The sequence below is a fragment of the Aquitalea pelogenes genome, from assembly GCF_001515305.1.
GTDB classification, from domain to species: domain Bacteria; phylum Pseudomonadota; class Gammaproteobacteria; order Burkholderiales; family Chromobacteriaceae; genus Aquitalea; species Aquitalea pelogenes.
In genome coordinates this window covers 56,261-112,009 of record NZ_LNQV01000008.1, presented here as the reverse complement: position 1 = coordinate 112,009, position 55,749 = coordinate 56,261, and the positions used below count along the sequence as shown (strand labels likewise).

Annotated in this window: 56 protein-coding genes and 1 pseudogene (2 of these 57 only partly in view); 41 read left to right on the top strand and 16 right to left on the bottom strand. The window is 61.7% G+C overall.

Annotated elements, in window-relative coordinates; translation table 11 throughout:
* Together AWT75_RS05305 and AWT75_RS05300 are read left to right on the top strand one after the other, a co-directional pair.
* On the top strand, window positions 1–283 hold the 3' end of the coding sequence (locus AWT75_RS05305; protein WP_062787987.1) for a LysR family transcriptional regulator. It extends 620 nt beyond the left edge of the window; 283 of the gene's 903 nt are visible here — the last part of the coding sequence; its start codon lies beyond the left edge, outside the window; its stop codon occupies window positions 281–283.
* Window positions 284–436: 153 nt separating this feature from the next.
* Entirely contained in the window at window positions 437–1,591 is a 1,155-nt protein-coding gene (locus tag AWT75_RS05300) for a GGDEF domain-containing protein (protein ID WP_062787985.1), read from the top strand.
* Window positions 1,592–1,716: 125 nt separating this feature from the next.
* On the opposite strand, the gene AWT75_RS05295 is transcribed toward AWT75_RS05300, so the two are convergent.
* Entirely contained in the window at window positions 1,717–3,342 is a 1,626-nt protein-coding gene (locus AWT75_RS05295) for a methyl-accepting chemotaxis protein (RefSeq protein ID WP_082695966.1), read from the bottom strand.
* A 278-nt stretch (window positions 3,343–3,620) separates the two neighbouring features.
* Window positions 3,621–5,912: an NADP-dependent malic enzyme gene (locus AWT75_RS05290; protein ID WP_062787981.1), complete on the bottom strand. Its 2,292-nt coding sequence runs from the start codon at window positions 5,910–5,912 to the stop codon at window positions 3,621–3,623.
* Between the two features lie 179 nt (window positions 5,913–6,091).
* On the opposite strand from AWT75_RS05290, the gene AWT75_RS05285 reads away from it, so the two are divergent.
* The 5 genes from AWT75_RS05285 to AWT75_RS05265 all read left to right on the top strand — a co-directional run bounded on the left by AWT75_RS05285 (window position 6,092) and on the right by AWT75_RS05265 (window position 13,951).
* A complete protein-coding gene (locus AWT75_RS05285) occupies window positions 6,092–7,045 on the top strand; it encodes a LysR substrate-binding domain-containing protein (protein ID WP_045846144.1) in 954 nt (317 codons plus the stop codon).
* 253 nt (window positions 7,046–7,298) lie between these two features.
* Window positions 7,299–9,206, top strand: a complete 1,908-nt coding sequence (locus AWT75_RS05280; RefSeq protein ID WP_062787979.1) for a putative bifunctional diguanylate cyclase/phosphodiesterase — start codon at window positions 7,299–7,301, stop codon at window positions 9,204–9,206.
* 89 nt (window positions 9,207–9,295) lie between these two features.
* Complete coding sequence (locus AWT75_RS05275; RefSeq protein WP_062787976.1) at window positions 9,296–12,811, top strand: PAS domain S-box protein; 3,516 nt, start codon at window positions 9,296–9,298, stop codon at window positions 12,809–12,811.
* Window positions 12,777–12,956: a hypothetical protein gene (locus tag AWT75_RS05270; RefSeq protein WP_062787974.1), complete on the top strand. Its 180-nt coding sequence runs from the start codon at window positions 12,777–12,779 to the stop codon at window positions 12,954–12,956. The genes AWT75_RS05275 and AWT75_RS05270 overlap by 35 nt, the downstream gene beginning before the upstream one ends.
* Entirely contained in the window at window positions 12,953–13,951 is a 999-nt protein-coding gene (locus AWT75_RS05265) for a response regulator (protein ID WP_062787972.1), read from the top strand. Before AWT75_RS05270 ends, AWT75_RS05265 begins: the two co-directional genes overlap by 4 nt.
* A 12-nt stretch (window positions 13,952–13,963) precedes the next feature.
* Here AWT75_RS05265 and AWT75_RS05260 read toward each other — a convergent pair whose 3' ends face one another.
* The 4 genes from AWT75_RS05260 to AWT75_RS05245 form a co-directional block, all read right to left on the bottom strand.
* The gene (locus AWT75_RS05260) at window positions 13,964–14,359 is read right to left on the bottom strand and encodes a VOC family protein (protein WP_062787968.1); all 396 of its coding nucleotides are present in this window, start codon (window positions 14,357–14,359) and stop codon (window positions 13,964–13,966) included.
* Window positions 14,360–14,482: 123 nt separating this feature from the next.
* Window positions 14,483–14,989 (bottom strand): VOC family protein, encoded by a 507-nt coding sequence (locus AWT75_RS05255; protein WP_062787966.1) that lies wholly within the window; start codon window positions 14,987–14,989, stop codon window positions 14,483–14,485.
* 23 nt (window positions 14,990–15,012) lie between these two features.
* Window positions 15,013–15,357: a DUF3088 domain-containing protein gene (locus tag AWT75_RS05250; RefSeq protein WP_062787964.1), complete on the bottom strand. Its 345-nt coding sequence runs from the start codon at window positions 15,355–15,357 to the stop codon at window positions 15,013–15,015.
* A 65-nt stretch (window positions 15,358–15,422) separates the two neighbouring features.
* Window positions 15,423–16,535 carry a porin gene (locus AWT75_RS05245; RefSeq protein WP_153013247.1) on the bottom strand — a complete coding sequence of 371 codons (1,113 nt, stop codon included), beginning with the start codon at window positions 16,533–16,535 and terminating at the stop codon, window positions 15,423–15,425.
* A gap of 318 nt (window positions 16,536–16,853) precedes the next feature.
* Here AWT75_RS05245 and AWT75_RS05240 point away from each other — a divergent pair, with 318 nt between their 5' ends.
* The 12 genes and pseudogenes from AWT75_RS05240 to AWT75_RS05185 all read left to right on the top strand — a co-directional run bounded on the left by AWT75_RS05240 (window position 16,854) and on the right by AWT75_RS05185 (window position 31,556).
* The gene (locus tag AWT75_RS05240) at window positions 16,854–17,852 is read left to right on the top strand and encodes an LLM class flavin-dependent oxidoreductase (protein ID WP_062787959.1); all 999 of its coding nucleotides are present in this window, start codon (window positions 16,854–16,856) and stop codon (window positions 17,850–17,852) included.
* A gap of 30 nt (window positions 17,853–17,882) precedes the next feature.
* Complete coding sequence (locus tag AWT75_RS05235) at window positions 17,883–19,223, top strand: LLM class flavin-dependent oxidoreductase (RefSeq protein WP_062788005.1); 1,341 nt, start codon at window positions 17,883–17,885, stop codon at window positions 19,221–19,223.
* Window positions 19,223–20,434: a M20 aminoacylase family protein gene (locus tag AWT75_RS05230; protein ID WP_062787957.1), complete on the top strand. Its 1,212-nt coding sequence runs from the start codon at window positions 19,223–19,225 to the stop codon at window positions 20,432–20,434. The genes AWT75_RS05235 and AWT75_RS05230 overlap by 1 nt, the downstream gene beginning before the upstream one ends.
* Before the next feature lie 39 nt (window positions 20,435–20,473).
* Window positions 20,474–21,016, top strand: coding sequence for a GNAT family N-acetyltransferase (locus AWT75_RS05225; protein ID WP_062787955.1), 543 nt, complete (start codon window positions 20,474–20,476; stop codon window positions 21,014–21,016).
* Window positions 20,976–21,959, top strand: a pseudogene (locus AWT75_RS22655) (amino acid ABC transporter permease); the annotation flags it as partial. The gene AWT75_RS05225 and the pseudogene AWT75_RS22655, both read left to right, overlap by 41 nt.
* 171 nt (window positions 21,960–22,130) lie before the next feature.
* Window positions 22,131–22,874, top strand: coding sequence for an amino acid ABC transporter ATP-binding protein (locus AWT75_RS22080; protein WP_045846154.1), 744 nt, complete (start codon window positions 22,131–22,133; stop codon window positions 22,872–22,874).
* A gap of 67 nt (window positions 22,875–22,941) precedes the next feature.
* Complete coding sequence (locus AWT75_RS05210; RefSeq protein WP_052693875.1) at window positions 22,942–23,880, top strand: ABC transporter substrate-binding protein; 939 nt, start codon at window positions 22,942–22,944, stop codon at window positions 23,878–23,880.
* A 23-nt stretch (window positions 23,881–23,903) separates the two neighbouring features.
* Window positions 23,904–24,602: a LysR substrate-binding domain-containing protein gene (locus AWT75_RS05205; protein WP_082695963.1), complete on the top strand. Its 699-nt coding sequence runs from the start codon at window positions 23,904–23,906 to the stop codon at window positions 24,600–24,602.
* 79 nt (window positions 24,603–24,681) lie between these two features.
* Complete coding sequence (gene tcuA / locus AWT75_RS05200; RefSeq protein WP_062787951.1) at window positions 24,682–26,082, top strand: FAD-dependent tricarballylate dehydrogenase TcuA; 1,401 nt, start codon at window positions 24,682–24,684, stop codon at window positions 26,080–26,082.
* A 1-nt stretch (window position 26,083) separates the two neighbouring features.
* The gene (tcuB, locus tag AWT75_RS05195; protein ID WP_062787949.1) at window positions 26,084–27,217 is read left to right on the top strand and encodes a tricarballylate utilization 4Fe-4S protein TcuB; all 1,134 of its coding nucleotides are present in this window, start codon (window positions 26,084–26,086) and stop codon (window positions 27,215–27,217) included.
* 60 nt (window positions 27,218–27,277) lie between these two features.
* Window positions 27,278–28,588 (top strand): MFS transporter, encoded by a 1,311-nt coding sequence (gene tcuC, locus AWT75_RS05190; RefSeq protein WP_062787947.1) that lies wholly within the window; start codon window positions 27,278–27,280, stop codon window positions 28,586–28,588.
* A 136-nt stretch (window positions 28,589–28,724) separates the two neighbouring features.
* On the top strand, window positions 28,725–31,556 hold the full coding sequence (locus AWT75_RS05185) for an EAL domain-containing protein (protein WP_062787945.1): 2,832 nt from the start codon (window positions 28,725–28,727) through the stop codon (window positions 31,554–31,556).
* A 19-nt stretch (window positions 31,557–31,575) separates the two neighbouring features.
* Here AWT75_RS05185 and AWT75_RS05180 read toward each other — a convergent pair whose 3' ends face one another.
* Window positions 31,576–32,787 (bottom strand): GGDEF domain-containing protein, encoded by a 1,212-nt coding sequence (locus tag AWT75_RS05180; protein WP_082695961.1) that lies wholly within the window; start codon window positions 32,785–32,787, stop codon window positions 31,576–31,578.
* On the bottom strand, window positions 32,777–33,691 hold the full coding sequence (locus tag AWT75_RS05175; RefSeq protein WP_062787938.1) for a substrate-binding domain-containing protein: 915 nt from the start codon (window positions 33,689–33,691) through the stop codon (window positions 32,777–32,779). Before AWT75_RS05175 ends, AWT75_RS05180 begins: the two co-directional genes overlap by 11 nt.
* 250 nt (window positions 33,692–33,941) lie before the next feature.
* Between AWT75_RS05175 and AWT75_RS05170 the strand changes: the two genes are divergently transcribed.
* Window positions 33,942–35,027, top strand: a complete 1,086-nt coding sequence (locus AWT75_RS05170) for an alpha/beta fold hydrolase (protein ID WP_153013246.1) — start codon at window positions 33,942–33,944, stop codon at window positions 35,025–35,027.
* 66 nt (window positions 35,028–35,093) lie between these two features.
* Here AWT75_RS05170 and AWT75_RS05165 read toward each other — a convergent pair whose 3' ends face one another.
* Entirely contained in the window at window positions 35,094–35,987 is an 894-nt protein-coding gene (locus AWT75_RS05165) for a homocysteine S-methyltransferase family protein (RefSeq protein ID WP_045847343.1), read from the bottom strand.
* 146 nt (window positions 35,988–36,133) lie between these two features.
* Between AWT75_RS05165 and AWT75_RS05160 the strand changes: the two genes are divergently transcribed.
* Together AWT75_RS05160 and AWT75_RS05155 are read left to right on the top strand one after the other, a co-directional pair.
* The gene (locus tag AWT75_RS05160) at window positions 36,134–36,964 is read left to right on the top strand and encodes a transporter substrate-binding domain-containing protein (protein WP_062787934.1); all 831 of its coding nucleotides are present in this window, start codon (window positions 36,134–36,136) and stop codon (window positions 36,962–36,964) included.
* Between the two features lie 60 nt (window positions 36,965–37,024).
* The gene (locus tag AWT75_RS05155) at window positions 37,025–37,801 is read left to right on the top strand and encodes an amino acid ABC transporter permease (RefSeq protein WP_062787931.1); all 777 of its coding nucleotides are present in this window, start codon (window positions 37,025–37,027) and stop codon (window positions 37,799–37,801) included.
* 66 nt (window positions 37,802–37,867) lie between these two features.
* Here AWT75_RS05155 and AWT75_RS05150 read toward each other — a convergent pair whose 3' ends face one another.
* A complete protein-coding gene (locus tag AWT75_RS05150) occupies window positions 37,868–38,488 on the bottom strand; it encodes a TetR/AcrR family transcriptional regulator (protein WP_062787929.1) in 621 nt (206 codons plus the stop codon).
* Between the two features lie 136 nt (window positions 38,489–38,624).
* Between AWT75_RS05150 and AWT75_RS05145 the strand changes: the two genes are divergently transcribed.
* The 15 genes from AWT75_RS05145 (at window position 38,625) to AWT75_RS05085 (ending at window position 50,341) form a co-directional block, all read left to right on the top strand.
* Entirely contained in the window at window positions 38,625–39,911 is a 1,287-nt protein-coding gene (locus AWT75_RS05145) for an NAD(P)/FAD-dependent oxidoreductase (RefSeq protein WP_062787927.1), read from the top strand.
* Complete coding sequence (locus tag AWT75_RS05140; protein ID WP_062787925.1) at window positions 39,908–40,696, top strand: DUF1365 domain-containing protein; 789 nt, start codon at window positions 39,908–39,910, stop codon at window positions 40,694–40,696. The genes AWT75_RS05145 and AWT75_RS05140 overlap by 4 nt, the downstream gene beginning before the upstream one ends.
* The gene (locus AWT75_RS05135) at window positions 40,693–41,901 is read left to right on the top strand and encodes an SAM-dependent methyltransferase (protein WP_062787923.1); all 1,209 of its coding nucleotides are present in this window, start codon (window positions 40,693–40,695) and stop codon (window positions 41,899–41,901) included. Before AWT75_RS05140 ends, AWT75_RS05135 begins: the two co-directional genes overlap by 4 nt.
* Complete coding sequence (locus tag AWT75_RS05130; protein WP_045847350.1) at window positions 41,898–42,428, top strand: DUF3833 domain-containing protein; 531 nt, start codon at window positions 41,898–41,900, stop codon at window positions 42,426–42,428. Before AWT75_RS05135 ends, AWT75_RS05130 begins: the two co-directional genes overlap by 4 nt.
* 4 nt (window positions 42,429–42,432) lie before the next feature.
* Window positions 42,433–43,215, top strand: a complete 783-nt coding sequence (locus tag AWT75_RS05125) for an SDR family NAD(P)-dependent oxidoreductase (protein WP_062787921.1) — start codon at window positions 42,433–42,435, stop codon at window positions 43,213–43,215.
* Entirely contained in the window at window positions 43,143–43,649 is a 507-nt protein-coding gene (locus AWT75_RS05120) for a nuclear transport factor 2 family protein (protein WP_082086488.1), read from the top strand. Before AWT75_RS05125 ends, AWT75_RS05120 begins: the two co-directional genes overlap by 73 nt.
* Window positions 43,646–43,792, top strand: a complete 147-nt coding sequence (locus tag AWT75_RS20760) for a DUF2256 domain-containing protein (RefSeq protein ID WP_082086484.1) — start codon at window positions 43,646–43,648, stop codon at window positions 43,790–43,792. The genes AWT75_RS05120 and AWT75_RS20760 overlap by 4 nt, the downstream gene beginning before the upstream one ends.
* A gap of 4 nt (window positions 43,793–43,796) precedes the next feature.
* On the top strand, window positions 43,797–44,189 hold the full coding sequence (locus AWT75_RS22075) for a deoxyribodipyrimidine photo-lyase (protein ID WP_204376882.1): 393 nt from the start codon (window positions 43,797–43,799) through the stop codon (window positions 44,187–44,189).
* Window positions 44,159–45,073 carry a DASH family cryptochrome gene (locus AWT75_RS05115; RefSeq protein WP_204376881.1) on the top strand — a complete coding sequence of 305 codons (915 nt, stop codon included), beginning with the start codon at window positions 44,159–44,161 and terminating at the stop codon, window positions 45,071–45,073. The genes AWT75_RS22075 and AWT75_RS05115 overlap by 31 nt, the downstream gene beginning before the upstream one ends.
* Window positions 45,070–46,599 carry a cryptochrome/photolyase family protein gene (locus tag AWT75_RS05110; protein ID WP_062787919.1) on the top strand — a complete coding sequence of 510 codons (1,530 nt, stop codon included), beginning with the start codon at window positions 45,070–45,072 and terminating at the stop codon, window positions 46,597–46,599. Before AWT75_RS05115 ends, AWT75_RS05110 begins: the two co-directional genes overlap by 4 nt.
* Before the next feature lie 20 nt (window positions 46,600–46,619).
* Window positions 46,620–47,162, top strand: coding sequence for a lipocalin family protein (locus AWT75_RS05105; RefSeq protein ID WP_062788003.1), 543 nt, complete (start codon window positions 46,620–46,622; stop codon window positions 47,160–47,162).
* Window positions 47,163–47,165: 3 nt separating this feature from the next.
* Window positions 47,166–47,390, top strand: a complete 225-nt coding sequence (locus AWT75_RS05100; RefSeq protein ID WP_045847354.1) for a TIGR02450 family Trp-rich protein — start codon at window positions 47,166–47,168, stop codon at window positions 47,388–47,390.
* Window positions 47,391–47,430: 40 nt separating this feature from the next.
* Entirely contained in the window at window positions 47,431–48,423 is a 993-nt protein-coding gene (locus tag AWT75_RS05095; protein ID WP_062787916.1) for an NAD(P)/FAD-dependent oxidoreductase, read from the top strand.
* Complete coding sequence (locus AWT75_RS05090; protein ID WP_062787914.1) at window positions 48,420–49,952, top strand: FAD-binding domain-containing protein; 1,533 nt, start codon at window positions 48,420–48,422, stop codon at window positions 49,950–49,952. Before AWT75_RS05095 ends, AWT75_RS05090 begins: the two co-directional genes overlap by 4 nt.
* Before the next feature lie 158 nt (window positions 49,953–50,110).
* Window positions 50,111–50,341, top strand: a complete 231-nt coding sequence (locus tag AWT75_RS05085; protein WP_062787911.1) for a hypothetical protein — start codon at window positions 50,111–50,113, stop codon at window positions 50,339–50,341.
* Window positions 50,342–50,356: 15 nt separating this feature from the next.
* On the opposite strand, the gene AWT75_RS05080 is transcribed toward AWT75_RS05085, so the two are convergent.
* A complete protein-coding gene (locus tag AWT75_RS05080) occupies window positions 50,357–50,782 on the bottom strand; it encodes an EamA family transporter (RefSeq protein WP_062787907.1) in 426 nt (141 codons plus the stop codon).
* Between the two features lie 99 nt (window positions 50,783–50,881).
* Between AWT75_RS05080 and AWT75_RS23390 the strand changes: the two genes are divergently transcribed.
* Window positions 50,882–51,013, top strand: a complete 132-nt coding sequence (locus AWT75_RS23390) for a hypothetical protein (protein WP_255434165.1) — start codon at window positions 50,882–50,884, stop codon at window positions 51,011–51,013.
* Here the strand turns inward: AWT75_RS23390 and AWT75_RS05075 are convergent.
* The gene (locus tag AWT75_RS05075; RefSeq protein WP_062787904.1) at window positions 51,010–51,663 is read right to left on the bottom strand and encodes a YkgJ family cysteine cluster protein; all 654 of its coding nucleotides are present in this window, start codon (window positions 51,661–51,663) and stop codon (window positions 51,010–51,012) included. The two genes, AWT75_RS23390 and AWT75_RS05075, sit on opposite strands and share 4 nt — an antisense overlap.
* Before the next feature lie 149 nt (window positions 51,664–51,812).
* Between AWT75_RS05075 and AWT75_RS05070 the strand changes: the two genes are divergently transcribed.
* Window positions 51,813–52,067, top strand: a complete 255-nt coding sequence (locus AWT75_RS05070; RefSeq protein WP_062787902.1) for a hypothetical protein — start codon at window positions 51,813–51,815, stop codon at window positions 52,065–52,067.
* 71 nt (window positions 52,068–52,138) lie between these two features.
* On the top strand, window positions 52,139–52,327 hold the full coding sequence (locus tag AWT75_RS05065) for a hypothetical protein (protein ID WP_045847363.1): 189 nt from the start codon (window positions 52,139–52,141) through the stop codon (window positions 52,325–52,327).
* A 45-nt stretch (window positions 52,328–52,372) separates the two neighbouring features.
* Here AWT75_RS05065 and AWT75_RS05060 read toward each other — a convergent pair whose 3' ends face one another.
* From AWT75_RS05060 to AWT75_RS22645, 4 genes are all read right to left on the bottom strand, one after another.
* Entirely contained in the window at window positions 52,373–53,728 is a 1,356-nt protein-coding gene (locus AWT75_RS05060) for an MATE family efflux transporter (RefSeq protein WP_062787900.1), read from the bottom strand.
* A 127-nt stretch (window positions 53,729–53,855) separates the two neighbouring features.
* Window positions 53,856–54,197 carry a zinc ribbon domain-containing protein YjdM gene (locus AWT75_RS05055; RefSeq protein WP_045847365.1) on the bottom strand — a complete coding sequence of 114 codons (342 nt, stop codon included), beginning with the start codon at window positions 54,195–54,197 and terminating at the stop codon, window positions 53,856–53,858.
* A gap of 140 nt (window positions 54,198–54,337) precedes the next feature.
* A complete protein-coding gene (locus AWT75_RS22650) occupies window positions 54,338–54,979 on the bottom strand; it encodes a CorA family divalent cation transporter (protein ID WP_239689476.1) in 642 nt (213 codons plus the stop codon).
* Window positions 54,976–55,359, bottom strand: coding sequence for a magnesium transporter CorA family protein (locus AWT75_RS22645; protein ID WP_239689475.1), 384 nt, complete (start codon window positions 55,357–55,359; stop codon window positions 54,976–54,978). The genes AWT75_RS22650 and AWT75_RS22645 overlap by 4 nt, the downstream gene beginning before the upstream one ends.
* Window positions 55,360–55,662: 303 nt before the next feature.
* Here AWT75_RS22645 and AWT75_RS05045 point away from each other — a divergent pair, with 303 nt between their 5' ends.
* On the top strand, window positions 55,663–55,749 hold the 5' end (the start) of the coding sequence (locus AWT75_RS05045) for a hypothetical protein (protein ID WP_062787898.1). Its footprint extends 150 nt past the window's final position; 87 of the gene's 237 nt are visible here — the first part of the coding sequence; its start codon is at window positions 55,663–55,665; its stop codon lies beyond the right edge, outside the window.

The window sequence follows — 55,749 nt, the reverse complement described above, 5'->3', positions numbered from 1 at the left end:
TAATGCGGTTTCGCTGGTGCCCATCAACACCCGGCTTGTCGTCAACGGTGCCGAGGCTGCGCTGGATGCCGCCTGCGGCGGCCTTGGTCTCACCCGTGTGCTGTCCTACCAGTGCGAACCGGCAAGGCGCGAAGGCCGGGTGCAGATTGTACTGGCGGATTATGAGCCAGCTGCATGGCCGGTGAGTCTGGTGTATGCAGCGCAGGGCAGGTTGCCCATCAAGCTGCGCGCTTTTCTGGACTTTGCCGCCCCGCGCTTGCGTGCGCGCCTGGCTGAGGGGTGAGGGCCTGGATGGTACTGGCGTGATTGTCTACTGGTAAACAGCACTGCAAAACAGCTGTGCTAGCATGACGGGCAATGCACGATGAATGGATTGGATCAAGAGAACCGGCATGCCCGCTCGCCAACCGTGAAGTGAGTCATCAAGGGCGAGTTTATGAGCAATTCCATTTCCATGCTGATGCTGGATCTGCCAACGGTGCTGTTTTTGTATTCGACATCGTTGATTGCCGGCACCTGCGCCGTATTGAATGCTTGGCGTCACCAGCGCAATGAAACCGGGCTTGGGCGGATTGCGCTGGCGCTGGCGGTGCTGGCGGTCGGGGGTGTGCTGGCGGGGCTGAGCGAGCTTGAGCTGCTGCCCTGGCCGTTCTTGTGGCGGTATGTGCATTTTGTGCTTGGCGTTGGCGGCTATGCTGCCCTGTGGAGCGGTTTGGCCGAGCTGAGCAGCCCGCGTTGGCGTGCCTGGCGGCTGCGGGTGGCCCTGGTGCCGCTGCTGTGGCTGCTGGTCGGCATGTTTACCGGCTTTATCGCCCACAATGAGCAGCGTGCGGCGGTGTTTCATTTCAATGCGTTTTCCTTTCTGCTGGCGGCGGCATTCTGCATGTGGCATGACCGTCGTGCAGAGCCGCTGGCTTCCAGACTGCTGCTTAGCCTGACGCTGCTGGTCAGTGCCCTGCTGTATGGCAGCGAGTGTTACTGGATAGTGAGCAGTGTCTGGTCCCGGCAACTGCTGTCCTGGGCCTTCTTCGCGCAGATCATCTGCAATTTCACCCTGGTGTTGCTGGTGCTGACCATTCTGTCCGAGCGCTCTGCAGTCAGGCTGCGGCAGGCCAGCGAGCGGGACGAACTGACGGGTGTGGGGAATCGCCGTTACCTGTTTGCCCGCTTGCCTGCGCAGGCCGAGGCGGGCAACGCCATCATCATGGCGGATGTCGACCACTTCAAGCGCGTGAACGATTGCTTTGGCCATCTGGGTGGGGATCGGGTGTTGGCGGTGGCTGCGCAGGCGCTGCAAGCCACATTGCGGGAGCAGGACCTGATTGCCCGCTTTGGCGGCGAGGAGTTTGTCATTTTCCTGGCGCAGGTGAGTCAGGCCGAGGCCCGCAGCCTGGCCGAGCGACTACGCTTGCAGCTGGCTGCGCAGGAAATCGACTTGGCGGGTGAAAAATGCAAGGTCACCGTCAGTATTGGTCTGGTCTGGCTGGATGGCCCCGGCCGCAGCTGGGATGAGTGGCTGAATCTGGCGGATGCCGCCTGTTATCAGGCCAAGCAGCAGGGGCGGAACAGGGTGTGCGAGCACGAAGTGTAGGCGCGAGGCTTGTGATCATGCAGGGCTGCTGCCTGGGATGATGGTCTATAGCGCTTGCTCGGCAGCAGGCCTGACACCGGCTGCCGGGCCTGCTGCCGTTTCACCCCCGCCGCCATGGCGGAAGGCTACAAATGAAAACGGGCGGTAATATCCTGCAGATTATGGGAAAGCGCACTTAACTGGGCCGATGTGGTGGCCAGTTCTTCTACGGTGGCGCTGTTTTCTTCCGCCATCTGCGACACGCGTTCCATGTTTTGCGCCAGGCTCTGGCTGGCCACCCGTTGTTCGCTCAGTGCGCCGGTGATGTTGGCAATGCTGCGTTCGATGGCTTGCGTGCTGTTGCCAATGCGCTCGATGGTTTGGGAGGCCAGTTCGGTACTGCTGCTGACCGCTTCCACACTCTCCAGACTGGAATTCATGCTGCCGACTACCCGGCCCACGCCGTGCTGGATGGCGTTGACCATCTGGGTGATTTCCTGTGCCGAGCTGGTGGTGCGTTCCGCCAGCTTGCGTACTTCATCGGCCACCACGGCAAAGCCGCGTCCCATTTCACCGGCACGTGCTGCTTCAATGGCGGCATTCAGCGCCAGCAGGTTGGTTTGGTCGGCCACGTCGCGAATCACGGTGACAATGCTGCCAATCTGCTGCACCTCGGTGCTCAGCATGTTCATTTGTGAGGAGGTACCGCTGACGGCCTGGCTGACGTCCTTGATGCGGGTGACCGAGTCGATGACTTCCTTGCCGCCGTCCCGCGCCAGACTGCCGGTGGAGCGGGACTGGCGGGTGGCTTCGTCCGAGTTGTCGGCAACATGGTTGATGCTGACGGTAAGCTGTTCGATGGTGGCGGCGGCTTCTGCGGTGGCTTCGGCCTGGTGCTGTGCGCCACTGGCTACTTGCTCGGCCATGCTGGACAGTTCCCGGGCCGAGTCGGAAACATTGTGCGCATTCAGCTGGATGGCCTGCACAATGTCACGCAGCCCCTGGCGCATTTCCTGAATGCCGCGGGCAATCTGGATGGCCTCGTCGCGTGCTGGCGGATAGTTTTCATCCTGACCGGCCAGGTTGCCATTGCGGATTTGTTCCACCAGCCGGGCTGATTGTTTCAGCGGCAGGGTAATCAGCCGTGCAATGAACAATGCGCTGCCTATGGCCAGCAACAGGGCGATGCCGCCTACGGTCAGCATGCTGACCATGGCGTTGTGGTGGGCGCTGGCCGCATCCAGCATGGCTTTTTGCATCAGCCCTTCCTGAAAATCGGCAAACTCCTTCAGGCTGGCCATGTAGGCGGCATTGGCCGGGGCAATTTTCTGTTTCACCACATCCGCGGCTTCTGCCGTTTTATGGCTGCGGATCAAGGGGTATACCTGCTGCTGTGCACCCTGTAGCGCCTGGTTTTTTTCACGCATGCTGGCAAACAGCGCTTTGCCCTTGGCGGTGGAGAGCAGTTTTTCCACCTGTTCCATGGCCGCGGCCTTCTCTGCGTTCAGATTATTGACCTTGCTCAGGTACTCTTCGGTGTCGCCCGCGCTGTAAATGACGGCATTGCGTATTTGGCGGCCAATATCCAGCGTCTTGATGGTAAGGGTGCTGGTGAGGGCAATTTTCGGGTAGCGGTCCTGGGTGATGTCCACCATTTTGCTATTGATGGTTTGCATATTGCTGATGGCGGTAAACAGCAACAGCAGCATCAGGGTAATGACTAGGGTAAAACCTGCAAGCAACTTCTGTCTGACAGTGAATTGGCTGAGCATGATATTTCCCGAGCGAGTGATTGGCGGGGCAGGGTCTGACAATCGGCTGTGGTGCACTGCTGTTTAAAGGCACTGGAGATCAATATCAGCAGCATCCATTCCTGTTCATAGATGAGGGAAAAAGCTGCCGCAAGCCGGACTGTCCGCAAAGGCGGATGTTTGACGTCATACACCATGCGCATGGCGGATGCATGCTGCAAGAGTGGCTGCTGGTGATGAGGGGGGAGTGAGGGGGCAGGCTGCTGCGGCCGGTGTGGCGCGCAGCAGCCCGGTCAGGCTTAGTCAGCCTGGCGGTTGGCTTCCATCACGGTGAGCGCGGCCATATTGATGATGCGGCGCACGGTCGAGCTGGAGGTGAGGATGTTTACCGGTGCATTGACACCCAGCAGGAAGGGGCCGACGGCCACATTGCTGCCGGCAGCGGTCTTCAGCAGGTTGTAGGCGATGTTGCCGGCGTCCACATTGGGGCAGACCAGCAGGTTGGCGGCACCTTTCAGGCGTGACATCGGCAGGATGTTCATGCGCAGCGCTTCGTCCAGTGCGCAGTCGCCATGCATTTCGCCGTCCACTTCCAGTTCCGGGGCGCGCTGGCGGATGAGTTCCAGCGCCTGGCGCATCTTGCTGCCGGAGGCCGAGCTGCCGGAGCCGAAGTTGGAGCGCGACAGCAGTGCGGCCTTGGGCTTCATGTGCAGCAGCGTCATTTCCTCGGCGGCGGCCACGGTGAATTCGGCAATCTGTTCGGCCGTGGGGTTGTCGTTGACGTGGGTGTCCACCAGCGCCACGGTCTGTTTTTCCAGCAGCAGGATGTTCATGGCGGCGTAGGTGTCCGAGCCGGGCTTCTTGCCGATTACCTGGTCAATGTAGTGCAGGTGGTCCTGATAGCCGCCCACTGTGCCGCAGATCATGCCGTCGGCGTCGCCCAGCCGTACCATCATCGCGCCAATCAGGGTCAGGCGGCGGCGCATTTCCACGCGGGCCATTTCCTTGGTCACGCCATCACGGCACATCAGTTCCCAGTAGCTGGTCCAGTACTGGTGGAAGCGTTCGTCGTATTCCGGGTTGGTGACTTCCACGTCCTCGCCCAGACGCAGGCGCAGGCCGAATTTTTCGATACGCGCCAGCAACACTTCCGGACGGCCCACCAGAATGGGGCGCGCCAGTTTTTCATCCACGATGACCTGCACCGCACGCAGCACGCGTTCGTCTTCGCCTTCGGTAAACACGATGCGGGTCTTGCCGCCTTCACGCACCAGTTTTTTGGCGGCGGCAAACAGCGGCTTCATGAAGCTGCCGGAGTGGTAAACAAACTGTTGCAGCTGCTCGGTATAGGCGTCGAGGTTGGCAATCGGGCGGGTGGCCACACCGCTGTCCATTGCCGCCTTGGCCACGGCCGGGGCAATACGCACGATCAGGCGCGGATCGAAGGGTTTTGGAATCAGGTATTGCGGGCCAAAGGACAGGTCGTAGCTGCCATAGGCGGCGGCCACCACTTCGTTCTGTTCTTCTTCGGCCAGGCCGGCAATGGCGTACACCGCCGCCACTTCCATTTCACGGCTGATGGTGGTGGCACCCACGTCCAGTGCGCCACGGAAGATATAGGGGAAGCACAGGACGTTGTTGACCTGGTTGGGGTAGTCGGAACGGCCGGTGGCCATCACCACATCGTCACGCACCGCATGGGCTTCTTCCGGCAGGATTTCCGGAGCCGGGTTGGCCAGTGCCAGAATCAGCGGGCGGGCGGCCATTTGCGCCACCATGTCCGGCTTGAGCACGCCGCCAGCGGACAGGCCGAGGAATACATCGGCCCCGGCAATGACTTCGCGCAGGGTGCGGGCGTCGGTGGGCTGGGCAAAGCGCGCCTTGGCCGGGTCCATCAGCACGGTACGGCCCTGATAGACCACGCCTTCGATATCGGTCACCCAGATGTTTTCCAGCGGCAGGCCCAGATGCACCATCAGGTCCAGGCAGGTGAGGGCGGCGGCACCGGCGCCGGAGGTGACTACCTTCACTTGGCGGATGTCCTTGCCCACGACCTTGAGGCCGTTGATGAAGGCGGCGGCCACGGTGATGGCGGTGCCGTGCTGGTCGTCATGGAAGACCGGAATCTTCATCCGTTCGCGCAGCTTGCGTTCCACCTCGAAGCATTCCGGGGCCTTGATGTCTTCCAGATTGATGCCACCAAAGGTGGATTCCAGGCTGGCGATGATGTCCACCAGCTTGTCCGGGTCGGTTTCGTTGATTTCGATGTCGAACACGTCCACGCCGGCAAATTTCTTGAACAGCACGGCCTTGCCTTCCATCACCGGCTTGGAGGCCAGCGCGCCGATATTGCCCAGGCCCAGCACGGCAGTGCCGTTGGTGATGACGCCCACCAGATTGGAACGGGCGGTAAAGCGGCTGGCATTGAGCGGGTCGGCGACGATTTCTTCGCAGGCGGCGGCCACGCCCGGTGTGTAGGCCAGCGCCAGGTCACGCTGGGTCACCAGCGGCTTGCTGGCGTTGACGGCGATTTTGCCCGGGGTGGGAAATTCGTGGTAATCCAGTGCTGCCTGACGGTCGGTGGTATCCATGACGCATTTTCTCCAGTGAGGTGGGCTGGTGGCTGTCTGTGCTGTGCCGCATCGCCCGGTTGGCTGCCAGGGGTGAGGTGGTCTGCCCCTGCGAATGTGGCCATTCTAGGCAGTAAACATAAGCTGGTTATTTTGATTTACTATCATCCCATAATATTTATCTTATGGAATGCGGCGATATGACGGGCATTAATGGCGAAGAAGTGCTGCGCCGCTTGAGTTCGCGCCTGAAAATGCGGCATCTGATCCTGCTGCTGAATATCCGGCAGTACGGCTCCCTGACGCGGGTAGCTGAACAAATGGCCAGCAGCCAGCCGGCCATCACCAGTGCGCTGGCCGAACTGGAAAGCATGTTCGGCGCGCCCTTGTTCGACCGCTCGGTGCGCGGCATGGCGCCCACGGCGCTGGGCAAGCTGGTGCTGGCACGGGCCCAGGCGATGATTCACGACCTGGGGCATCTGGTGCGCGACATGGAAAGCGCGGTGGCCGGTTTTGATGCCCACCTGCATGTGGGGGTGATTCCCTTCATCTCGGGCCGTTTGCTGTCCGCGGCCATCCGCCGCGCCATGCCGGAGGACAGCAAGGGCCTGACCGTCACCATACACGAAGGCACCAGCGACCAGCTGTTGCCGCAATTGCAGGACCACACGCTGGATATCGTGATTGGCCGGGCTTCGTCCACGGTGGATCTGGCCGGGGTGGAGTTCAGCCTGCTGTACCGCCAGCAACCACGGCTGATTGCCAGCCGGCGACTGGCGGCCCAGTTGGGCCGGGTGCGGCTGGACTGGCAGCAACTGGTGGCGCTGGACTGGATTCTGGGCGCACCCAATACGCCGATGCGCGAACAGGTGGCCGACATTTTTCTGGCCGCCGGGGTGGCACCGCCATCGCCCATTGTCGAGAGTTATTCGTCCAAGCTGATTGGCGAGATGATTGTGGCCAGCGAGCGGGCGGTGTCGATTGTGCCGGCGGATATCGCGGAAGAACTGGTGCGTACTGCCGGGCTGGCCATTGTGCCGTATTCGTTTGACTGGACCTTGCCGCCGATTGCCATGTTTACCCGTGCCGGCGCACAGTCCCGCCCCTTGCTGCAATTTGCCGAAGCCTTGCGCCAGCTGTGTGCGGATGCCTGAGCAGGGTCGGGATTTCATTCACCGTCACCACAGCAAAATTTGTCGCCGATGGCATAACAGCCTGCTGGCAGCGCTTATAATGGCAGTTTACAGCCAGCGTCATGCGCAGCATTTTCCTGCACCAGCCTGGCCTGGCCGTGGCAGCAGTCAGCAGCTGCCATCACGTTTGCCACCAAGCCGGCGCGACAGGGCCCAGTCATTGATAAGGCGGTTTATGCAGCAAGGCATGCTTGAAAGAATATGGCGCGAGTCATTGAAAAATTATGCAGTTGGCTTGTTGGTGAATCTGGCAGCCATTCTGGCTATTACTTATATCCTGTCTGACGACTCTTCCAGCTTTGTCCTGCAGTGGTCCGGCGCGGCACTTGCACTCACCGTCCTGCGTTTTGTCCAGTTCCTGCATGCAGCCAGACGCTATCGCAAAACCCATACCTTCCTGCTGGCCGACAGCTTCTACCTGAGCCTGGGGCTGGTGAGCGCCGCCGGACTCTGGGCGGTGCTGGGCTGGTGGGGCATCGGGCATTACCAGGGGCCGCAGCAGTTTGCCATTATCGTAATCCTGGCGGCACTGGCCGGTGGGGCCACCGGCACCTTGTCCTCGCTCAGGATTGCCGGCAAGGCTTATATCCTGCTGCTGTTGATGCCTGCCTGTATCCGGCTGTTCCAGTCGGGCATTCACTCCTATGTCACGCTGGGTGTGCTGGGGATGATTTTCGCCTGGGTGATGATGATTACCCACCAGCACAACTACAAGCTGGTCCGCCGCAGTATCGGCCTGTCCCTGTCCAACAAGGGTTTGCTGGATGAGCTTTCTTCGATGGCGGAAGAGCTGAAGCGGGAAAACGACACGCTGGAAGCGCGGGTGGAGGAAAGAAGCAAGGATTTGCTGCGTCTGGCGTATTACGACGAGCTGACCGGCCTGTTGAACCGCCATGGCGTGTTCAACCTGGTGAAGTACTTTGGGATCACCCCCGGCAATGTCACGGTTTTCCTGATCAATCTGGCGCGCTTCAAGCAAATCAATGACGGCATGGGCCACGAGGCTGGCGACATGGTGCTGCGCCAGGTGGCGCAGCGGCTGGAAGCGCTGGCGTCGCAGCTGAACCAGGACATTTTCGGCAATGTCGACTGCCAGGTGGGGCGCTGGGGGGGCGACGAGTTCATTTTCTATTTTTCCCGCCTGGGGGATGGCGCGCTGACCCCGGAGGAGGTGGGCGTCATGCTGAAGCAGGAAATCAGCCAGCGCATGCAGGTGGCGGGCAAGACCATCTGCGTGGACGTCAATATCGGCGCGGTGTCCGAGCAGGACTGTGACAACCCCAACAATCTGTTTCTGTATGCCGACATTGCTGCCGGTGAGGCGCGTCACAGCGGCCATGTGGTGTTCTTCACCCCCGGCATGCGCGAGCAACTGCGACGCAAGACCACGCTGGCGCAGGACCTGCGCATGGCCATTGGCAATGGCCAGGTGTCCATTGTCACCCACAATATTGTCTCGGCCGAGGACCACACGCTGGCGTCCTGTGAAATCCTGTCGCGCTGGGCGCACCCGGAGCTGGGTGATATCTCGCCGGTGGAGTTCATCCCTGTGGCCGAGGAAAGCGGCATCATCGTGGAGCTGGGTGACTGGGTGATTCATCAGGCCATGGCTGCCCAGCCGCTGCTGCAGCAAATGGCGGGCAAGCCGGTGAAGGTGGCGGTGAATGTGTCGCTCTACCAACTGCTACAGGAGGACTTTGTCGACAAGCTGATGCTGTTTACCAGCGGCGACTTTTACCCGCAAAACCTGATTGTCGAGCTGACCGAAAGCGTATTCCACGAAGACGAAATCGCGCTGGTGAAACAGGCACTGTTCAAGATCAAGCAGCTGGGGGTGGAAATTCATATTGATGACTTCGGCACCGGCTATTCTTCGTTCTCGCGCATCTGCGAGCTGCCGATTGACGCCATCAAGATCGACAAGGCCTTTATCCAGTCCGAAGACGAAAAGAACATCGCCATCATCGAGGCCGTGGTGTTCATTGCCCGCCGGCTGAAGATACGCGTGATTGCCGAAGGCATAGAAACCCTGGAACAGGCAGAAAAAATGCGCATGTTGGGTGTGAACGAACTGCAAGGCTTTTTCTTTGGCAAACCGGCCGCTCTTCCTTCCAGCCTGTGACGATGTCTGGTGCCATGCGCCGCTTTACATGTCTGTAGGCCACCGCTTGCTCCGGTGGCCAACCTTCCACTCCGACCAGGCCTTGCCTCATGCTTGACACTTTTTTCATCTTCTCTGACAGCCGCACACTGCCGCTCTTGCCCGGCATCTATCAGCCCTGGCTGGTGGCCTTGTCCGTGCTGGTGGCCATTGTCACCTCGGTAGTCACCCTGTACATGGCCGGGCTGGCTGCCCGCACACTGTCTAGTAGCCTGCGCCAGATTGCACTGCTCAGCGGTGCCCTGTTCCAGGGTATCGGCATCTGGGCCATGCATTTTGTCGGCATGCTGGCTTTTGATTTGTGCACCTCGGTGCATTACGACCTGCAACTGACCTTGCTATCCATCCTGCCGGCGTTCTGTGCGTCCTGGGTGGCGCTCAACATGCTGGCGTCCCCCCGTGTCAGCCGCCCGCAATTGTTGCTGGGTGGCCTGCTGGTGGGGGCGGGGATAGGCGGCATGCACTACACCGGCATGGCCGCCATGCAGATGGCGCCCATCCTGCGCTACGCGCCGGGCTGGTTCGTGTTTTCGCTGCTGCTTGCCATTTTGCTGGCCACCCTGTCGCTGTGGATACGCTTCGGCCTGCGCCAGCTGGCTCGCCTGGGCGAGGGCAGAACCAATCTGCTGGCCGGTTGCATCATGGGCTTTGCCATTGCCGGCATGCACTACAGCGGCATGCTGTCGGCCCGCTTCATCGGCGTGGCAGAGCCGGCAGGCCGGGTGGTGGCGGAAAACGGCAAGATGGCGGCGGTGGTGGCCTTGCTCACCCTGTGTGCCGGGGTGCTGGTGCTGGCGGGTAATACCTTGTTGCGCTATCGCCAGCTGGCGGCGGAAAAGACCGCAGGCGAGGCGCGCTTGCAGGCGGTGGTGGACACGGCGGTGGACGGCATCATCAGCATGGATGCACGTGGCCGGGTGCTGGAAATGAACCGGGCCGCCGAGTTGCTGTTCGGCTGGCAGTCTGCCGAGCTGGTGGGCCGCAACATCAATATGCTGATGCCCGAGCCTTACCGCTCGGGCCACGATGGCTATCTGGCGCATTATCTGGCAACGGGCGATGCCCGGGTGATCGGTGTGGGGCGCGAGGTGAGTGCGCGGCGCAAGGACGGGTCGGTGTTTCCCATCCGGCTGGCGGTAGGCCGGGTGGATACCGGGCACGAGCCGATGTTTGTCGGCTTTGTCACCGACATCAGCGAACGCACCGCCATGGAGCGCGAACTCAAGCTGCGCGAAAGCCAGTACCGCACCCTGATTGCCAATATGCCCGGCGTGGCCTTTCGCAGCCGGGTGGATCAGGACTGGAGCAAGATCTTCATCAGCGACAGCATCGCCGAGCTGTGCGGCTGGCCGGCAGCCAGCTTTCTGGATGGCAGCATCAGCCTGCTGTCCATCATGCACCCGGATGATGTGCAGCGCGTGCGCGATACCGTGAGCCAGGCGGTCAGCGAGGGCCGATCCTACTTGGTGGAGTACCGGCTGTTTCACATGGCGGGTGGTGAGCGCTGGGTGTCGGAAAGTGCGGGCATCGTGTTTGACCTGGACGAGCAGCCGCAGTGGATAGACGGGGTGATGATAGACATCACCGAAAGCCGCCTGCGTGCGGCGGAGTACGAAGGCGTGGTATATGCCATCCGCCAGGCGCTGGCGGTGGTGGAGTTCGACATGGATGGCCATATCCTCACCGCCAATGACAGTTTTCTGGCACTTACCGGCTACCGGCTGGACGAACTGCAAGGCCGGCACCACAGCGTGATGTGCCAGCCGGAGGAAGCCGCCTCTGCTGCATACCAGACTTTCTGGTCGGATTTGCGCGCGGGGAAGTTTCAAACAGGAGAATTCCTGCGCAAGCGCAAGGATGGACGTCCGGTGTGGATTCAGGCGGTGTACAACCCGATTCTGGATCTGGACGGCAAGCCCTGCAAAGTGATGAAGCTGGCCAGCGACGTGACCGACCGCAAGAACATGGAGCAGGACCTGATGGCCGCGCGCGACCGCGCCGAGCAGGCCTCTGCCGCCAAGGGCATGTTCCTGGCCAATATGAGCCATGAAATCCGCACCCCGATGAATGCCATCATCGGCTTTGCCCAGCTGCTGCTGGACGGCAGCTTGCAGCCGGAGCAGCGCCGCCACCTGCAAACCATCAACCAGTCCGCCCGGGCTCTGCTGGGCCTGCTCAATGGCGTGCTGGATACCGCCAAGCTGGAACGCGGTGCGCTGGAACTGGATGAGGCGGATTACTCGCTGCACGAGCTGTGCCAGCAACTGGTGGATGCCTTTGCCCTGCAGGCACGCGACAAGCAGCTGGCGCTGCAACTGGACTACGCCGCCGATTGCCCGCAGCTGTTGTATGGCGACGTGCTCCGCATGCGGCAGATTTTGACCAATCTGCTGGGAAATGCCGTCAAGTTCACCGAACAGGGCCAGGTGGCGCTGCAGGTGCGCTGCGAGGCCGACCGCTTGCACATCGCTGTCAGCGACAGCGGCATCGGCATTGCGCCAGACCGGCTGGACAGCATCTTCGCCCCGTTCAGCCAGGCGGATGCCAGCATGGCGCGCCGCTTTGGCGGCACCGGGCTTGGCACCACCATTGCCCGCCAGCTGGTGGAGCTGATGGGCGGCAGCATTCAGGTACGCAGCCAATTGGGTGTGGGTTCCACCTTTGACATCAGCCTGCCGCTGCAAACCGCCCGTGGCAGCCTGCCAGCCGGCAGCGCGGCGCCAACGCTGGTCTTGCCGCCGCTGCGGGTGCTGGCGGTGGATGATGTGCCGGAAAACCTGGAACTGCTGCAACTGATGCTGCAACGCGAAGGCCTGCAGGTGAGCACCGCCAGCGGCGGGGCGGAGGCGGTGGCCCTGCACGCGGCCCAGCGTTTTGATGTGGTGCTGATGGATGTGCAGATGCCCGAAGTGGACGGGCTGGAAGCCACCCGCCAGTTGCGGGCGCAGGAAGCGCGCAGCGGACAAGCATCCACGCCGGTGATTGCCCTGACCGCCAGCGTGCTCAGTCAGGACCGCAAGGATGCCGAAGCCGCCGGCATGAACGGCTTTGCCGTCAAACCGCTGGACATGGCCAGCCTGCGGCAGGAAATTGCCCGCGTCACCGGCCTGTCCGGCACGATGGCCGATGTCGCCCGCAGCACTGGCCAGCAGGCTGTACTCATCGACTGGGACGGCGCACTGGCGCGCTGGGGCGAGCGTGAGGTGCTGGTGGAACGTATCCGCCGTTTTCTGGCCGACAATCAGCCGCAGCTGGCTGCGCTGGCAGAGACCGATGCCGCCAGTTGCCGCCAGCAGGCGCACCGCCTGCGCGGGCTTGCCGCCAATCTGGGGCTGATGCAATTGCAGCAACAGCTGGCCGCAGTGGAGCAGGCCGCTGCCTGCAGCCCGGCACAGGCTGATGCCATCGACAACATCATGGCCGGCGTGGCCGCCGCCTTGCCTGCATCCCGGCACCGCGCTTGTCACCGAGGTGGCAGACAGCACAGCCGCGCCATTGCCTGCCGCCGCCCGGCCCTGGCTGCAACGGGTGATGGCAGCGTGCGGTCAGGCCAGCCTGGACGATGAAGCCATGCAGGCGCTGGCCGGCTTATTGCCCGCCGCCAGCTTGCAAGCCTTGCAGGCTGCGCTGGATGATTTTGATTTTGACGCAGCCCTGAAGGCTGCGCATGCTCTACTGCCGGACGCCGCCGGAGAAACGGAAGCACCATGAGCCCTATCGATGACACGCGTCCCTGCCTGCTGCTGGTGGATGACGAACCGAATAATCTGCAAGTCTTGCGCCACATCCTGCAGGACCACTACCGCCTGCTGTTTGCCCGCGATGGCGAGAAGGCCCTGCAACTGGCGGCGGCGTCCAGGCCGGATTTGATCCTGCTGGATGTGATGATGCCCGGCATGACCGGGCTGGAAGTGTGCCGCCAGTTAAAGCAGAACCCGCAGACGGCTGCGCTGCCGGTGATTTTCGTGACGGCGCTGAGTGACAGCAAGGACGAAGCGGAAGGCTTTGCCGCCGGTGCCGTGGACTACATCAGCAAGCCGGTCAGCCCGCCCATCGTGCTGGCACGGGTGCGTACCCATCTGTCACTGGTGCGGGTGGAGGAACTGGTGGAAACCCGGCTGCAGATCATCCAGCGGCTGGGCCGGGCGGCCGAATTCAAGGATAACGAAACCGGCCTGCATGTAATCCGCATGAGCCATTACTCGCGGCTGCTGGCGCTGGCGGCCGGTCATGGCGAGCGCTTTGCCGACGAGTTGCTCAATGCCGCGCCCATGCACGATATCGGCAAGATCGGCATTCCGGATGCCATCCTGCTCAAGCCGGGCAAACTGGATGCGGATGAGTGGAACATCATGCGCAGCCATGCCGAAATCGGTGCCCGCATCATTGGTGAAGACAAATCCAGTCTGTTGCAGATGGCGGCCACCATTGCGCTCAGCCATCACGAACGTTGGGATGGCACGGGTTATCCGCAGGGTTTGCAGGGCGAAGCCATTCCGCTGGCCGCGCGCATTGTGGCCATTGCCGATGTGTTCGACGCATTGACCAGCAAACGGCCCTACAAGGAAGCCTGGAGCGCGGATAAAGCGTTTGACTTGATCGCCAGTGAAGCAGGCAAGCACTTCGACCCGGCGCTGGCGGCCTGCTTCCTCGGTTTGCGGGCCGAGCTGGAAGCCATACGCCAGCGCTGGCAGGAGACGGTCTGAACGACCGGATGGTCAGGACAGGTATTCGGAAATTTCGATCAGGTTCTGATCCGGGTCGCGCAGGTAAACCGAGCGGATCTTGCCGGTGGCACCAGTACGGCCTACCGGCCCTTCGATGATGGCCAGCCCTTTTTCCTGCAGGCGGGCCATCACCGTGTCCAGCGGCTGGCTGGCGATGAAACACAGGTCCAGTGCGCCGGGAGTGGGCAGCGCAGCCTTGGGCTCGAACTCCTTGCCCTGCACGTGGATATTGATTTTCTGGCTGCCAAACTTCAGTGCCAGCCGCTCCACCGGCGGGGTGCCGCCAATGAATTTCTCCAGCGTCATGCCCAGGCCGTCACAATAAAACGCCAGGCAGTCATCCAGTCGGGCGGTGGTGAGGACAAGGTGGTCGAGATGGCTGATCATGCGGCAAGACTCCATAAACAGGTGGGTTGTCCATCTTGCTGCATAGCGCCATCCCAGCGCAATCCTTGTTTGGCAAGGCAGCAGCAGGCCGCGCAGGCAGCAAGCCGCGGTCCTGCGCGCTGCCTAGTGGCTGGCAAAACGTGCGAGTTCGCGCTCCCAATCCAGCGGGGCGGTGCGGATGTCGCGGTCCTCGTCGCGGATGGCATCGGCGGGCAGGAACCAGTTGATTTCAAACAGCAGGCCGTCCGGATCGTGGCCGTACACGCTCTTGAACAGGCCGTGGTCTTCTTCCAGGCCCAGCTTGCCAAGTGCCTGCAACTGGTCGCGAATACGCTTGAGTTCCAGCAGGGTATCCACTTCCCAGGCCAGATGATAAAGACCGGCCGGCGGCTCGTTGGCAGCTGGGGTTTCGCCGCGTGCGCTGAATACCCCGGCGCGTTGCTGGCCGAGATTGCGGGCGAACAAGGCCAGGTCGTGATGGTTGTCCGACTCTGCCGCCTGGGCAAAGAAGGCCTTTTCCGGCTGTGGGCCGGGTGAGGGGTTAAACCCCAGTACTTGCTGGTAGAAGCGGGTGCTGTCGGCAACATCGCTGACATACAGCACTGCGTGGTTCAGGCGTTTGATTCCCATGATGTGCTTTCGGGTGGCAAGGGTTACAGACGATAGGCAGCGTGGTGCTGTGCCAGATAATCGGCAATCTGCCGGGCGTCTTGCAGGAAATGCCGTCCGCCATATTGTCTGGCACCGGCCGGTAAGGGGCTGGCCGGGTCCAGTATCAGCACTGGCAGGCTCTGGTTTTCTTCGCCCAGCAGATCAATTACCGGCTGACGCGGCCGTGGAAACGGCAGGCGGCGGATTTCAATGCGTTCGGAGAGTGCCGGTTGCACTGCCAGCAGGCCTTCCAGCAGGTTACTGTGCGGGCAGACAAAGCGCTGGTCGGCCGGATGGTCGGGACGGGTGAATCCGGGCTCCAGCAAAAACAGGGTGTCGCGGCTCATCAGGCATCTTTCGCAGTAAAAATGGTGTGGCAGCAAGAACCCCGCCGCGAGGCGGGGCATGTCACTTAGAAGTATTTGGCCAGGGCCAGGTTGAGCGAGCTTTCACTGCTTACACCATTGCCACCCCAGTTGACGCGGCCATATGAGGCATAAGCACGTGTTTGTTTGGACAGGTTGTATATCGTGCCCAGCACATACTGGGTGTAGCCGGTCTTGTCGACGTTGCTGCCGCCGATTTGCACGTCGTAGCCCTTGGTCAGCGAAACATATGGCAGCCAGGCACCTACGTTGTAGCCGAAGGTGAGCACGGCTTCACGGGTTTTCACATCCTGACCGGAAGCGGCGGCACTCAGACTCTGGCCGCTGGACGCCAGGCGGGTGTTCAGCACGTTGACGTTGTAAACCACGCCCGGGCTGTCAACAAACTTGCCGCTGGAAACGCCCAGGTAGCCGTTAACGGTCTGGAAACCCAAGGCCAGGTAGATCGGGTCGCTGATATAGCCTGCTTCCACACGCCACCAGTTTTTCACCGCGCCGGTCTGGGCGGATGAGTTCACCTGTTTGGCATCCCCCTTGGTTTCATAGCTGAACTTGGCAAAGTAACCAGCCTGTTCGTAGCTCAGGCCCAGGTTGAATACCTGGTTGTTGGTAGGTTGGCCATTGCTGTCATTGGCGCGTTTCTCGTCTGCCGCCCAGGTGGTGGTAAAGCTGAAACCGGCCAGGTTGGGGCTGTCGTAGCGCACGGCATTGTTCAGACGACCGTCCAGACGGGTGGAGTACAGCTGGCCGCCTACGCCGCTGTAAGCACCCGGATCGATATATTCCATGTCCAGGTTGGCGTAGTCGGACAGGCGGCCCAGGCGCAGCTTGCCGTATTCGGTTTGCAGGCCGATGAAGGTGTCACGGCTGGCAAAGGTGTCCGTACCGCTGCCATCCACGTGGATGCGGTTTTCCACCTGCCAGATGGCAGTCAGGCCATTGCCCAGGTTCTCCGAACCCTTGAAACCGATGCGCGAGGTATTGTCGTCTACGTGTACAGAACTCTGGCTGCCAGTAGCGGTGTAACTACGGACGCTGGAGATGTCGCCAGCAATCTTGCCGTAGATGGTTACGCCCTCATCGGCATGGGCAAACAAGGGAGTAGCAGCAATAGCCAGGGTGAGCAGTTTTATTTTCATGATGTGTTCACAGGAAATCGGTTGGTCGGACAAGCAAGCCGTTGCCAGGGTGGCGGGTTTCGGCTGGTGCTTATTCTTCCGTATTGTTCCCGTTTATTTAATCAATAAAAAATGATTAACAAATCAAACTGTTTTTGCAGGTTTTATTCATATTGATTTGTTTTGCATGGCTTTCTGCTGATTATTGCTAAGTCAATTTTTTATTGGAATTTGCAGGAAAATGAATAAGCTGCACGGATAAGCATATCAATTTAATTTGATTGATCTTCAAATTGGCTGGGAATAGATTTTGTGGCGTCAATTACACGGTGCACACAAATGTCATACTCCCTGTCCATCCTGGATAAAAGCCCGATTCCGCCGGGCGCTACCGCGGCCGATGCGCTGGCCAATACCGTGGCGCTGGCCAAGCTGGCAGAACAGTTGGGCTATTACCGTTTCTGGGTGGCCGAACACCACAGCACACCGCTGCTGGCCAGTTCCGCGCCCGAAGTGCTGATCTCCCACATCCTGGCGCATACCAGCCGCATCCGCGTGGGCAGTGGCGGCGTCATGCTGCAGCACTACAGCCCCTACAAGGTGGCGGAAACCTTCAATCTGCTGGCGGCGCTGGCGCCGGGCCGGGTGGATCTGGGGGTGGGCAGGCTCCCGGCGGCCTGCCGTTCAGCACCCGTGCTGCAGCACTATCACGATGCCGCGCGCAAGCCCGACTTCACCGCCCAGCTGACCGAGCTGAATGCCTTCCTGAATGAAGGCCAGCCGGAGGGGCATCCGCTGGCCGGGGCAAAGGCTACGCCGTTGCCGCCCATTACCCCGGGGCGCTTCCTGCTGGGCGGCAGCCCGGACAGCGCCCGGCTGGCCGCCCGCCTGGGCTGGGATTTTGCCTATGCCGGCCACTTCAACGGCGACCCTTTGAATATCCAGCAATCCATTGCCGTGTACCGCCAGTGGACCGGCAAGGTACCCGCGCTGGCGCTGTATGCCTTTGTGGCTGAAACCCGCGAACAGGCGCAGGCACTGGTGGGGGAGCTGAAGCTGTTCAAGGTGACGCTGGAAGATGGCCGCAGCGTCAATGTGCCCAGCCGTGAAGCAGCAGAAGAATTTGCCCGTCAGGCTGGCAGCAGCCAGTACCAGCTGGAAGAAAAGCATCCGCACGTGATAGCCGGTACCGCCGGTGATGTGCGCGCCGAGCTGGATTCCCTGCACCAGAGCTACGGCATCCGCGAATTCATCATCGATATCCCCGTGGCCCAGTTTGCGCTGCGCCGCGCTTCCATTGCCCTGCTGGCCGAAGCGCGCGAGCCGCTGGCCGCCTGACCGTACTGATCAATCTTTTTGGAGCTGAACATGAGCAAACCCATTACCTTCGGCATCATGCTGCACGGCGCTGGTGGTCACATGCACGCCTGGAAACACCCCAGCGGCCCGGCGGATGCCAGCGTGAACCTGCAGTTCTATATCGATACCGTGCAGAAAGCCGAAGCCAACGGCATTGCCTTTGCCTTTGTGGCGGACGGCCTGTACATCAATGAAAAATCGATTCCACACTTCCTCAACCGTTTCGAGCCGATTTCCATCCTGTCGGCGCTGGCCAGCGTGACACGCAAGATCGGCCTGGCCGGCACCGTGTCCACTTCCTACAGCGACCCGTTTACCGTGGCGCGCCAGTTCGGCTCGCTCGACCTGATCAGCGGCGGCCGCGCCGGCTGGAATGTGGTGACCACGCCGCTGGAGGGCACGGCGCTCAACTACAGCCGCCCGCATCCGGAACACAGCCTGCGTTATGAAATTGCCGACGAATACCTGCAAGTCACCCAGGGTTTGTGGGATAGCTGGGACGACGACGCCTTGCCGCGTAACCGTGAAACCGGCCAGTTCTTCGACAAGGACAAGCTGCACACCCTGAACCACAAGGGGCGTTTCTTCCAGGTGGCCGGGCCGCTGAACATCAGCCGCTCGCCGCAGGGCCAGCCGGTGATTTTCCAGGCCGGTTCTTCCGATGCCGGGATTGGCCTGGCGGGCAAGTATGCCGACGCGGTGTTTACCCACTCGCCCTCCATCGAAGAAACCCGCGACTTCCTGCGCAAGGTGAAAACCAGTGCCGTGCTGCATGCCCGCAAGGCGGACGATGTGAAAATCTTCCCCGGTATTGCACCGGTGGTGGCCGCCACCGATGCCGAGGCCGAAGCCAAGTTCCGCATCATCCAGCAACTGCTGACCATCGATGACGCACTGGCCTATCTGGGCCGCTTCTTTGACCACCACGACTTCACCCAGTACCCGCTGGACGAGGCCTTCCCGGAGCTGGGCGATATCGGTCGCAACAGCTTCCGTTCCACCACCGACCAGATCAAGGCCCGCGCCCGTGAGCATGGCCTGACCCTGCGCCAGGTGGCGCTGGAAGTGGCCACCCCGCGCAGCAACTTTGTCGGCAGCGGTGAAAAAGTGGCGGCGGAAATCATCCGCTGGGTGGACGAGGGTGCGGCTGACGGTTTCATCCTGGGCTTCCCGGTGGTGGCCGAAGGGCTGGATGACTTCATCACCCATGTGCTGCCGGTGCTGGAAAAGAGCGGACGCTTCAATCGCCAGCTGGACGGCCGCACCCTGCGCGACCATCTGGGCCTGCCGCGCAAGGAAAGCCGTTACCAGCAAGCGACCGAGCACAGCAGCCAGCAGCAGGTGGCTTGATGAATGCAGCATTAGACAGCGCCGTGTTGCCGCGCAGCCTGCAGATCGAAACCGGCATTGCGGCTGCCAATGCCGAATTCGTCGCCCTGCGTCGCGACCTGCACCAGCACCCGGAACTGGCGTTTGCCGAACATCGCACCGCCGGCAAGGTGGCCGCGCTGTTGCAGCAGTGGGGCTATCAGGTGACCACCGGCATTGCCGGCACCGGGGTGGTGGGCAGCTTGCGCCGTGGCAGCAGTGAGCGTTCGCTCGGCCTGCGCGCCGACATGGATGCGCTGCCCATCCAGGAAGCCACCGGCCTGCCGTATGCCAGCCAGAACCCCGGCGTGATGCATGCCTGCGGGCATGACGGCCACACCGCCATCCTGCTGGCCGCCGCCCGCTTTCTGGCGCTGCACGGCCAGTTTGACGGCACCTTGCAGCTGATTTTCCAGCCGGCGGAAGAAACCGGCAGTGGCGCACGGCGCATGCTGGAGGAGGGCTTGTTCGAGCGCTTTCCCTGCGATGCGGTGTTCGGCCTGCACAACTGGCCCGGGGTGAGTTGCGGCCACATCGGCTGCATCGAAGGCCCGGCCATGGCCTCGGTGGACCAGGCCCACATCACCGTCCATGGCAAGGGCGGCCATGGGGCCGAACCGCATAACACGGTGGACCCGGTGCTGGTGAGTGCCCACGTGATTACCGCGCTGCAATCGGTGGTGTCACGCAATGTCGACCCGCTGGACATGGGCGTGCTCACCGTGGGCAGCATCCACGGCGGCCATGCGTCCAATGTGATTCCGGACAGCGTGGAGCTGAAACTGACCGCCCGCACCTTCCGCCCGGAAGTGCGCAGCCTGCTGCAACAGCGCGTACCGGCACTGGTGGAGGCACAGGCGGCCAGCTTTGGCGCACGCGCCGAGGTGGATTACCGCCTGGGCTTCCCGCCGGTGTGCAATCACCCGGCAGAAACCGCACTGGCGCGCAAAGTGGCACAGGACACACTGGGCGCGGCGCGGGTGGAAGAGGCTTTCCGGCCGCGCACCGCCAGCGAGGACTTTGCCTTCATGTTGCAGGAACGGCCGGGTAGCTTCGTGTTTTTCGGCAATGGCGACAGCGCCGGCCTGCACAACCCGCGCTACGACTTCAACGACGCCATCCTGCCGCTGGCCGCCAGCTACTGGGTGGCCCTGGCCGAGCGCTACCTGCCGTTGCAACAGGCGGCCACATAACAAGCGACAGCCAGACACACATCGCAATGGACCGAGCACATGCGTGACTACTTTGTTTACACCACCACCACCGACCCGCGCGCCAGCGTGATGCTGGCCGAGCTGACGCAGGAATACGACGCACGCTACGGCAATCTGTTCAGCCCCGGCGGTGCGGCTGAAGAAATGCGGCGCTATCCGCCGGAAACCTTTGCGCCGCCGCATGGCAACTTCCTGTTGCTGCTGCGGCAGGGGCAGGCGATTGCCGGCGGGGCCTTCAAGCGGCTGGATGAGCACACCGCCGAATTCAAGCGTATCTGGACCCACAGCCAGTTCCGCCGTCAGGGCTTGGCCGGGCTGGTGTTGCAGGAGCTGGAGGCGCAATGCCAGCGCCAGGGTTACCGCCAGATTTACCTGACCACCGGTTGCCGCCAGCCGGAGGCGGTCGGGCTCTACCTGCGTCATGGCTATCAGGCGCAGTTCGACCCCGAGGGGGATCTGGAAGCCTTGCGCACCCTGCCGTTTACCAAGGCAGTGCCACGCCAGTCCGGCGCGCAATCCCATGCTGCGCACTGGACGGAACTGGCCGGCATTGCCGTTTGAAACCGCTTTGACTTGCTTGCCGACCACCCACCACGGCTTTTGCACAGGACAAGACATCATGAGTGAAATTACCGAAGTCGGCGATATCGCCTTTACCCATTCATTGCCACGGCAAGGCAATGAACATGCCCATGCCGACAACAGCGGCAGCAACCGCTATGCCGGGCTGCGCATCATCCCGGCGCGTTACCCGGCACGCATTGCCGGCAGCGTGCTGGCCGTGCTGCTGCTGGCTGCCATCATCAGTTCGGTGGCCACCAATCCGCGCTGGGGCTGGGCGGTGTTTGCCGAATGGTTCCTGGCCGCCCCGGTGCTGGAAGGCCTGGGCCGCACCTTGCTGCTGACCGCCATCGGCACGGTGCTGGGGTCGGTACTGGGTACGGTGCTGGCGCTGGCGCGGGTGTCGCGCTCGCCGCTGCTGGCCAGCCTGTCGTGGAGCTATATCTGGCTGTTCCGCTCCATTCCGCTGATCGTGTTGCTGCTTATCCTCAACAACCTGGGTTATCTGTACGAAACCATCAATATCGGTGTGCCGTATACCGGCATCAACTGGTTCAGCTATTCCACTACCGAGCTGATCAGCCCCTTTGCCGCAGCGGTGCTGGGCCTGAGCCTGAACCAGGCGGCATTCTCGGCGGAAATCATCCGTGGCGGCATTTTGTCGGTGGAGCAGGGCCAGCTGGAAGCCGCGGCCGCGCTGGGCCTGCCACGCGGACGGCAGATTTTCCGCATCGTGCTGCCGCAGGCCATGCGTACCATCTTGCCTACCGCCTTCAATGACATCATTGGCCTCGCCAAGGGCACGGCCAATGTCTACATCCTGGCGCTGCCGGAGCTGTTCTACACCATCCAGGTGGTGTACCACCGCAATCTGGAAGTGATTCCGCTGCTGATGGTGGCCACCGTGTGGTACCTGATCATCCTCACCGTACTGTCCACGGTACAGGTGCAGGTGGAGCGGCACTATGCACGTGGTGCACTGCGCCAGCAGCCGCAGTCGTTGTGGCAGCGTGCCCGCCAGCGCTGGTGGCCAGTCAGTGCCACTGGTCCGGCCACGGTGACACCGCCCGCTGCGCTGACCGACATACCCGCAGTCAAGGGCGGGGAAGTCGCCATCCATGCTGTCAGCAAGCGCTATGGCCATCAGCAGGTGCTGGATGCGGTGTCGCTGACCGTTCCGCCCGGCAGCGTCACCGTCATCATCGGGCCGTCCGGTTCGGGCAAGTCCACCTTGCTGCGCAGCATCAATCATCTGGAACGGGTGGATAGCGGTTTCATTGCCATTGACGGGGAGTTGATCGGCTACCGCCAGCAGGGCAATTCGCTGCACGAGCTGAAGGAAAAGGACATCCTGCAACGCCGCGTGGAAGTGGGCATGGTGTTCCAGCACTTCAACCTGTTTCCCCATCTCACCGTATTGCAAAACCTGATTGAAGCGCCCATCGCGCTGCGCGGCCTGAGCCGGGCCGAGGCCGAAGCCCAGGCGCGCCTGTTGCTCAAGCGGGTAGGGCTGGCCGACAAGGCCGATGCCTGGCCGCGCCAGCTGTCCGGCGGCCAGCAGCAGCGTGTGGCCATTGCCCGTGCGCTGGCGTTGCGCCCCAAGGTGCTGCTGTTTGACGAACCCACCTCGGCGCTGGACCCGGAGCTGGTGCAGGAAGTGCTGGACGTCATCAAGGAGTTGGCGCGCTCTGGCACCACGCTGCTGATTGTCACCCATGAAATCGGCTTTGCCCGTGAAGTGGCCGATACCGTGGTGTTCATGGAGCAAGGCCGCATTGTGGAAAGCGGCAGCCCGGAGCAGGTATTGCGTCAACCGCAGCAGCAGCGCACCCGCGAATTCCTGGCCCGCGTGCTCTAGCGCCATCAGGCAGAAATCATTCACACACCGTCAACACCACAAGCAAGACCACAACAAGGAAAGCATCATGTCGCGTAACACCCATCTGCCGCGCCGTACCGTACTGGCCGCCCTCAGCCTTGCCCTGCTGGCCCCGCTGTTTGGCCATGCCGCCAGCAGCATCGACCTGAGCCCGGAGCAAAAAGGCCAGCCCAAGGGCCGTCCGGTGCCAGAGGCCATCAAACTGCTGTCCAAGGACGTCCGCTTCGTCAAGGACAAGACCTTCGTGGTGGCCATTGCTGGCGGCATCCTGCCGATTGGCGGTTTTGCCAGCGACTCGAAAACCATCATCGGTGCCGACCCGGACATCTCGCGCCTGGTGGCCGATGGCTTGGGCCGCAAGCTGGAACTGGTCAACGTGGCCTGGGCCGACTGGCCGCTGGGCTTGCAGTCCGGCAAGTACGATGCGGTGATTTCCAATGTCACCGTTACCGAAGCGCGCAAGGAGAAATTTGATTTCTCCACCTACCGCAAGGACTTGCTCGGCTTTTACACCAAGGCAGGCAGCAAGCTGAAAATCAATGAGCCCAAGGACACCGCCGGGCTGAAGGTGATTGTGGGTGCGGGCACCAATCAGGAGCAGATCCTGCTGGAATGGAACAAGAAAAACGAGGCTGCCGGCCTCAAACCGTTGCAGGCACTGTATTTTGATGATGAAGCCGTGGCCCGCGTAGCCTTGCAGTCCGGCCGCGCCGATGCCTGGCTCGGCCCCAATGCCATCTATGCACTGGAAGCCGCGCGTACCGGCAAGGTGCGTCTGGCTGGCACCTTCTCTGGCGGTTGGCCGCTGACTGCTGACATTGCCGTCACCACCCGAAAGGACTCCGGCCTGGCTCCGGCGATTACCAAAATCATCAATACCCAGATTGCCAACGGCAATTACGCCAAGGTACTCAGCCGCTGGGGCCTGAGCGCCGAAGCGGTGAGCGAATCGCGTACCAACCCGCCCGGCCTGCCCAAGAGCTGAGCGTCTGGCAGCAAGCGGTAACAATGACAACGGCCCCTCGGGGCCGTTTTTTCATGTGTTCAGTTCTTGTCGCAATGCTTGTCACAGGACTTGTCCGGGCTGTCCTGCTCCAGATTGTGGCGGCCATGCGCGAGCGTTACCCGGACATCCGCCTGCATCTGGTGGAAAACCTGTCCGGCAATCTGGCCACCATGCTGGGCGCACGCCAGCTGGATCTGGCCGTGCTGTTCCAGGAAGAGCGCACCCGGCGCTGGAGCGTGCTGCCGCTGCTGGAGGAAAAGCTGTTCCTGATCTGCCGCCGCGACCTGCCTGCAGCACCCACGCAGGACCACATCAGCCTGGCCGAGCTGGGCGACATTCCGCTGATCATGCCCAGTGGCCCGCATGGATTGCGCGCCCTGCTCAACAACGCCAGCACCCAGGGTGCGCACGCGCTGAACATCAGCGCGGAAATCGACGGCCTGTCGCTGTTGATGGATGCAGTAAGGGCCGGTTACGGCGCCACCATCCAGCCCGGTGCTGCCATTGCCCGCCTGCCACCGGAAGAGTTCCGTCTGATTGACATCATCGACGACAGTGTCAGCCGCCCCAACCTGCTGGTGAGCCTGTCCGATGACGAGCTGTCGCCGGCCGGACTGGCCACCCGCGTGGTGCTGCAACAGGTGGCCAGCGAACTGGCCAGCAGCGGCCAGTGGCCGGGAGCTACTGTTTACAATCGCTAAACACCTGTTGCCCGATCCGGTCTGGCGGCCGGGCTGAGGGCTTTTTACAGTCTCCGCTTGTCTCAGGGAGGCTGTACCCATGTTTGATGTTCTGATCATCGGCGGCGGCAACGCCGCACTCTGCGCCGCACTGATGGCCCGCGAAGCCGGGGCCTCGGTGCTGCTGCTGGAGTCCGCCCCGCGCGCCTGGCGCGGCGGCAATTCGCAGCACACCCGCAACCTGCGCTGCATGCACGATGCCCCGCAAGACGTGCTGGTGGATGCATATCCGGAAGAGGAGTACTGGCAGGACCTGCTGCGCGTCACCGGCGGCCAGACCGACGAAGCGCTGGCCAGGCTGGTGATTCGCGCCAGCGGCAGCTGTCGCGACTGGATGCGCCGTCACGGCGTGCACTTTCAGCCCTCGCTGTCCGGCGCATTGCATACGGCGCGCACCAATGCCTTTTTCATGGGCGGCGGCAAGGCGCTGGTGAATGCCTACTACCGCAGTGCCGAACAACTGGGCGTGGTGATTCGCTACGACAGCGCGGTTGAACGGCTGGAATTGCAGGATGGCCGCTTTGTTGCTGCCCATCTGTCGGGTGGCGAGCGCATCACCGCGCGCAGCTGTGTACTGGCTGCTGGCGGTTTCGAGTCCAACCGCGAATGGCTGCGCAGCGCCTGGGGCCAGAACGATCAGGGCGACTGGCCGGCGGACAACTTCCTCATCCGTGGCACCCGTTTCAATCAGGGCGTACTGCTCAAGTTCATGCAGCAGGCCGGGGCCGATATGGTGGGCGACCCGTCGCAATCGCACTGCGTAGCCATTGACGCCCGCGCACCGCTTTACGATGGCGGCATCTGTACCCGGGTGGACTGCGTATCGCTGGGCATCATGCTCAACCGCAACGCCGAGCGCTTTTACGACGAGGGCGAGGATTTCTGGCCCAAGCGCTATGCCATCTGGGGGCGGCTGGTGGCACAACAGCCGGAGCAGATCGGCTATTCCATCATCGACTCCAAGGCCATCGGCCGCTTCATGCCGCCGGTATTCCCCGGCAACAAGGCCGACACCCTGCAGGAGCTGGCGCGGCAACTGGGGCTGGACGAGGCGCGCTTTGTCGACACCATCCAGCGCTACAACGCGGCCTGTCAGGCCGGACAGTTCGACCACACCGTGCTGGACAACTGCCACACCGACGGCCTCACTCCGCCCAAAAGCCACTGGGCCTTGCCGCTCGATACCCCGCCTTACTACGGCTACGCGCTGCGCCCCGGCATCACCTTTACCTATCTGGGCCTGAAAACCAATGCCGACGCCGCCGTGCACTTTGCCGGGCAGCCCAGCCCCAACCTGTTTGTGGCCGGTGAAATGATGGCCGGCAATGTGCTGGGCAAGGGTTATGTGGCCGGTATCGGCATGGCCATCGGCACGGCTTTTGGTCGTATTGCCGGCAGCCGTGCTGCCCAGGCGGCTCAGGCTGTTTCACAAGGAATCTGACATGCAACAACTCACCCGCCTGATCGACGAGGCGCAACAACTGGCTGCCGGCCAGCCGGGCTCCCTGCTGGACAAGGCCGAGGCCGAAGTGGCGCGCGATTTGCAAATCTGCAATGCCTGCCGTTACTGCGAGGGCTTTTGTGCGGTGTTTCCCGCCATGACCCAGCGGCTGGAATTCGGCCAGGCCGACATCCATTACCTGGCCAACCTCTGCCACAACTGCGGTGCCTGTCTGCATGCCTGCCAGTACGCACCGCCGCATGAATTTGCCGTCAACATTCCCAAAGCCATGGCCCAGGTGCGACAGCAAAGCTATACCCGCTTTGCCTGGCCGGGCGCGCTGGGGCGGCTGTATCACCACGCCGGGCTGACCGTTGCGCTGGCACTGGCTGCCGGCCTCGCGCTGTTCCTGCTGCTGTTGCAGGCACTGGCCCCGACAGTGAACAGCGGCAATTTCTACGACTACTTCCCGCACCATCTGCTGGCCGGGCTGTTCGGCCCGGTATTCGGCTTTGCCGTGCTGGCGCTGGGCATGGGTGTGCGCCGCTTCTGGCGCGACATCAGCCCGCAAGCGCCGGATGTACCGGCGGTGCTGGATGCCGGTCATGCAGTGGCCACGCTGAAGTATCTGGATGGCGGCCACGGCCAGGGCTGCAATAACGCCGACGATGCCTACACCCTGTGGCGGCGACGTTTTCACCATTTCACTTTCTACGGCTTCCTGTCCTGCTTTGCCGCCACCATCGTAGCCACCGGCTACCACTATCTGCTGGGTCTGCCAGCCCCCTATGCACTGAACAGCCTGCCGGTGCTGCTGGGCATTGCGGGTGGTATCGGCCTGCTGATTGGCCCTGCCGGCCTGCTGTGGCTGAACCTGCAACGCGACCCGCAGCATGGCGACATACAACAACGCCCGATGGACCGCGGCTTCATTGCCCTGCTGCTGCTCACCAGCGCCAGCGGCCTGCTGTTGCCGTTTGCTCGCCACAGCCATGTGCTGGGCAGCCTGCTGGCCGTGCATCTGGGCGTGGTGATGGCACTGTTCCTCACCCTGCCCTATGGCAAGTTCGCCCACGGCATTTTCCGCAGCGCGGCCTTGCTGAAATGGGCGATCGAAAAGCGTCAACGCCGCTGACCGCAGGTCAGTAAAACATCCAGAAAAGCAATAAATACAACGCAACAAAGGAGAGTACTCATGCAACAAGCGCCAGCCAGCCAGCACCCTGCCCAGTCCCGACTGGGTGCGGTACTGCGCGTGACCAGTGGCAATTTTCTCGAACAGTTCGATTTCTTTCTGTTCGGTTTTTATGCCAGCTATATCAGCAAGGCATTTTTCCCCACCAGCAGCGAGTTTGCCTCGCTGATGCTGACCTTTGCCGTCTTCGGTGCCGGTTTCCTGATGCGCCCGCTGGGTGCCATCGTGCTGGGCAGTTATGTGGACCGTATCGGCCGCCGTCAGGGTCTGATCGTGACGCTGGGCATCATGGCCTGTGGCACGGTGCTGATTGCCTTTGTGCCGGATTACAGCCAGATAGGCCTGGCCGCGCCCCTGCTGGTGCTGCTGGGCCGCTTGCTGCAGGGCTTTTCCGCCGGGGTGGAACTGGGTGGGGTGTCAGTGTATCTGGCCGAAATTGCCACGCCGGGTCACAAGGGCTTTTACACCAGCTGGCAGTCGGCCAGCCAGCAGGTGGCCATCGTGGTGGCGGCAGCCATCGGTTATGGCATCCAGCTGTGGCTGAGCCCGGAGCAGATTGCCGCCTGGGGCTGGCGCGTGCCGTTCTTCATCGGCTGCCTGATCATTCCGCTGATTTTCCTGCTGCGCGGTTCCTTGCAGGAAACCGATGCCTTCCTGGCGCGCAAGCACCGCCCCAGCCTGCGTGAAATCTTCGGCACCATCGGCCTGCACTGGCGCACCATCGTGGCGGGCATGTTTCTGGTGTCGCTCACTACCACGCTGTTTTACTTCATCACCGTTTACACCCCCACTTTTGGCAAAAGCGTGCTGCACCTGAGCGCGCAGGACAGCCTGGTTGTCACCTTGTGCGTGGGCCTGTCCAACTTCTGCTGGCTGCCCGTCGGCGGGGCGCTGTCCGACCGCATTGGCCGCAAGCCTCTGCTGCTGGGCATTTCACTGCTGGCCTTGCTGACCGCCTACCCGGCCATGGCATGGCTGGCAGCTGCGCCCAGTTTTATCAGGCTGCTGACGGTGTTGCTGTGGTTCTCTTTCTTCTTTGGCATGTATAACGGCGCCATGGTGGCAGCACTGACCGAGGTCATGCCGGTGTATGTACGTACCGTAGGTTTCTCGCTGGCCTTCAGTCTGGCCACTGCCATTTTTGGTGGCCTGACCCCGGCGGTATCCACCGCGCTGGTGGAAATGACGCACAGCAAGAGCTCGCCTGCCTGGTGGCTGCTGTTTGCTGCGCTCTCGGCCTGCCTGGCCACGCTGGTGCTGTTTGCACCACGGCGTCAGCATCTGCATCAACACAAGCATCAACAGCACTAGGCTTTGATCTGGCTGTAGCTTGATGGCCTGTGAAATCAGGCCATTTTCTTTTGTACGGTCCGGGGCAAATCGGTTTTGCGCTCAAGCCCATTGTCATGCAAGATGCTATCCAGTGCCTGTCACACAAGTAGCCCTCATGACAACTGAACATCGCATGCTGCGCGCCTTCAAACTGCGCTATCTGTTTGCACTGGCGCTGATGGCGGTGCTGGCCACCACCACCTATGTGGCACAGCAAATGGTGATCTCCTCCCAGCAAAGCACCGCGGCACTGGTGAACGTCAGTGGCCGCCAGCGCATGCTCAGCCAGCGTATTGCACTGTACAGCCAGCAATTGGCTACTCTGCCTGCGGGCAGCCAGGGCAGCGCCCGCAAATCCTTGCAACAAGCCATCAACCTGATGGACAGCAGCCACCAGGCGCTGATCAAGGGCAAGGCAGAACTGCACCTGCCCGCCACCATGTCCGGGCAAATCCATGACTTGTATTTTGGCTCGCCCAAGGCCATTCATTTTCTGGAAACCCGTTACCTGTCCCTGGCCAGAGCATTGCTGCAACAGCCCCCAGGCAGCGTGCGCGCGGACTCACCGGCCTTGCAACAGCTATTGCAACTGGCAGGCGGCGACTTGCTGCAAGCGCTGGACGCCGCCGTCAAACGCTACCAGCAGGAGGGCGAAGCCGCGGTGGATACCCTGCAAACAGCAGAAACCATCGCCTGGCTCAGTGCGCTTGGCCTGCTGTTGCTGGAAGGCCTGTTCATCTTCCTGCCTTTTGCCGGGCACATGCGCCGGGTGATTCAGGCACTGGAGCGCAGCCAGCAGGACTTGCAGCAACACCAGCACCACCTGGAAGCGGAAATCGAAAAACGCACCCATGCCTTGCTGGCCCGTGAACAGCAGCTGAACAAATTCTCCCTGGCCATCCAGCAAAGCCCGGCCAGCATTGTCATTACCGATATCGACGCCCGCATCGAATACGTCAACGAGGCCTTCCTGCGCAATACCGGCTACAGCCGCGATGAAGTCATCGGGCAAAACCCGCGCCTGCTGCACGCCGGGAAAACCGGCAAGGCGGTGTATGCCCAGCTGTGGAGCACCTTGCAGAGCGGCCAGGTATGGCAAGGGGAATTCATCAACCGGCGCAAGGACGGCAGTGAATATGTGGAAGCGGTGGTGATTGCCCCCATGCGCCAGCCGGATGGCAGCATCACCCACTATGTGGCCATCAAGGACGACATCACCGATAAAAAGGCCGCCCTGGAAGCCATTCGCCAAAGCGAGCTGAAATTCCACAGCATGATGGACTGGTCAAGCGACTGGGTGTACTGGATCAAGCCGGATGGCCGTTTTCATTACATGACCCCGTCGGCGGAGAAAATCAGCGGTTATCCGCCCGCGGCATTCGAACAGGACCCGGCCCTGCTGGAGGCCATCATTCACCCGGAAGACCTGGCGCAATGGCGGCAGCATCAGGCCACCTTGCCACAAGCCACCGACACGGCAACGGAACGGGAACTGGATGTGCGCATCATCCGCAAGCAGGGTGATATACGCTGGGTCAACCAGACTGCACGGCCGCTGTTCAACGAGACGGGAGATTACCTGGGCCAGCGCGTTACCCTGCATGACATTACCGAGCGCAAGGCCGCGGAGGAAGAAATCCGCCGGCTGGCCCATTTCGACCCGCTTACCATGTTGCCCAACCGTCGTCTGCTGTTCGACCGGCTGGAGCAGGCAATGAAAAACAGCGAACGCAGCCAGCAATATGGCGGGCTGTTGATGCTGGACCTGGACCAGTTCAAGAAACTCAACGACACCCTGGGTCATGAAATGGGTGACAAGCTGCTGCTGCAAGTAGGCCACCGCCTGCGCGACTGCCTGCGCGGGGTGGACACCGTGGCACGGCTGGGCGGGGACGAATTTGTGCTCATCATCGAAGAGCTGGGCAGCAACGAAACCCTGGCTGCCAGCCGGGCCGAACAGATTGCCGAAAAAATCCGTGACGCACTGGCACGCCCCTACTGCCTGGACGCGCAGCAGGAAGGCGAACACCTGTACACCGCCAGCATTGGCCTGACCCTGTTCCGTGGCCAGCACACCTCGCTGGAAAACCTGCTGAAACAGGCCGATGTGGCGCTGTACCAGTCCAAGGATGCCGGACGCAACCGGGTACGTTTTTTCAGCCCCACCATGCAGGCCCACATCGAGGCACGCGCCCAGCTGGAAAACGCGCTGCGTCTGGGCTTTGCCCGCAAGGAATTTCTGCTTTACTACCAGCCGCAGGTTAACCAGTATGGCCAGATAACCGGCGCGGAAGCCTTGCTGCGCTGGCAATCGCCAGAGCGTGGCATGGTGTCACCGGCCCAGTTCATACCGCTGGCCGAGGAAATGGGGTTGATTCTGGAACTGGGAGAATGGGTGCTTCATACCGCCTGCCAGCAACTGAAGCAATGGGAAGGTCAGCCGCAATTCGCCGGACTGGAGCTGGCGGTCAATGTCAGTGCGCGCCAGTTTCACCAGCCGGACTTTGTCGAATCGGTACAACGCTGCCTGCATTTGAGCGGTGCCAACCCGGCCCGGCTCAAGCTGGAGCTTACGGAAAGCATCGTGCTGGAAAATCTGGACATGGTGGTGGAGCGCATGCAGCAACTGGGAGCGCTGGGCATCCGCTTTGCGCTGGATGACTTTGGCACCGGCTACTCCTCGCTGTCCTATCTGAGCCGCCTGCCGCTGGACCAGCTGAAAATCGACCAGTCCTTCACCCGCCAGCTGGGGCAGAACCCGGCTACCAGCGCCATCGTCAAGGCAATACTGGCCATGTCGCGCGCACTGGGCCTGCAGGTGATTGCCGAGGGTGTGGAAACCCATGTGCAGCGCGACTTCCTGGAAAGTCATGGCTGTTATGCCTACCAGGGCTATCTGTTTGGCAAACCCATGCCGATCAGTCACTGGGAACAGGACCCGGCCTGAATGCCCTTGCCAGCGCAGGCTAGTAGCACAGCCGGTTTTTACCCTCACGCTTGGCCTGATACATCAAGGTATCGGCCTTGCCCAGGATATCGACCGCGCTTTCGCCCGGGAATGCCAGGCAGCAGCCCAGCGACAGGGTAATGGCAATGCCGGCCTCTTGCTGCATGCGGGTACTGTGTTGCAATTGCAGGCGCAGACGCTCGCCACAGGCCACCGCTTCTGGCAGATTCAGGCCGGGCAGGATCACCAGAAACTCCTCGCCACCAATCCGGCCGAACACATCCTCCGGGCGCAAGCTGGCCTTGACCTCTTCGGCCAGCACCTGCAACACCACGTCCCCCACATTGTGGCCGAATACATCGTTGATTTTCTTGAAGTTATCCACATCGAAGGCCAGCACGCAAAAACTGCCCTCGGCGTGACTCACCTTGTCCACCTGCTGTTGCAGCTGCTCCAGAATGGCACGCCGGTTCAGCGTCCGGGTGAGGCTGTCGGTGGTGGCCAACACCAGCAAGGCATTGCGTGCTTCTTCCAGCCCGGCGGTTTTCAACTCCAGGCTGGAGCGCAGTTCCACCTCTTCGTCATGCATGCGCTTGAGCGAGCTGACCAGCGTGCTCATGGTCTGCTGCTGGGTAAAGAAGGCGCGGTTACGCTCTGCATATTTCCAGGCGGTGAACAACAGCAGCAACTCAAAAAGCAGGGCGATGGCGGTAAAGGCATTGCGGTCTGTTGCAGACATCACCTGGTCAAAACCATATAACTGGATCAGCACCACCAGCGTCAGCACACTGCTGAACAGTGCATACAGACGGAAAATCAGGCCGTGAGACAGGATAGTGATGCTGTTGATGGTTGCCAGCGCGATGATCTTGAACAGGTAGACAAAATCGAACTCACGATGCGGAAAGGCAAACAGCATGCTGCCCCAGGCCAGCGCCGCCAGCACCACTGACAGATAGAGGCTGGCAAACCATGCTTGCCAGCCTGCCGGGTTTGTCAGCCTGGTGCGCATGAACTGCATATGCCACAACCGCAAACCCTGGATGCAGAACATGGCCAGCAGCCATGCGGTACCTGGCCAGCCCGGCGCATGTGTCCAGTGCGCGGCATAAATGGCAAGCGCCACCACCAGCGACAGCCTGATCGAGCTGCTGCCTTCCTCGAAATAGTAATGGCACAAGCGGATGCCGGCTGCGTCCATGCCGTGGTCTGGCTCAGCTTTAGCGCGCATTGCGCAGCACCTCGCGGTTCAGCACAAAGGGTGGTAACAGGACATTGCGTCCGCTCCGCGATGGGTGGCGGATGGCGTCATCCGCCATCTGCACGGCAATTTTTGCCATTTTCTCGGTGTCCTGCACCATGCTGGCCAGTAATTCACCAGAACGAATGGCCTCCAGGATGAGGGGGCTGCGGTCCACCCCGACAAAGGGATAGCGTCCGGCCTGCTGCAATTGCCTCAAGGCCAGCAGCACCGCGCTGGTGGTGGATTCGTTCGGGGTGAAAATGGCATCGAACTGCGGCTGCTGGGTATACAGCCAGGTACGCACCACCTGACGCCCGCGGCCAATGGACTGGTCCAGCTCCGGGCCGTACAGCACACTGACATGGTCTTTTTCTGCCGCCATGGCAAAGCCTGCCATGCGCTGCTCGGTGGACGGTACTTTGCCCTGATTGGGAAATACCAGTACCCGACGGATGTCCGGATGGCTCTTTTTCAGTTGCTCCCAGGCCTGGCTGCCAATAGCGGTCTGGTCTGAGGCTACTGCGCCAAACTGGCTGCTAAGGCCAGGATTGCGGTCTATCAGCACCACCGGCACCGGCAGGAAACGCAAAATCTCATTGTAATTTTCGATGGTGGCACTGGGTGCCAGGATGATGGCCCGGCATTTGCGGGCGATGGCCACATTCAATAGCTCAATCTGGGCATCATCAATCAGGTGCTCGCTATCCACCGAACCACGGTCATAAATGAAATAGCCAAGCCTGGCCCCCTCCTGCGCAATGTTTTCCTGCAGATTGGCCCAGAACGCACGTCCGCCACTGGCGTAAATGAAGGAAAGACACTCGCGTGCCTGCAGCTGCGGACTACAACACAGCAGTGCCACGCACAGCAGGATGCGCCAGCGTAATGCCAAGCCGTTCCGTAACAATGAAGAGAGGTTGAACACAGAGCTCCCATACCGACAAATCATGATTATTCTGTTTTATGCGGCGTGCAGGCCTGCTCTGCAGCCTGCGGACTCGCGGTTTGCTTTAGTGATAGTTGATATTTATGCGTCATGCTGCTGATTTCACCAGTTGCGCCCTGCCTGCACAGAATGTCTTGCATTCACCCGGGAATGGCCTAAACTGAGTCATGTTGCACTGCAACATAAAGTGAACATCATGCATCTTACCCTAGACCGCCTCCAGGCCAGTGCACGACCGGCCATTCTGGAACATCTGTCCGGACTGAGCCCGGACGATCTCTTCACCCGCTTCGGCCTCACCCTTGGCCCGGCCAGTCTGGTCAGCTACGTGGACAGCATCAATTTCAATCGCGATATCGTCATTGGTGCCCACTACCGTAGCTTGCTGATAGGGGTGGTGCACATTGCGGTGCTGCAAACGGATGCCTTTCCCCATGGCGAACTGGGTATCAGCGTGGACAGCTTCTGCCAGGGCAAGGGCATTGGCCGCCAGTTGTTCGACCAGGCACTTCACCATGCGCTGGGCCGCAAGGTAAACCGGCTGCGCATCCAGTATCTGCGCCGCAATGGCCGCATGGCGTCCTTGTGCCGCGGCCTGAGCACACGATTTGCCCAGGATGGCGAAGAAACCGCCTGCCTGATTACCCTGGCCGAAGACGACCCGGCCAACGCCTGTCGTCGTGAAATGGAAGATGGCATAGAAGTGTTTCATGCCGATGCACCAGCACCGCGTGGCCATATCCTGTTCATCCATGGCGTGGCCGGTGATGGCTGGCAATGGCGGGAAAACATGCAGCCCTGGTTTGCGGCGCACGGCCTGAGCAGCTCGGCCCTGTCACTGCGTGGCCACGGCGGCAGCAAACCGCGTGACAACCAGACCCTGCGTGACTACGAACAGGATGTGCAGCAGGTATTGGCACGTCTGCCCGTCCAGCCCAGCCTGATTGTGGGCCATTCCATGGGTGGTTTCCTCACCCAGCGCGTACTGGAAGGTAATGAGCAATGGCAAAGCGCCAGCCTGATCTGCTCGGTGCCGCCATGGGGCTTGCTGCCCGGCACGCTGGACAACGTGGTGGAATTCATGGGCGACCCGTTGGGCAAGGCCATTGCCATTCAGGCGGCGGAAGGCAAACCGGCGTATGTGAATCCGGACAATATCAGCGCCCGGGTACAGGTGATAGGCGGTAGCCGCGACCGGCTGATTCCACCTGAAGTGGTGGCCGCTACTGCCCGCTCCTATGACACCAGTGCAGTGATGATAGAGGACGCCGCCACGCCGTGATTTCCAGCAGGAAATGGCAGGACGTGGCCGAGCAGGTGTTACAGCACTTGCTGGCAGGACAATGAATCAGCCCAGCCGCGCTGCCAGCGCAGCGATATGTTCCGGCGTGATGCCGCAGCAACCGCCAACAATGCCGGCACCCTTTTCTACCCAGCGTTCGGCCCAGCCCAGATAGTTTTGCGGGGTCAGGTCGGCACGGATTTCATCCAGCGTGGCATTGGCCTTGGCGTCTTTCGGCGTGGGCGGGAAGGCATTGGCATACACGCCCAGTTGCAGTGCCTTGCCTTGCTGTTGCAGCACTGCATTGGCGGCATCCAGCGCGGCTTCCATCACTTCCGGCTGGCTGCAGTTGAACAGCACCGCCGCTGCGCCCAGACGGATGGCCTCGGCCACCGCCTCGCTGACGGTTTCACCGGAACGCAGGCGCGCCACGTTGTCGACATCTTCGTCCTGCAGGGTAAACGACAGCCACAGCGGCTTGTCCTGTTCGCCCAGCGCCAGGCGCACTGCGCGCACCTCGGCCAGCGAGCTTTGTGTTTCGGCCAGCCAGACATCCACATACGGTGCCAGACCCTCGATCAGCACACGGTGAATGGCTAGCGAGTCGGCTTCATTGAACAGGTCGGGACGGTAGGAACCCAGTGCAGGCGGCAAGGAGCCGGCCACGGTCACCTTGTGTGCTGCCTTGTCCGCGCTGCGGCGTGCCAGTTCGCCAGCCAGGGCAGCCAGTTGCCGCCCCTGCGCGTCAAAACGCTGCTGGCCGATATGAAAAGGCACCACGGCATAGCTGTTGGTGGTTATCACCCGGGCACCGGCATTCACGAAGGCATCATGGGCCTGTTCGACAAAATGCGGGCCTTCCAGCAAGGCCAGCGCAGACCATTCCGGCTGCTGGAACGGCGCACCGATACGTTTCAGTTCGCGGCCCATGCCGCCATCAAGAACAAGAGTTTGGCTCATATGCTTATCCATGCAATCACTGCATCAGGGTGATGCTCACCCATGACAAAGGGGGAAATGTTATATGCTTATATTTAATCAAGCTGGTAATTATTATAATAGTTTGATATATAGATTAACACCCAAACAGCATCAAGACCATAAAAATGTTCCAACGACAATCCAAGATCACCAAGACCGTCGCCCTCATCGCCCTGCTGGCTGCCAGCCAGAGCCATGCCGGTGCCACACTGGACCATGTACAGAAAAGCGGCGTGCTGCGCGGCGTGCTGCTGGAAAGCTACCCGCCCTTCTCCTTCCTCAACAGCAAAAACCAGCTGGATGGCTTTGATGTGGACGTGGCCAAGGCCGTGGCGAAAAAGCTGGGCGTCAAGCTGAAGCTGGACACGCCTTCGTGGGAAGTGATTGCCGCCGGCAAATGGGGCAGCCGCTGGGATATCTGCATCTGCTCGATGACGCCCAACAAGGAAAGAGCCCAGGTACTGGACTTCCCGGTGTTTTACTACAACTCCCCGGCTGTGCTGATTGCCAATGTGGCGGACAAGAAAACCAGCAGCATCAAGAGCCTGGAAGGCAAGAAGATTGCCGTGCAGCAAGGCTCGTCCTATGAAAGCTATCTGCAAAAGAAGCTGACCATTGAAGCCCCCAACGCCGTACAGCCTGCCTACCCCTTCAACAAGGTGGTGATTGCCCCGTACGACAATGAAGAACTGGCGTTCCAGGATCTGGCGCTGGGCGCTGGCAAGCGGGTGGATGCGGTGATTTCCAACCTGGTGACAGCAAACGAACGCATCAGCAAAACCGGCAAGTTCCGCATTGTCGGCAGCCCGCTGTACCAGGAACCCAACTGGGTGGCCGTGGACAAGGGTGATTCGCAGTGGAATGCCCGCGTCAAGCAAGTCATTACCGAGCTGAAGAAAGACGGCACCCTCAGCGCCATTTCCAAGAAGTGGATTGGCAGCGATATCACCAACTAAGAATCAGCCCCGTGGCGGCATGCAGCCGTGCGGGGCTTTCTGCTTTTGTCTGTCCGTAACATGAAACAGGAAAACCGATTCAGGCTGCAAGTCGGCCTGGTCATGCTGTGCCTGCTGCTGGGCTTTGTCTGGTTTGTCGATGCCTTTGAACTGGACTACCGTTTTGCCCTGAGCAAGCTGCCCTTGCTGGCCGGTCTGGAACTGAGCCCGGAAGGCTTCATCCAGGGCATACCACTGACCTTGCTGCTGTGCCTGCTGTCCACCATCCTTGCGGTGGTGATTGGCATGCTGTCGGCACTGGGGCGTTTGTCCAGCAACCCGCTGCTGTACGGCCTGGCCACTTTTTACAATTCCTTCTTCAAGGGCACGCCGCTACTGGTGCAGATCCTGCTGATTTATCTCGGCCTGCCCCAGCTTGGCATTGTGCCCACCGCCATTCCATCCGGCGTGGCAGCGCTGGCGCTGTGTTATGGCGCCTACCTGAGCGAAGTGTTCCGTTCGGCCATCCTGTCCATCCACCGTGGCCAGTGGAATGCCGGCAAGGCACTGGGGCTGAAACCGCATGCCATCATGCGCTTCATCATTTTGCCGCAGGCAATGAAAGTGGCGGTGCCGCCCACTTTCAGCATGTTCATTTCCATGCTGAAGGATTCCTCGCTGGTATCGGTGATGGGCCTGTGGGAGCTGATGTTCCTGGCGCAAAGCTATGGCCGTTCGGCTTACCGCTACATGGAAATGCTGCTGACGGCGGCCATTCTGTACTGGCTGCTGTCCATCGTGCTGGAGCTGTTCCAGCACCGGCTGGAAAGCAGGCTGTCCGTTTCCGGCCGCCGCTGATTGTTTTCTTCACAATGACAGCCCGCCATCACGGCGGGCTGTTTTCATTTGCCGCTTGTTGCGGCCTCAGCCTGCTTCTGCAGCACCGATACCCGCGAAAATGATGGCGCGCATGTAGTCGACAATCTGGTCGTCGCTGTAGCGGCCGTAGTCCTTCATGTAATCCACCGCCGGGTCGCAAGTGCGCGAATAGTAGGCATACAGGATGACGTCGGTGGGCAAATCCGCCCGGATATCACCGGCCTTCTTGGCCTGTTCCACCAATGCTTCCATCTGCTTGTGCAGCTTGTACACCCGTGTCACGTAACGGATGCTGCGGGTCAGCATCTCCTTGACCTGCGGGCTGGCCGAAGGCAGAAACGGCAGGCCACCCTGCAGGCGCACCCGCAATGCCCATTCCAGCAGACTACCCAGCCTGTCCTTGCTGCTCAGCGCGGCATCCAGCGCCGCCAGATACTCCAGCGCACCGTCCAGCAGGCGGATCATCACCTCGGTGGCCAGGTCTTCCTTGGACTTGAAATGCTTGTACAGGCTGGGCTTGGAAATACCCGCCTCCCCGGCCACATCGTCCATGGTCATCAGGTCGAAACCCTTGCTGGCCAGCAAGCGGGTGGTGGCGTCCAGCACCGTCTGTTCGCGCAGCTTGAATGCCTGATCCTTGAAGCTGAGCTTGGCTAAAATACTCATGAGTACGACCTTTTACTAATCAGTAGCTTTTTTTCCAAAGCGGTTATATGCTGAATATAAGCACGATGCCTCGCAGGTGCCAAGCAGTTTCGTCACCCGCAGGCGTTGATTCAGAAATTCCGGCTTGGGAGTTCAGGTGAAAGCACATCCAGACAAACGCCAGCGCGTGGCAGTAATTGGCGGCGGCATCGCCGGTCTCGCCAGCGCATGGCTGCTGGCAGAAAAACACGAAGTCACCCTGTTTGAAGCTGCCGACTATGCAGGTGGCCATACCAATACGGTTGACCTGCAACTGGAAGGCCAGTCTTTTGCCGTGGATACCGGCTTTCTTGTGTTCAACGAACGCACCTACCCCAATCTGATTGCCTTGTTCCGGCAGCTTGGTGTGCCCTCCTGCAGCACCGACATGTCCTTCAGCGTATCGCTGGACCGGGGCCGGGACGAATGGGCGGGCAGCTCGCTTGGCACCGTGTTTGCCCAGCGCAGCAAACTGTTGTCCCTGCCGTTCTACCGCATGTTATATGACATCCTGCGCTTCAACAGCGCCGCTCCCCGCCTGCTGCAGCAAGTACTGGCCGCTCCCCTTACCCTGGGTGAGCTGCTGGAAGTGGAAGGGTATGGCAGCCGTTTTCGTGACCACTACCTGGTGCCGATGGCCGCGGCAATCTGGTCCAGCCCCAGCAAGGAGATTCTGGATTTCCCCGCTGCCACTTTCCTGCGCTTCTGCCTGAACCACGGCCTGCTGCAAATCAGCCAGCGGCCACGCTGGTTTACCGTGCCGGGCGGGGCACGCCAGTATGTGGAAATGCTCTGCCAGCGCATTCAGCATGTGCGCCTGTGCAGTCCGGTCAGCAGTGTGCGGCGCACTGAGCAAGGCGTGCTGATCAACAGCCCGCATGGCGAAGAGCGCTTTGACAGCGTGATTTTTGCCACCCACGCCCCGCAAACCCTGGCCATGCTGGCCGATGCCAGCCAGGAAGAACACGACATCCTTTCAGCCGTGCGCTACCAGCCCAATACGGCGGTACTGCATGGCGATGCCAGCTTGTTGCCCAAGCGCCGCAAGACCTGGGCCGCCTGGAACTTCCTGGCCGAAACCGGCCAGCCCAGCCAGCGTGCGGTGTGTGTCAGCTACCTGCTCAATGCCTTGCAACCGCTGCCGGTCAGCCAGCCGGTCATCGTCACGCTCAACCCGCTGCGCGACCCGGATCGCAATCTGGAATACGCCCGCTTTGTGTATGAACACCCGCTGTTCGACAATGCCGCCATTGCCGCCCAGGCCCGCCTGCCCATGCTGCAGGGCAAACGCAACAGCTGGTTTGCCGGTGCCTGGACCGGTTACGGTTTTCACGAGGACGGACTGAAGTCCGCGCTGAATGTGGCACAGGATTTTGTCACCTTGCCGGAATGGGCCCGCCTATGAGCCCCGTCAGCAGCAATGCCTATCTGGTATCCGGCAGCGTGATGCACCAGCGGTTGCGGCCTGCCCGCCATCGCTTCATCTATCCGGTATTTGCCATCCGGCTGAAGCTGTCGGAGCTGGAACAGATTGGCCACCGCTGGTTTGCCGTGGATCGCTGGCGGCCGCTGATGATACGCAGCCGGGATTACGGCCCGCGTGACGGCAGCCCGCTATTGCCCTGGATACGCCAGCAATTGTGCGACGCCGGCTTGCCTGCCGACGGTGAAGTATGGCTGCAAACCTTCCCGCGGCTGTTCGGCTATGCCTTCAATCCGGTCAGCTTCTGGTATTGCCACGACAGCCAAGGCCACTTGATTGCCGTGCTGGCCGACGTCAACAACACTTTTGGCGAACACCATGCCTACCTGCTGGCCAACCCGGACGGCAGCCCCATCGCCAACGGTGCCACCCTCACCTGTCGCAAGCAGCTGCATGTATCGCCGTTTTGCCAGGTGGCCGGGCATTACCGCTTCCGTCTGGCAGAGAAGACTGACCGCATACTGATGCGCATTGATTACCACGATGCCGACGGCCTGCTGCTCAATACCAGCATCTCCGGCGCGCTGCAGCCGCTCACCAGCGGCAATGCCCGCCGGGCCTTGCTGCGCCAGCCCATGCTGACCCTGGGCATCATCACCCGCATTCACTGGCAGGCCTTGCAGCTGTGGCTGAAAAAAGTGCCGTTTTTCAGCAAGCCCGCCGCCCCGGAACACACACTGAGTCACGGACAGGAGTTGCGCCCATGAGCCTCACCCGTACCCTTGCCCTGCCCTGCAACAATCTGCCCTGGCTGGCACGTTTACTGCTGCAGCGCTTGAACCAGCTGCAATATGGCAGCCTGCTGCTGCACACACCGGATGGACAAAGCCTGTGGTTTGGCCGCCCGGGTGAACTCCCGGAGGCAGAACTGCACATTTACAGCTGGACCACCTGCCGCAAATTGCTGTTTTCCGGCGATATCGGTTTTGCCGAAGCCTATCGCGATGGTCTCTTGTACACACCGGACATCACCGCCCTGCTGCGGCTGGCCTTGCGCAACGAACAGGTGCTGGGCAGCGCGCTGGCCGGCAGCTGGCCGGCCCGTGGCTGGTACTGGCTGAAACACTGCCTGCGCCGCAACAGCCGCCAGGGCAGCCAGCGCAATATCCACGCGCACTACGACCTGGGCAATGCCTTTTACGAATTGTGGCTGGACCCCAGCTGGACTTACTCCAGCGCCTGGTTTGACGGCCATTACGACCTGCCGCTGGCCACCGCCCAATCAGCCAAATACCAGCGCATCTGCGATGTGCTGGGCCTGCAACCTGGCATGCGGGTGCTGGAAATCGGCTGCGGCTGGGGCGGTTTTGCCGAACACGCCAGCAGCCAGGGCATTGCGGTGCATGGCATCACCATTTCCCATGCCCAGCTGGACTTTGCCCGCGAACGGCTGGCTGGCAAGCAACTGGTGCAACTGGAGTGGCAAGACTATCGCGACCTGCAAGGCCAGTACGATGCCATTGTCTCCATCGAAATGTTCGAAGCGGTGGGCGAAGCCTACTGGCCGGGCTTCTTTGCCAAGCTGCGGCAACTGCTGAAACCGGGCGGCAAGGCGCTGGTGCAGAGCATTACCATTGCCGAAAGCCGTTTCGAGCGCTATCGCCGCAGCAGTGACTTCATCCAGGAGTTCATTTTCCCCGGTGGCATGCTGCCCAGCAGGCAAGTCTTTCAGGATACGGCCGAACAAGCCGGGCTGATGACGCGCAACCGGCTGGACTTTGGCCCGGACTACGCCGAAACCCTGCGCCGCTGGCGTCTGGCGTTTGAACACACACTGGATAGTGTGCGCCAGCAAGGCTTTGACGAAGCCTTCATCCGCCTGTGGCGCTTGTACCTGTGCTATTGCGAGGCCGGTTTTGACGAAGCCAGCATCGGCGTGTCGCAGTTCCTGCTGCAGGAAGCCCGGCCATGAAAACCCTGCGCCGCCTGTTGCCCCTGTTCGCCCTGTTGCTCACCAGCGCCTGCAGCACACCGCAGGTGGAGCAATACCGCGACAACAAACCCCAGCTGGACTTGCCACGTTTTTTTGAGGGCCATACCCGCGCCTGGGGCATGTTCCGTGACCGCAACGGTGCGCTGGTCAAGCAATTCACCGTGGACATCACCGGCCAGCGCCAGGGTGATGCCCTGCTGCTGGACGAACGCTTTGTCTACAGCGACGGCAGCCGCCAGCAGCGCCAGTGGCGACTGGTGCCGCTGGGTAATGGCAAATGGCAGGGCACCGCAGCGGATGTGGTGGGCGTGGCCGATGGCGAAGTGGCGGGCAATGCCCTGCACTGGCGTTACACCCTGCGCCTGCCGGTGGATGGCCGCAGCTGGGACGTGCAATTTGACGACTGGATGTTCCTGCAGGACGAACACACCCTGCTCAATAGCGCGCGCATGAGCAAGTTCGGCATTGCGCTGGGTGAAGTCAGCCTGTTTTTCCGCAAGGAGTAAGGCCATGTTGCTGCCCGCCCTTAACCGTCCGCTGCGCAACTGGCCGCAACAGACGGTATGGATTGTCGGTGCCTCCAGCGGCATTGGTGCCGCACTGGCCAGCCAGCTGCTGGCACTGGGCGCACGGGTGATCCTGTCGGCCCGCGGTGTCGACAGCCTGCACGCGGTGGCCGCACGGCAGCCTCGTGCCATCGTGCTGCCGCTGGATGTCAGCCAGCCCGCCGCCTGGCAACAGGCCTGGGACAGCTTGCAACAGCAGGATGCCCTGCCGGACCTGGTCGTGTTCTGCGCGGCAGCCTACCGGCCGGAGCGCTGCTGGGACATCCGCCAGCAACAGGTCAGCGACACGCTGCAAACCAATCTGGCCGGGGTGTATTACGGGCTGGAAACCATGCTGCCGGCCATGATGGCACGCCGTCAGGGCGGCATCGCGCTGGTCGCCAGCGTGGCCGGTTACGTCGGGCTGCCCGGTGCCTGTGTGTATGGGCCCAGCAAGGCAGCGCTGATCAATCTGGCCGAGCTGCTGCATGCCGAACTGCACCAGCACGACATGCAGGTGTACCTGATCAACCCCGGCTTTGTCGCCACCCGGCTCACCGCCAAGAACGACTTCGCCATGCCGGCGCTATTGCAACCGGCGGATGCTGCCCGGGAAATTGTGCGCGGCCTGGAACAGGGCCGCTTCGAAATTCACTTTCCACGCAGGTTTACGCTATGGATCAAGCTGCTCGCACTACTGCCTTACCGGCTGAGACTGCCACTGCTGCGCCATCTGGCGCGCAACTGAGGGCAAGGCTGGCGGCACTTGCCGACTGGTATGCCACGCTCAGCCCGGCCAGCCTGCTGCACATCGACGAGTTTTACACTGCCGACGCCCGCTTTCGTGACCCCTTCAACCAGGTACACGGGCGTGATGGCATTGCCGACATCTTCCGCCACATGTTTGCCGTGCTGGAAGAGCCGGTATTCAGCGTGCGCGAGCAATTGCTGGATGGTCAGCAGGCCTTCATCACCTGGGATTTCAGCTTCCGCCGCGCGGGCAAGCACTACCAGCTGCACGGTGGCAGTCACCTGCGTTTTGCTGCTGACGGCAAGGTATGCCTGCACCGCGACTACTGGGACTCGGCCGAAGAGCTGCTGCACAAGCTGCCGCTGATTGGTGCGCCGCTGCGTCTGCTGCGTCGCCTGCTGTCGGTACATGACCAGGGCTGGCCGGTATGAAAGCGCCATTTCGCGGCAACAAAAGCAGCCTGCCCAGCAAGCCCTGCGCGGCCTGTGGCAAGCCGATGAGCTGGCGGCGCAAATGGGCGCGCTGCTGGGATGAGGTGAAATACTGTTCCGAACGCTGCCGCCAGCAGCACTGAAGCCATGACCACGCTGATCTATTGTTTCCGAGACGACCTGCGCCTGCATGACAACCCGGCGCTGACTGCAGCCTGCCAGCAGGCGGATTACCTGTTGCCGGTTCATGTCAGCCCGCAGCCGCAAACCTCGCGCTGGGGCTTCGAGCGGGTGAGCGCCCGACGTCGCGCCTTCCGCCACAGTGCGCTGCAGGGGTTGGCCACCGCATTGCTACAACAGGGTAGCGGCCTGCTGCATGCCAGTGGCAGCCTGGCCCGCGTGCTGCCCGCACTGGCAAGCCAGATAGGTGCCACTGCCATTTACTGCGAGGACATCGCCACCCCGGAAGAACAGGACGAACTGACCGCCCTGCGCGCTGCGGCCTTGCCGTGCACAGTTTCTGGCAATCCACCCTGCTAGCGCCGGACAGCCTGCCCTGGGCAGATGCACAGCTGCCAGACCAGTTCACCCGCTTCCGTCAGCAAGTGGAAGCCGCCGCCATCCAGCCCGCCGCGCCCTTGCCGGAACCGGCATTACCACCCTTGCCACCGGCAGCCCGCCAGTTGATCCAGCCGCTGGCGGCCATGGACTACCCGGCCACCGACCCGCGCTCCAGTTTTCCTTTTCCGGACGCCGCTTTTGCCGGCAGCGAGACAGCCGCGCTGGCACATCTGGCGCAGTACCTGCAACGCGGCCTGCCGCACAGCTACAAGGCCACCCGCAACGGCCTGCATGGCATCGACTACTCCAGCAAGTTCTCGCCCTGGCTGGCCTGTGGCAGCCTGTCAGCACGACTGGTGCTGCAACAGCTGCATGCCTTTGAAACCGAGCACGGCCATAGCGACAGCAGCTACTGGCTATGGTTTGAACTGCTGTGGCGCGATTACTTCAAGCTGCTGCAACGCCAGCATGGCCGCCGCCTGTATCACCCCGGCGGCCTGCCACAACGCGCCAGTCCGACGCATAACCCGGCGGCTTTCCAACGCTGGATGGCCGGGCAAACCGGTCATGCACTGATAGACGCCGGCATGCGTGAACTGGCCGCCACCGGCTATCTGGGCAATCGCATGCGCCAGATTGTGGCCAGCTACCTGATTCACGAACTGCAATGCGACTGGCGTGCCGGTGCGGCCTGGTTTGAAGCCTGCCTGCTTGACTACGACTGCAGCCAGAACCAGGGCAACTGGCTGTATCTGGCCGGACTGGGTACCGACCCGCGCGGCGGCCGCCGTTTCAACCCGGACAAGCAAGCGGCGGAATACGATGCCGACGGCCACTACCGCCAGCTGTGGAGCCAGCCATGACCACCCTGCGTCTGATACTGGGCGACCAGCTCAATCCGCAGCACAGCTGGTTTGCCAGCCATGATGCCAATGTGGTCTACCTGCTGCTGGAGCTGCGGCAGGAAACCGGGTATGTGCTGCACCACGCGCAAAAGCTGCTGGCAGTACTGGCCGGGATGCGTGACTTTGCCCGCCAGCTGAAAGCCGCTGGCCACCGCGTGCGCTATGTTGCCATCGACGACCCCAGCAATCGCGGCACGCTGGAGGACAATCTAGACGCACTGAGCCAGCACTATCAGGCCACGGCATTTGCCTGGCAGGCACCGGACGAATGGCGGCTGGACCAGCAATTACAGCAGTGGGCCAGCCGGCAAAGTATTCCGTGCCGGATGGTGGACAGCGAGCACTTTTACACCACACGCCATGAAGCAGGTCAGCTGTTTGCCGGCAAGGCACAATGGCGCATGGAAGTGTTTTACCGCCAGATGCGCAAGCGCCACCGTGTGCTGCTACAGCCGGACGGCAAGCCGGTGGGCGGCGAGTGGAACTACGATCACGACAACCGCAAACCCTGGCGTGGCAGCCCGCCACCGCCGCAGGACACCCGCCCCGGCCACGACCATCAGGCCTTGTGGCACACGCTGCAAGCCGCCGGGGTGCAATCGTTCGGCAATCCCGCAGCCGACGCCCTGCGCTGGCCGCTGAACCGCACCGAGGCCTTGCAGCAGCTGCATCACTTCATCCGCCACGGCCTGCCGCAGTTTGGTGATTACCAGGACGCCATGCACAGCGAAACGCCCTATCTGTTTCACTCGCTGCTGTCCTTTGCCCTCAATACCAAGATGCTGTCACCACGGGAAGTGGTGGCCGCAGCGGAGCAAGCCTGGCAGGACGGCCTCGCCCCGCTGCCGGCAGTGGAAGGTTTCATCCGCCAGATTCTGGGCTGGCGCGAATACGTGCGCGGCGTGTACTGGGCGCGCATGCCCGGCTATGCCGACAGCAATGCCTTCGACCACCAGCGCCCGCTGCCGGAATGGTTCTGGCATGGCAAAACCGGCATGCGCTGCCTGGCCCACGCCATCGGCCAGTCCTTGCAACTGGCCTATGCCCACCACATCCAGCGGCTGATGGTGATCGGCAATTTTTCGCTGCTGGCCGGGCTATCGCCGCAGGCGCTGCATGAATGGTATCTGGGGGTGTATATCGACGCCTTCGAATGGGTGGAACTACCCAATACCGTGGGCATGAGCCAGTTTGCCGATGGCGGCCTCCTGGCCAGCAAACCTTATGTATCCGGTAATGCCTACCTGCACCGCATGGGCAATTACTGTGGCGACTGCCGTTACCGCCGCGATGCACGGCACGGTGCCGATGCCTGCCCCTTCAATGCGCTGTACTGGGACTTCTTCCAGCGCCAGCGCCCCCGGCTGGGCAACAACCCGCGGCTGGCGCTGGTTTACCGCCAGCTGGACAAGATGCCAGCCACAGAACAAGAGGCTATCCGCCACAGTGCGGAGGCCATCCTGCAAGGCCTGAACCAGTTATGAACCCACACAAGGAATCCACCATGCGACGCACACATTTACGCACTCTGCTGTTACTGGCAGGCAGCCTGCTGCTGGCCGCCTGCTCCACCCTGCCGCCGCCCGGCATCACGCCGGTGAGCGGTTTCGACCTGCAACGCTACAGCGGAAAATGGTATGAAATTGCCCGGCTCGACCACAGCTTCGAGCGCGGCATGAGCGATGTCAGCGCCCGCTACACCCCGCAGGCGGACGGCAGCGTGCAGGTCATCAACCGCGGCTATGCCACGGCGCAAGGCAGCTGGAAACAGGCAGAAGGCCGCGCACTGTTCAATGGCGACAGCCATGTCGCTTCGCTCAAGGTGTCGTTCTTCGGCCCCTTCTATGGTGGCTACCACGTGGTGGCGCTGGACCCGGACTACCGCTGGGCCATGATTGCCGGTAACGACCGCTCTTACTTGTGGATTCTGGCGCGTGACAAACAACTGTCACAGGCCGTGCTGGACCCACTGCTGCAGCAAGCCAAAGCGCTGGGCTTTGCCACCGAGCAGCTGATTTACGTGCCGCAAACCCGTAGCGACAACTAAGCCATGCCAGTCCGCCTGAACCCGCGAAAGCTGCTGCTGAGCAAATGGACGGCCGTGCAGCCGCAGCACAAGGAAAAGCATTTCCTGGTGACCCGCGTGCTGCTGCCGGACGACCCCAGCCAGCCGATTACCGAAGTGGAACTGGAAGCGGTCTACACCCGGCGCAGCCGCATCATTGCCTGGCAAACCCTCACCGACAGCAGTTGCTGGCGGCAGGGCTGGCTTTGAACCGCCCTCGCAATCCCACACCATCATGCAGACGCACACCATGACACCCCCATCGATTGCCATCATCGGAGCAGGCCTCGCCGGCCTCTCCTGTGCACGCCAGTTGCATGCAGCTGGCCTCAGCACCACCGTTTTTGACAAAAGCCGCGGCCTGGGTGGCCGCCTGTGCACCCGGCGCGGCGACAACTGGCAGGCCGACCACGGCGCACAATACTTTACCGCCCGCGACCCGGCCTTCCGCCAGCAAGTGGCGCACTGGCTGCAAGCCGGGGTGGTGGCGGAATGGACGGTCACCCCGGCAGTGCTGGGCCAGCCAGGCAGCAGCACGCCGCACCATCAGCACGAGACCCCGACACGTTATGTCGGCCTGCCCGGCATGTCGGCCCCATGCAAGGCACTGGCCGATGGGCTGAGCGTACGCAGCCAGCACACCGTCTGCCGCCTGCATCACAGGGTAGCGGGCTGGCAACTGGAAACGGTCGAACACGGCCTGCTGCCCGAACTGTTCAGCCAGGTGCTGGTGGCAATACCCGCGCCGCAGGCCGCAACCCTGCTGGCCGATAGCCAGCCCGCATTGGCCGCCGTGGCAGCAGCGCAGCCCATGCTGCCTTGCTGGACGGTGATGGTGCAGCCCGGGGCTGACTTCGCGCCCGGCTTTGCTGCGGCCTTTGTCAATGCTGGCCCGCTGCGCTGGATTGCCCGCAACGACAGCAAACCCGGCCGTAGCGGTGCGCCGTGCTGGGTGCTGCAAGCCAATGCCGAGTGGAGTGCTGCTCATCTGGAGCAGCCTGCCAGCGAGGTGGGCGAGCAGTTGCTGGACGCATTCCGCGCGCTGGGTGCCCCGGCCTGCACGGTACTGAGCAGCCATCGCTGGCGCTATGCCGATTGCCACGCCAGCCAGCACGGCAGCATGTGGGATGCCGCCAGCGGCATCGGCCTGTGTGGCGACTGGTTGCACGGCGGCAAGGTGGAAGGTGCCTGGCTCAGCGGCCATCATCTGGCTGCCAGCGTACTGGGTGCCTGGCAGCCGTGAGCGTCGGGGTGGTCTGGTTCAAGCGTGACTTGCGCCTGCACGATCACGCTGCCCTGACAGCTGCCAGCCTGGCCGGGCCGGTGCTGTGCCTGTACATCATCGAGCCCGCGCTGTGGCAGCAGCCGGATGCCTCCAGCCAGCACTACCACTTTGCGCTGGAATGCGTGCAGGACCTGGCGGCCTCGCTGGCAGCCCGTGGTTTGCCGCTGCTGATCCAGGTGGGCGAGGCAGTCGAGGTGCTGGCGCGCCTGCATGCCGCCATGCCATTCGACGCCCTGTACGCACACGAGGAAACCGGCAATGGCTTTAGCTATCAGCGCGATCTGGCCGTTGGCCGCTGGTGCCTGCAACAGCGAGTGCAATGGCAGGAATTCGCCCAGACCGGCGTTATCCGCCGTTTGCGCTCGCGCGATGGCTGGGCCGCACGCTGGACGCAGTTTGTCAGCCAGCCCTGCTTGCCGGTGCCAGCGCTGCAGGCCGCGCCCTGCCCGCTACCCATCATGACCGCACCCGGTGCCGACAGCCTGGGCATCTTTCCGTTTGACCCGCCACAGCGCCAGCGTGGCGGCCGTCGCCGTGCCATTGCGGTATTACAGGACTTCCTGCAACTGCGCAGCGCGCAATATCGCGGCGGTATTTCCTCGCCGCTGTCCGCTCCCACGGCCTGCTCGCGCCTCTCCCCTTATCTGGCCCTGGGTTGCCTCAGCCTGCGCGAAATCGTGCAAGCCACGCACCGCGAGCTGCAACGCCTGCCAGAGGACAGCACACGCCAGCGCAAGGGCTTGCAGGCTTTCATCAGCCGCCTGCACTGGCATTGTCATTTCATGCAGAAGCTGGAATCCGAACCGGAAATCGAATGGCGCAACATGCACCGTGGCTACGACGGCCTGCGTGAGACGGAACATGACGAAGCCCGCTTGCAGGCGCTGATGCAGGGCCGCACCGGCTGGCCGCTGGTGGATGCCTGCGTGGCCATGCTCAATCACACCGGCTGGCTGAACTTCCGCATGCGCGCCATGCTGGTTTCGGTGGCGGCCTACCCGCTGTGGCTGCACTGGCGGCCGGTGGGGCTGTGGCTGGCGCGGGCGTTTCTGGATTACGAACCCGGCATCCACTGGAGCCAGTTGCAAATGCAGTCCGGCACCACCGGCATCAACACCACCCGGGTGTACAACCCGGTAAAGCAGGCGATGGATCACGACCCGCAAGGCCGCTTTGTGCGCCGCTGGCTGCCGCTGATGCAACAGCTGCCGGATGGCTGGCTGTTCGAGCCGTGGAAAATGCCGGACAGCCTGCGCAAGCAATACGGCCTGATCGGTGAGCAGGCGCTGCCAGCACCGCCATGCGAACTGGAAAGCGCAACGCGGCTGGCCAAGCAGCGCCTGCATGCCTGGCGCAAGCAGCCGGAAGTAAAGGCCGAAAAAGCGGCCATCGTCGCGCGCCATGGTTCGCGCCAGCGCCCGCCGGGCAAGCGTACAAACCGACGTCGGCCAGACGTGCAACAGCAGCTGGGTTTGCCTCTGGACTAGCCAGTCAGGCCCTGCAAGAACAATCACTCCGCACGTTTACTGGCTGTGTGATAAGTAGAAGCCCCGATGACAACTGCCATCAAGTACGGGTAAGGTGGCCGTTCCTCCTTTGTAGACGACTCTTTTCCCACGCCAGGCGTGGGATTTCTTTGTCCGCCATGCCAGTACTTGTCATCAACACCAGCAACAGCCTGCCCGGCCTGTCACTGCCCGACTTCGAATCCGTCAGACGCATTCCGACCGGCACGTACGATATTGTCGGCCGCTGCCTCGGCCCCTGTGGCGGCCCGATGTGGATTCTGCGCCAGGGCGAGGATGCCTGGTTGCTCGATCAGGCATTTTACGAATGGCTGCTGGAACAGCAGGCACAGGAACTGCAACCCGCCTGAGCGGCATGGGCATCCTCAGCGACGGATGGCCAGCACCAATACGCCCAGCGCCACCAGGCCAATACCCAGCCATTCCCGCAGGCCGGGGCGTTCACCCAGAAACAGCACGGCAAACACGGCCACCAGTACCAGACTGAGCTTGTCCACCGGTGCCACCTTGCTGGCTTCGCCCAACTGCAAGGCGCGGAAATAACATACCCAGGACGCCCCCGTTGCCAGCCCTGACAGGCCCAGAAACAGCCAGGTCTGGCCCGGCAGCTGCAATGGATTGCGCCACTTGCCGGTCAGCCAGACAAAGGCTGACAGCACCAGTGCAATGATGCCGGTACGGATCAGCGTAGCCAGATCCGCATCGACATGACGCAAGCCGGCCTTGGCCAGAATGGCTGTCAGCGCGGCAAATACGGCGGACAACAAGGCCCATGGCAACCAGCCATCCATCACGTTTCTCCCTGAATTTGATGTGCGAACCGGACTGGCCGGTAAAGGATTGAAGGCGTACACTGACGCCCGGTTCATCATTTCAACGACTCACCCGCCATGACATCGGCAAAATCCGTCAGTCTGCTTGTCCTGCTGCTGCTTGCCTTGCAAGCAGGCCATCATCAGGAAAGCAAGTCGCTCAATCCGCTGCAGCCAAGACTGATCAAGAATATCCTGCGCATGCGCTAAGGTGCGGCAATCTTTTCGCCTGCCAGCCAGGCGACACCGGCCGCTGGCTGCTCCAGCGCCCACAGCATGGCACGGGTCAACTCCAGCGGTGCCATTGAAAGACCTGCCTGACGATAGCCCTGTGCCGTACCAGCCTGCAGGGCTTCGGCAGCCAGCGTGATGGCCAGATCCTGCGGAATGTGCTCCGCGCCCTGCTGACAAGCCTCTGCCGAAAAGGAATGCGCCTTGCGACAATTGGCCGGGCGCCATGGATAGATGCTGCACATGCTGTCTTGCAGGAATACGCAAGGCAAGCGCGGGGAAGGTTCACCGGCATTTTCCAGCCGGACCAAGCGCTGCTGCAGGCCTTGCAGCAAGTCCTGACGTCGCGCTTCAGGCCAGTCTTGCAGGCAGGCGGCCAGGCGCAAGGCTTCCACCGGGCTTACTTCCACCCGCACATGACAGCAACTGGCACAGCCCGGCTGACAAGCGGGTTTTTCACCACGCAAGGCAGCCTGGGCGACGGTCTTGTCGACGGCCGCATGCAAAAAGCCCACCACGTGCAGCGCTTGTGCCAGTTCCGGACGCTCGCCCAGCTCCCGCGCCACCCGCTGGCCTACCTGGACAATAGAGGCTTTCAGTGCCGCCTGCTCCTGTTCACCCAACTGCATGCCTGCCCTCTTTTCTGACCCGCCGCCAGCGGATGCCGGCGCGAAATGCTTCCCGTTTGATCATGATCATCCAGTATGCGCTTGCCACATGCCAGTACTTTGCCCCGGGATTACACTGTTGTTCATGGCATTCAAACGATTGTTTCAATATGACAGAAGCAGATATCATTCCGCTGATCAATTCCCTTGAGCACGCCCCGGACCGCGCCATGCTGGCCGAACTTGCCCTGCTGCTGGGTTCGGCCTACCAGTGCGGTGAGCTTGGCCTGGCCGACCTGCACCGGCTGAGTGCGCCCGGTCGCGCCGTGTTCAACCAGTTGTGCGAACTGATCGCCAGCCTGCAACCGCATGGGTTGCGCGCTGAAACGGTAAACCAGTTGCAAGCCATGCTGGGCTGTCGCTGAAACTTAAGATTTGCTTAAGCCTCTCCTGCCAACATGAGAATGGGGAATGGTCCCCTCTCTGGAGAGTTCACATGTCACTGTCGTTCAATCCGGCGCTCAGCAGCGCCACCTACCCTGTCACCCGCACGACTGCCGCGCCGCAGCCCAGCGCAGCCCGTGACAAGGATGGTGACAATGATGGCAGCACGTCTGCTGTCGAAGCGGCTGCACCGCGCGCCATCAGCGCAACCATCGGCAATCGCATCAATACCACGGCCTGAAGCCAGGCTCCCTGTCCGGCACCTGCCGGGCAGGGTTTTGCAAAATCAGGCTGTGGCCGGATCAGCCTGCCGCTGTGGCACACTATCTCGCAAGCGCGGCCAGGCCAGGGTCAGCAGCACACCACGCATGGCCATCAACACCAGCAGCGCCGCCCAGATTCCGTGATTACCCAGTCGCGGCTGCAACAGCCACAGGGTGGGCACATAGGCTGCAAAACTCAGCAGCATGCCATTGCGCAGCACAGCAGTACGCATGGCACCCATGAACACCCCATCCCAGAAAAAAGCCCAGATGCACACAGGTGGCAGCAACACCAGCCACGGCCAGTACTGTGCCGCCAGTTGCTGCAATTGCCGGTCCGGCGTCATCCAGGGCAGATAAACCCTACCCAGCAAAGCCATGCCCAGTGCCAGCAGGCTGCTCCAGCCCAGCGACAGCCAGGCACAGCGTCGCACCACCAGGCGTAATCCACGCCGGTTTTGCGCACCGATGGCATGTGCGCCATGCACTTCGGCCGCCACGGCAAAACCATCAAGCAAGCTGACACACACCATGAAGGCCTGCAGCAGCAACTGGTTGGCAGCCAGGGTCAGGCTGCCCAGCTGACCGGCACTGCGTGTCATCAGGGCAAAGGCCAGCGTCAGCAGCAAGGTGCGCAGCATGATATCCAGATTGGCAGCAAACAATTGCTTCCATGCCGCAGCGCCACCGGCCTGTGCCAATGCCTTGCGCCAACGCGGCCATGCCACATGGCGCAACATGATGCGGGCCGCCAGCATGCTGCCCACTGCCTCGGCGATGGCCGTGGCCCAGCCGGCACCAGCCACGCCCCAGCCGAGCACGCTGACCAGCAGCACAGCCAGTACCGCATTGAGCACATTCATCAGCACTTGCAACACCATTACCTGACGCGACTGCCCCAGGCCCAGCAGCCAGGCAAACTGCGCATAAGACAGCAAGGTAAACGGTGCCGACCAGATACGGGCCGCATAGTAGTCGCGGGTAAGCAGCGCCACATCCGGCGGAGGGGCCAGAAAATGCAATGCCAGCCACAGCAAGGGCTGCTGCAGCAGCAACAGGCCGAGGCCACCCAGCAACGCCGCCAGCATCGGCCTCAAGCCGGCCAGCACCACTGCCTCCGGGCTTTGCTGGCCGGTAGCCTGCGCCACCAGACCGGTAGTGGTAAAACGCAGGAAACTGAAACACCAGTACAGCACGGTGAAAATGCTGCCACCCACGGCAACGGCTGCCAGCGCCAGCGGGCTGCCAATGCGCCCCAGCACCGCGCTATCCACCAGCCCCATCAGCGGGGTAGCCAGCGCGGCCAGCATCACCGGAATGGCAAAGGCAATCAGTTGACGGGTGGAGGGGGAATGATAGGGCTGCTCGGCAACAGGCATCAGGGGAAACTCGGGTAAAAGCGCATGGTATCAAAGCACAGCCCGCTGCGGCAGCTGCCATGTGCTGGCCATGAAATGAAAAAAGCACCCGTTACAGGGTGCTTTGCGGATCAGCCAAACAAAGGACTCAGGCTTTTTTGACGAACTCGGATTTCAAACCCATGGCACCAATGCCGTCGATCTTGCAGTCGATATCGTGATCACCATCCACCAGGCGGATGTTCTTGACCTTGGTACCTACCTTCACCACCAGTGAGGAACCCTTCACTTTCAGGTCTTTGATGACGGTAACGGTATCGCCATCCTGCAGCAGATTGCCATTGGCATCGCGCACTTCACGGCCCTGTTCTTCGCCGGCCGCTTCGGCCTGGGCCGACCATTCGTGTGCGCACTCCGGGCACACCAGCATGGCGCCGTCTTCATAGGTGAACTGGGAACCACACTGGGGACAATTGGGCAAACCGCTCATGCTGTACCTTGCTTAAAAATCAGACTGGATCAACACCACTCGCCACCGGCAAATGGCACAAAAGCCCGCTATTGTACGCCAGCACGGTAACAAGTTCACCTGTTGACAACAGGGTCAATGCGCCAGGCGGTGGCATTGACTCAGCGCGGAGCCTGTCGCCGGAAGGCCCACCACCCGGCCAGCAGGGTAAAGCTGGCCACCAGCACCACCAGCACCCAAAAGCCGTGCGGGTGATTGGCCAGTGGCACCCCACCCACGTTCATGCCGAAAAAACCGGCCACGATATTGATGGGCAGGGCCAGCACCGTCACCAGCGTCAGGGTGAACAAGGTGCGGTTGGTCTGCTCGTTCAGCTTGGCTGCCAGTTCTTCTTGCAACAGTTTGATGCGTTCTACCAGGGTGGCCAGGTCGTTGAGCACCAGCGAAAATTCTTCGGTGGATTCGCGCAGGGCCTGCACATCCGGCTCGGCCAGCCAGGCCGGTGGCCGGTTCAGCAGGCGAAACAGCGCCCCCGGTTCCGGGGCCAGCAAGCGCTGCATGCGCACCAGGGTACGGCGCATGCTGGACAATTCGGCACGGTGATCCTGCAGATGCTCGGCCAGCAGGCGATCTTCCACATGGTCCACCTTGTGGGTGTACTCCCGCACAATGGCTGCCATCACATCGGCTTGATCCTGCATCAGATGAAACAACAATGACCGGGCCGACGGAAACACCTCGCCCGCCTTCACTGCCGCACGCAAGCGGTCCACCGAGCGCAAGGGCCTCACCCGTGCAGTCACCAGCAAGCGGCTGCCTGCGCCACCCACAGGGTGGCGACATCGGAAGTCATCACGCCAAAACCCAGTGCCACATCATTGATGACGGCCAGCAGCATGCCATCCACCGCCTCGATACGGGTGGAGCCTGCCCCGGCATGCAGCATTTCGGCAAAGTCCTCCGGCAGGGCCAGATTGGCACGGATCCAGCGCTCGCATGCCACGTGCGCCAGATTGAAATGCAGCCAGACAAAGCCCTCGGCGGCTGGCGAGGTGTCCTGCAGGAAGGCCAGCGCCTGCTCCGAACCGATAGGCTCACCGGCCTGATCCGGCAAAAAACGGAATCCACTGATCAGACCAACCTGATCAGCGCCATAGCTTGCACTGGCAATCGACAGGCTCATTGCTAACTTCTCTCTCCGGATAAGGGTCATCACACCGGCCCGCAGCAAGGCTCAGGACCGCGGGCAAGCATATCATCAGCCCTGGCCATGCTTGACGACAATCCCGTGACAATGCGCGCAGCCGGCCTTGTTCTTCATGGCCTTAAGCGCTCGACAGGGCGTGAAAATTCTTATGCCTCAACAGGATAAATAACCAACTTAATCAGGAATAGGCCGGTTAATGGCCCTCTGGATAATTCTTAGACTGGCACACGTTCAATCCTGAACATCAACACCCAGAGCTGACCAGTCGAGGATCATCACATGAAATTCTCCGCCCTTGCCATCATCGCCACCCTGATTGCCACCCCGGCACTGGCCAACAAGCTGCACCAGGAACAACCGACCGCC

Excerpts from the sequence above, each read along its gene's own strand:
- AWT75_RS05300 (WP_062787985.1), top strand. The coding sequence starts at position 437 with ATGAGCAATTCCATTTCCATGCTGATGCTGGATCTGCCAACGGTGCTG.
- AWT75_RS05295 (WP_082695966.1), bottom strand. The coding sequence starts at position 3,342 with ATGCTCAGCCAATTCACTGTCAGACAGAAGTTGCTTGCAGGTTTTACC.
- AWT75_RS05290 (WP_062787981.1), bottom strand. The coding sequence starts at position 5,912 with ATGGATACCACCGACCGTCAGGCAGCACTGGATTACCACGAATTTCCC.
- AWT75_RS05285 (WP_045846144.1), top strand. The coding sequence starts at position 6,092 with ATGACGGGCATTAATGGCGAAGAAGTGCTGCGCCGCTTGAGTTCGCGC.
- AWT75_RS05275 (WP_062787976.1), top strand. The coding sequence starts at position 9,296 with ATGCTTGACACTTTTTTCATCTTCTCTGACAGCCGCACACTGCCGCTC.
- AWT75_RS05270 (WP_062787974.1), top strand. The coding sequence starts at position 12,777 with ATGGCAGCGTGCGGTCAGGCCAGCCTGGACGATGAAGCCATGCAGGCG.
- AWT75_RS05265 (WP_062787972.1), top strand. The coding sequence starts at position 12,953 with ATGAGCCCTATCGATGACACGCGTCCCTGCCTGCTGCTGGTGGATGAC.
- AWT75_RS05260 (WP_062787968.1), bottom strand. The coding sequence starts at position 14,359 with ATGATCAGCCATCTCGACCACCTTGTCCTCACCACCGCCCGACTGGAT.
- AWT75_RS05255 (WP_062787966.1), bottom strand. The coding sequence starts at position 14,989 with ATGGGAATCAAACGCCTGAACCACGCAGTGCTGTATGTCAGCGATGTT.
- AWT75_RS05250 (WP_062787964.1), bottom strand. The coding sequence starts at position 15,357 with ATGAGCCGCGACACCCTGTTTTTGCTGGAGCCCGGATTCACCCGTCCC.
- AWT75_RS05245 (WP_153013247.1), bottom strand. The coding sequence starts at position 16,535 with ATGAAAATAAAACTGCTCACCCTGGCTATTGCTGCTACTCCCTTGTTT.
- AWT75_RS05240 (WP_062787959.1), top strand. The coding sequence starts at position 16,854 with ATGTCATACTCCCTGTCCATCCTGGATAAAAGCCCGATTCCGCCGGGC.
- AWT75_RS05235 (WP_062788005.1), top strand. The coding sequence starts at position 17,883 with ATGAGCAAACCCATTACCTTCGGCATCATGCTGCACGGCGCTGGTGGT.
- AWT75_RS05230 (WP_062787957.1), top strand. The coding sequence starts at position 19,223 with ATGAATGCAGCATTAGACAGCGCCGTGTTGCCGCGCAGCCTGCAGATC.
- AWT75_RS05225 (WP_062787955.1), top strand. The coding sequence starts at position 20,474 with ATGCGTGACTACTTTGTTTACACCACCACCACCGACCCGCGCGCCAGC.
- AWT75_RS05210 (WP_052693875.1), top strand. The coding sequence starts at position 22,942 with ATGTCGCGTAACACCCATCTGCCGCGCCGTACCGTACTGGCCGCCCTC.
- AWT75_RS05205 (WP_082695963.1), top strand. The coding sequence starts at position 23,904 with ATGACAACGGCCCCTCGGGGCCGTTTTTTCATGTGTTCAGTTCTTGTC.
- tcuA (WP_062787951.1), top strand. The coding sequence starts at position 24,682 with ATGTTTGATGTTCTGATCATCGGCGGCGGCAACGCCGCACTCTGCGCC.
- tcuB (WP_062787949.1), top strand. The coding sequence starts at position 26,084 with ATGCAACAACTCACCCGCCTGATCGACGAGGCGCAACAACTGGCTGCC.
- tcuC (WP_062787947.1), top strand. The coding sequence starts at position 27,278 with ATGCAACAAGCGCCAGCCAGCCAGCACCCTGCCCAGTCCCGACTGGGT.
- AWT75_RS05185 (WP_062787945.1), top strand. The coding sequence starts at position 28,725 with ATGACAACTGAACATCGCATGCTGCGCGCCTTCAAACTGCGCTATCTG.
- AWT75_RS05180 (WP_082695961.1), bottom strand. The coding sequence starts at position 32,787 with ATGCGCGCTAAAGCTGAGCCAGACCACGGCATGGACGCAGCCGGCATC.
- AWT75_RS05170 (WP_153013246.1), top strand. The coding sequence starts at position 33,942 with ATGCATCTTACCCTAGACCGCCTCCAGGCCAGTGCACGACCGGCCATT.
- AWT75_RS05165 (WP_045847343.1), bottom strand. The coding sequence starts at position 35,987 with ATGAGCCAAACTCTTGTTCTTGATGGCGGCATGGGCCGCGAACTGAAA.
- AWT75_RS05160 (WP_062787934.1), top strand. The coding sequence starts at position 36,134 with ATGTTCCAACGACAATCCAAGATCACCAAGACCGTCGCCCTCATCGCC.
- AWT75_RS05155 (WP_062787931.1), top strand. The coding sequence starts at position 37,025 with ATGAAACAGGAAAACCGATTCAGGCTGCAAGTCGGCCTGGTCATGCTG.
- AWT75_RS05150 (WP_062787929.1), bottom strand. The coding sequence starts at position 38,488 with ATGAGTATTTTAGCCAAGCTCAGCTTCAAGGATCAGGCATTCAAGCTG.
- AWT75_RS05140 (WP_062787925.1), top strand. The coding sequence starts at position 39,908 with ATGAGCCCCGTCAGCAGCAATGCCTATCTGGTATCCGGCAGCGTGATG.
- AWT75_RS05135 (WP_062787923.1), top strand. The coding sequence starts at position 40,693 with ATGAGCCTCACCCGTACCCTTGCCCTGCCCTGCAACAATCTGCCCTGG.
- AWT75_RS05130 (WP_045847350.1), top strand. The coding sequence starts at position 41,898 with ATGAAAACCCTGCGCCGCCTGTTGCCCCTGTTCGCCCTGTTGCTCACC.
- AWT75_RS05125 (WP_062787921.1), top strand. The coding sequence starts at position 42,433 with ATGTTGCTGCCCGCCCTTAACCGTCCGCTGCGCAACTGGCCGCAACAG.
- AWT75_RS05120 (WP_082086488.1), top strand. The coding sequence starts at position 43,143 with ATGGATCAAGCTGCTCGCACTACTGCCTTACCGGCTGAGACTGCCACT.
- AWT75_RS20760 (WP_082086484.1), top strand. The coding sequence starts at position 43,646 with ATGAAAGCGCCATTTCGCGGCAACAAAAGCAGCCTGCCCAGCAAGCCC.
- AWT75_RS22075 (WP_204376882.1), top strand. The coding sequence starts at position 43,797 with ATGACCACGCTGATCTATTGTTTCCGAGACGACCTGCGCCTGCATGAC.
- AWT75_RS05110 (WP_062787919.1), top strand. The coding sequence starts at position 45,070 with ATGACCACCCTGCGTCTGATACTGGGCGACCAGCTCAATCCGCAGCAC.
- AWT75_RS05105 (WP_062788003.1), top strand. The coding sequence starts at position 46,620 with ATGCGACGCACACATTTACGCACTCTGCTGTTACTGGCAGGCAGCCTG.
- AWT75_RS05100 (WP_045847354.1), top strand. The coding sequence starts at position 47,166 with ATGCCAGTCCGCCTGAACCCGCGAAAGCTGCTGCTGAGCAAATGGACG.
- AWT75_RS05095 (WP_062787916.1), top strand. The coding sequence starts at position 47,431 with ATGACACCCCCATCGATTGCCATCATCGGAGCAGGCCTCGCCGGCCTC.
- AWT75_RS05085 (WP_062787911.1), top strand. The coding sequence starts at position 50,111 with ATGCCAGTACTTGTCATCAACACCAGCAACAGCCTGCCCGGCCTGTCA.
- AWT75_RS05080 (WP_062787907.1), bottom strand. The coding sequence starts at position 50,782 with ATGGATGGCTGGTTGCCATGGGCCTTGTTGTCCGCCGTATTTGCCGCG.
- AWT75_RS23390 (WP_255434165.1), top strand. The coding sequence starts at position 50,882 with ATGACATCGGCAAAATCCGTCAGTCTGCTTGTCCTGCTGCTGCTTGCC.
- AWT75_RS05075 (WP_062787904.1), bottom strand. The coding sequence starts at position 51,663 with ATGCAGTTGGGTGAACAGGAGCAGGCGGCACTGAAAGCCTCTATTGTC.
- AWT75_RS05070 (WP_062787902.1), top strand. The coding sequence starts at position 51,813 with ATGACAGAAGCAGATATCATTCCGCTGATCAATTCCCTTGAGCACGCC.
- AWT75_RS05065 (WP_045847363.1), top strand. The coding sequence starts at position 52,139 with ATGTCACTGTCGTTCAATCCGGCGCTCAGCAGCGCCACCTACCCTGTC.
- AWT75_RS05060 (WP_062787900.1), bottom strand. The coding sequence starts at position 53,728 with ATGCCTGTTGCCGAGCAGCCCTATCATTCCCCCTCCACCCGTCAACTG.
- AWT75_RS05055 (WP_045847365.1), bottom strand. The coding sequence starts at position 54,197 with ATGAGCGGTTTGCCCAATTGTCCCCAGTGTGGTTCCCAGTTCACCTAT.
- AWT75_RS22645 (WP_239689475.1), bottom strand. The coding sequence starts at position 55,359 with ATGAGCCTGTCGATTGCCAGTGCAAGCTATGGCGCTGATCAGGTTGGT.